The following is a 55,880-nucleotide window of genomic DNA, read 5'->3' on the forward strand; positions in this document are numbered from 1 at the left end:
AGATCATGAACACGATATCTCTAACGCACTGCCCTCAGGGCCCGTTTACACCGTATCCAATTTCAACAGCCTGCTAGTCGCGCACGGGGCGGAATCGGGCCGATGGCGGGGCAGGTGCGTCGGCTCCCGCTCGGAGAAACATGCCGTTTTTTCACCGGCACGCCGCTTTTTTGCACGGCGTTTATGTCGCGCCCCCTAATCTCGAAGCGTGTCGAACTGCCGAGACGGCTACCGTCCGCTCCATGACCTTCATTCGCCCCGTTCCCGCTTTCGATGTCGCCGGCCGGCGGTGCCGGCACGGCGTACGCCACCCCGTCGCTCCGTCACCGTTTCCGCGCGTGCTGCTGCCCGTCACGCTGAGCGCGTGCTCGCCCCGCGCCGCGCACGACCGCCTCGCGGCGCTGCTGGGCTCCCCGCTCGGCGTCTATGTCGCGGGCGCGCGCACCGTGCGCAATGCGATCCACCTGCGCTTCGATATCGCGCCCGAAGACCTGGACTTCACGCTGCACATGCTGATCGCGCAGCTGGCCGACGCGCTGATCGGGCCGGTCGTGCACGCGTCGCGCGCCGCGGCGCGTCCCCGGTAGCGCGCGGCACGCTTATTGCTCGTTCCTTCCGGTTGCTCGTTCGATCTGCCGGCCGGTCGTCGTGCGCTGCATCAGCCGGCGACGGCGAACGTTCGGGCGCCGCGTCGTGCGCGGCGCCGCCCTTGATAACGGAGAATTCATGTACCTCATGGAAGAAGTGCAGGTCGCGCGCCCGGCAGCCCGCCGCGCGCCCGCCGCGGCGCTGCCGTCGGGCAGGCAGCTCGCCCGCCAGGTCATGGTGACGGTTCGTACGGCCGACGTGCTGCTGCGCCAGGCGATCCGCGTGCCCGACCATCATCAGTGGTCGGTCGATATCGAGCGCGTCGACGCGGCCGGCGGCCCGCTTGCCGCTTGGGATTCGTACGTGACGCTTCGCGTCGCCAAGGCGTTCGCGCCGGGCGTCGACGCGAACGCGCGCGCGGGCGATCCGGCGCAGGCGGCCGTCGAGATCCGGCTGTCGCTGCCCGAGCAGGCGTACGTATCGGAACGCCGCATCGGCGTGTTCGGCCGCCGGCACGGCCACCGGTTCGGCGCGACGCTGTCGGTCGTGGTCGGCTCGCAATGGGGCGGCCGACGCACCGAGCACGTCCCGCCGGCCGGGCGGCACGTGCGCGGCGAGACGCTCGAAGCGCTCGTCGATACGGTGGCGGGGATCGTCAACGCGGCGCTGGGCACGGCCGGCTTCGGCGTGTCGGCCTGACGCGAGCGCGTCTGCGGCGCGCGTGCGCTGGCCGCCGTAGCGGGATCACGCGTCGCCGGCCTGGCCGGTCTGCCGTTGCAGGTCGTCCATCAGTTGCTCGGCGAGGAAGTCGCACGGCGGCCGTTTCGATTTCGTGCTGCGCGCGAGGATCAGTTCGAGCGGCGGCAGGTCGGGCAGCCCGTGCGAGCGGCCGAGCATCGACAGTTGCGCGGGGATCGCGCAGCGCGCGAGCGGCGCGACCGCGAGCCCCGCTTCCACCATGCTGAGCAGCCCGAGCAGGCTCGGGCTTTCGTAGGACGTCCGGTATGGCAGCTTCGCGCGTTCGAGGCTGCGGATCGCGTTCTCGCGCGCGACGCTGCCCGGCATGAACACCGCGATCGGCAGCGGCCGTTCTTCCCACACGCGCGGCCCGTTCGTCATCGCGGCCCATGCCATCGGCTCGTGGCGGATGAAGTCGCCGGACAGGCCCTTGATGCGCGTGCCGCACACGAGATCGACGGTGCCGTCCTTCAGCAGCGGCGCGAGCGCGCTGCTCGGCAGCCCGATCACCTGGATCTCGACCTTCGGGTAGGTCGCCGAGAATTTCTTCAGCACCGACGGCAGCAGCGACGACGCGTAGTCGTCCGGCACGCCGATCACGACCTTGCCGGTCACCTCCGGCCGCACGACGGCCGCCCACGCCTCGTCGCGCAGCGCCAGCATTCGTCTGGCGAATCCCAGCAGCACTTCGCCTTCGCGCGTGAGCACGATGCTGCGCGGCTTGCGCACGAACAGCGGCCGGCCGATCGCATCCTCGAGGCTCTTGATCTGCATGCTCACGGCCGACTGCGAGCGGTTCACGGCCTCGGCGGCGCGCGTCATGTTGCCGGTCTCCGCGACGGCGACGACGGTGGCGAGCACGTCGTGATCGAGCATTTTCATCGGTATCAGGAAAACTGAACGTAACGATCAACATTATGCGTTTTTATTGTCGTTATGTGTCTGCCATAGTGCGATCATGCCGGCGGCATCGTCGGGATGCGGCGCGGCGCGCAGGACTGAACAGGAAGCGTGGTGTATCGATGATGGACCATCCGTTGCGCGCGGCACTGGCCGCCGAATTGCATGCCCGGCCGTTCCTGCGGCTCGCCGAAGCCGTGTCGCTCACGCATTACGCGATCTATGCGGACGGCCAGCCCGACCTCCACGAAACGCTGCTGCACGCGCTGTGCCGCGACACCGGCATTGCCGCGCCGCACGAAGGCGCGACGCACTACGCGGTGCAGTCGCCGTGCGGCTGGCACCTGAAGTGGGAGCGCCACACCGAATTCTCGACCTTCACGTTCGTCGCGCCGCGTCGCGACACCGGCTACTTCGACGATCTTGCGATCGAAGGCATTCCGGCCGCGTGGTTCGCGCGGCTGGCCGGCATCCGCTTCGTCGCGGTGCGCATGGAACTGTTGTCCGGCGACGCTGCGCGGCTCGTGTGCGGCGACCTGCGCCGCTGGATCGACGGACCCGTGCCGGTCGGCAGCAGCGTGCTCGGCGGCGGCAAGGTGTTCTGCGACTGGCACGTGCGCGACGACGGCTTCATGCGCTTTCTCGTCGTCGACGAGGACTTCCGCGAGGAGCAGGGCGGCCGGCTGCTGCAGCGCCTGTATGAAATCGAAACGTACCGGATGATGGCGCTGCTCGCGCTGCCCGTCGCGCGGCGGATGAGCCGCGAGCTCGACGAGATCCATGCGTCGCTGCACACGCTGATGCAGCAGATGGACGCCGGCGGCGCGGACGGCGACGATACGGCGCTGCTCGTCAGGCTCACGCATCTCGCGGTGCGCGTCGAGGCGCTGTCGGGCTCGGGCAGCCGCTTCAGCGCGTCGCGCGCGTACGAGAAGCTGGTGCTCGCGCGCATCCACGAACTGCGCGAGGAGCGCATCGAGGGAATGCCGACGATCGCGGAATTCATGGAGCGGCGCTTCGCGCCGGCAATGGAGACCTGCCGCAGCGTATGGGCGCGTCACGAGCAGATCGCCGCGCGAATCGCACGCGCGGTCGACCTGCTGCGCACGCGCGTGAATCTCGCGCAGGAAAAGGACGTCACGCGCCTGCTGGCCGGGATGGAGCGTACCGCGCGCAATCAGCTGCATCTTCAGCATGCGGTCGAAGGGCTGTCGGTGGCGGCCATTTCGTACTACGTGCTGTCGCTTGCGACGGCGGCATTCAAGGCGCTGCACGTGATGAACCTGCCGGTCGATCCCGAACTCGCGGAAGGACTGCTGATCGCGCCGGTCGTCTTCGTGGTGATCCACATCACCCGACGCACGCGCGCGCAGCTCGCGCATGCGGAAGCCGCGCACGATGGCGGGGCCGCGCACGCGGCCGCGCTGAAACGGGCAAGCTAGAAAACCGATAATCGACCAAGGAGTGGAGATGACTTTTTCGCAGACGCAACCCGAATTTTTCAGCGGCTTCGACGCATTCGACGAACCGTTTCCGGACGATGCGGGCACGCCCGACGATGCGCGCGTGACGTCGTATCAGGCCGTGCTGCAGGAACCGATGATGTCGCTGGTCGGCAGCACGACCGACCGGCCGGATGTCGCGTCGGTCGCGATTCTGGGGTACAACTGACGCGCGTTTTGTCCCGTGTGCCGCACCGGGGTGCGGCCTCCCGTTGCGACGCATCCGGCGTCGACACGTTTCCGTCGCATTCCGCACGCCGATACGATGCGGCGCAGGACGTCGTGCCTGCTGGTTTTCCCCACCCGCCACATCACCCGCCGGCCTGCGTGCCGACGGGTATCCGCGTGGCCGCGCGGGCTGCGTCGCGCCCCCGTTTTCCCGTGCGCGCAAACATCGATTCCGCTCAATGTCCGGAACCGAAATTCGCGATCCAAAAAGTTTTTGACGGGTTTAAAAATTCGCACTGGAGACGACAGATGCGTGCGGAAAGCCCGATGAAAACCGATGAAATCCTCATGACAGCCGCTGCGGCGAATCCGGCCGTCGGCCCGACGCGGCATGCCGGCCGCATCGCGGCGCCGTTCGTCACGACGGCCGCTTCCGCGCGCGGCTGAGCGCCGCGCCTCATTCCCGACACCCGCCTTCCTGCGTCATGCGTTCCGGACGAGGAATCGCTCGATCCCTCTCCGTCCATACCGCGCGACCGCACACCGGTCGCGCTGCGGATTCGCCCGCCCGATTACTCGCTTACCACGGACCATCATGAAACGGGATTCATTCAGTAGCACTGATGCAGCACGTCGCGAAACGACCCTCATCAAACCGACCGACACCTTCGTGCGCATCGAAAACGTCGTGAAGAAATTCGGCGACAGCACGGCCGTCGACAACGTGAACCTGACGATCGCGAAGAACGAGCTGTTCGCGCTGCTCGGCAGCTCGGGCTGCGGCAAGTCGACGCTGCTGCGCATGCTCGCCGGGCTGGAGACGGCGACCTCCGGCAAGATCTACGTCGACGGCGAGGACCTCGCGTCGCTGCCGCCGTACCGCCGCCCGGTGAACATGATGTTCCAGTCGTACGCGCTGTTCCCGCACATGACGGTCGAGTCGAACGTCGCGTTCGGCCTGAAGCAGGAAGGCACGCCGAAGAACGAGATCAGGGAGCGCGTGGCCGACGCGCTCGCACTCGTGCAGATGAGCAAGTACGCGCAGCGCAAGCCGCACCAGCTGTCCGGCGGCCAGCAGCAGCGCGTCGCGCTCGCGCGCTCGCTGGTCAAGCGCCCGAAGCTGCTGCTGCTCGACGAGCCGATGTCCGCGCTCGACAAGAAGATTCGCCAGAAGACCCAGCTCGAACTGGTCAACATCATCGAGAAGGTCGACGTCACCTGCGTGATGGTCACGCACGACCAGGAAGAGGCGATGACGATGGCCAGCCGCCTCGCGGTGATGAGCGAAGGCAAGATCGTGCAGATCGGCGCGCCGGGCGAAGTGTACGAATTCCCGAACAGCCGCTTCTCGGCCGAGTTCATCGGCTCGACCAACCTGTTCGAAGGGCGCGTGGTCGAGGACGAGCCCGACCACATCTTCGTCGAGAGCGACGACCTCGAGGCGCGCATGCACGTGAGCCACGGCATCACCGGCCCGCTCGGCATGCCGGTCGGCATCTCGGTGCGCCCGGAGCGCGTGCACGTGTCGCGCGAGAAGCCGGCCTCGCCGCACAACTGGGCGCGCGGCGTCGTCACCGACATCGCGTACATGGGCGCGTACTCGCTGTACCACGTGCGACTGCCGAGCGGCAAGACGGTCGTGTCGAACCTGGCGAGCTCGCACCTGATGCACGACGGCGCGCCCGCGTGGAACGACGACGTGTTCGTGTCGTGGTCGCCGTCCAGCGGCGTCGTGCTGACGCAGTGAGGACCATGCGATGAGAACTTCCGCTTCCCCTTCGTCCGCGCCGGTGTCGTCCGGCGCCGCGGCCGCGAGCGCGGCCTCGACCTCCGCACGCCGCAACCGTTTCCCGCTGCTGTCGCGTTTCCTGCCGTCGGGCCGCAGCGTGGTGATCGGCGTGCCGTTCCTGTGGCTCGCGATCTTCTTTGCGCTGCCGTTCGTGCTGGTGCTGAAGATCAGCTTCGCCGACCAGGTGATGGGCATCCCGCCGTACACGTCGCTCGTCGAGATCAAGGACGGCGTCGTGCACTTCGCGCTGCAGCTGTCGCACTACGCGTTCCTGCTGCAGGACGACCTGTACGTCGCGACCTACCTCAGCTCGCTGAAGATGGCCGCCGTGTCGACGGTGCTGTGCCTGCTGATCGGCTATCCGATGGCGTACTACATCGCGCGCTCGGAGCCGGGCACGCGCAACGTGCTGATGATGGCCGTGATGCTGCCGTTCTGGACCTCGTTCCTGATCCGCGTGTACGCGTGGATCGGCATCCTGAAGGACGACGGCCTGCTGAACCATGCGCTGATCGCGCTGGGCATCATCCACACGCCGCTGCGGCTCTATCACAGCGATGCGGGCGTCTACATCGGGATGGTCTATTCGTACCTGCCGTTCATGGTGATGCCGCTGTACGCGCACCTCGTGAAGATGGACCTCACGCTGCTGGAGGCCGCATACGACCTCGGCGCGAAGCCGTGGGTCGCGTTCACGCGCATCACGCTGCCGCTGTCGAAGAACGGGATCATCGCGGGCAGCCTGCTGGTGTTCATCCCGGCGGTCGGCGAGTACGTGATCCCGGAGCTGCTGGGCGGTGCGGACACGCTGATGATCGGGCGCGTGATGTGGGATGAATTCTTCAACAACATGGACTGGCCGATGGCGTCGGCCGTGACGGTCGCGATGGTGGTGCTGCTGCTGGTGCCGATGGCGCTGTTCCAGTACTACCAGGTCAAGGAACTGGAGGACGCGAAATGATCAAGCCGAGCAAACCGCTGTCGACGGGCGTTCTCGCCTTCGGGTTCCTGTTCCTGTACATCCCGATCGTCAGCCTGGTCGTGTACTCGTTCAACGAGTCGAAGCTGGTGACGGTGTGGTCGGGCTTCTCGCTGAAGTGGTACGCGGCGCTGTGGCAGGACGACGAGTTGCTGAGCGCCGCGTGGCTGTCGCTGAAGATCGGCCTGCTGACGGCAACCGCGTCGGTGGTGATCGGCACGTGGGCGGGCTTCGTGCTGGCGCGCTTCGGGCGCTTCAAGGGCTTCACGCTGTACACGGGGATGATCAACGCGCCGCTGGTGATACCGGAGGTGATCCAGGGGATCTCGCTGCTGCTGCTGTTCGTCGCGCTGGAGCAGATGTTCGGCTGGCCGAAGGGGCGCGGGATGGTGACGATCTGGATCGGCCACGTGATGCTGTGCGTGTCGTACGTGGCGATCATCGTGCAGTCGCGCGTGAAGGAGATGAACAAGTCGCTGGAGGAGGCGGCGCTGGATCTGGGCGCGACGCCGCTGAAGGTGTTCTTCGTGGTGACGCTGCCGCTGATCTCGCAAGCGCTGCTGTCGGGGTGGCTGCTGTCGTTCACGCTGTCGATCGACGACCTGGTGCTGTCGGCGTTCCTGTCGGGGCCCGGTTCGACGACGCTGCCGCTGGTGGTGTTCTCGCGCGTGCGGCTGGGGCTGAACCCGGAGATGAACGCGCTGGCGACGCTGTTCATCGCGACGGTGACGATCGGCGTGATCGTCGTGAACCAGATGATGATCGCGCGCGAGCGGCGTCGCATGGCGGACATGAAGGCGGCATTCGCGGTGGCGTGAGCACGGGTGGCGCGCTGCACGCGCTTCACGCTATAGTCGGACGAATCGCGCCGGGGCATGCGTGCCCCGGTCATTCCGCTCACGCATGCGCCCGCTCATGACCGCTTCTCCCGACATTTCCTTTCAGCTTGCCGACACCGCGCAGCCTGCGGCTCGCGACTTCATCAGCCGGAAGCTCGGCGAATTCAACGACGCGGTGACGGGGCGCGCCGACAGCGCGGCGCTCGACGTCTACGTGACCGATCCGGCGAGCGGCGAAGTGCTCGGCGGCCTGACCGGCCGCACGTCGCTCGGGCTGTTTTTCATCGACCTGTTCTACCTGCCCGATTCGCTGCGCGGCGGCGGTGTCGGCAGCCGGCTGCTGCAGACGGCCGAAGCCGAGGCGAAGCGGCGCGGCTGCAGCCGCGCGGTGCTCTATACGATCTCGTTCCAGGCGCCGGGCTTCTACCGCAAGCAGGGTTACGAGGTCTTCGGGGAAGTGCCGTGCGAGCCGGAAGGCACGTCGCGCGTATTCATGGTCAAGCTGCTTTGACCGGCGGATGGCCGCGCGCAGTCAGTGCGCCGCGGCCGTCGAGAACGCGCTCGGCTCGCCGGGCGGCTGGCCCGTCTGCCGGCGCGAACGGCCCGAGCTCAGGTACGCGGCGATCGAATCCTGCGTGACCTCGCCGATCCACACGCCGTCGGCATCGAGCACCGGCATCCACGACGCGCTGTACTGGTACATCTTCGACAGCACGATGCGCAGGTTGTCGTCCATCGACACGCTGGCGGCGAACGGCGTGATGCGATCGCCGCACACGCCGTCGGCCGCGCGCGCCGCGCGGCGCGTCACGTAGCCGAGTGCGCGGCCGGCATCGTCGAGCACGCTCAGGTAGCGGCAGTCCGTGTCGTCCATCACCGTGAAGGCGTGCGCCAGCGGCGTATCGACGCGCGCCGTTTCGGGCTGCGTGGCGGCATCCCCCGCCTTCACGAGCAGCAGGCGCTTGAGCGTGCTGTCCTGGCCCACGAACTGCGCGACGAATTCGTCGCGCGGCCGCGCGAGCAGCGTATCGGGATGATCGTACTGGACGAGCTGGCCGCGCCGGAACACCGCGATGCGGTCGCCGAGCTTGATCGCCTCGTCGATGTCGTGGCTCACCATGATCACGGTCTTCTTCAACTGCCGCTGCATCTGGAAGAACTCGTTCTGGATCGATTCGCGATTGATCGGGTCGACCGCGCCGAACGGCTCGTCCATCAGCAGCACGGGCGGGTCGGCCGCCAGCGCGCGAATCACGCCGATGCGCTGCTGCTGGCCGCCCGACAGCTCGCGCGGATAGCGCTTCAGGTACTGCTTCGGATCGAGCGCGACCATCGACATCAGCTCCTGCGCGCGTTCGGCGCAGCGCTTCTTGTCCCAGCGCAGCAGGCGCGGCACGACGGTGATGTTCTCTTCGATCGTCATGTTCGGGAACAGCCCGATCTGCTGGATCACGTAGCCGATATGGCGTCGCAGGTCGACTTCGTTCAGTTGCGCGGTGTCCTCGCCGTTGATCAGCGCGCGGCCCGACGTGGGTTCGATGAGTCGGTTGATCATCTTGAGCGTGGTGGTCTTGCCGCAGCCCGACGGGCCGAGGAATACGCAGATTTCGCCCTCGGCCACCGACAGGCTCACGGCGTCGACGGCGCGTACGGCCTGGCCGTCCTTTCCGGTGAAGGTCTTGGTCAGTTTGTCGAGTTCGATCATGTCTTCTGCACTCCCTTCGGTGTCAATGCACGCTGCAGCATCTGCAGCAGCAGGTCGGCGACGATCGCGAGCACGCTCACGAGCACGGCGCCCACCAGCAGCTTCATCATGCTGCTCTGGCCGATCGCGCGCAGGATCAGCGTGCCGAGGCCGCCCGCGCCGATCACGGCGGTGATCGTCATCACGCCGATGTTCATCACGACCGCGGTGCGCACGCCGGCGAGAATCACCGGCACCGCGAGCGGCAGATCGACGAGGCGCAGCCGCTGCCACGAGGTCATGCCGATGCCGGTGCCGGCTTCCCTGATCCCGGGCTCGACGTTGCGCAGCGCGAGGTAGGTGTTGCGCATGATCGGCAGCAGCGAGTAGAGGAACACCGCGGTGATCGCAGGCGCCGCGCCGATGCCCTGGCCGAAGCGCGAGAAGAACGGGATCATCAGGCCGAACAGCGCAATCGACGGCAGCGTGAGCACGATGGTGGCGAGGCCGAGCAGCGGGCCGGCGAGCCATTCGTGGCGGTTGATCAGGATGCCGAGCGGCACGCCCGCGACGATCGCGCAGCCCACGGCGATGCCGACGAGCCAGATGTGCTGCAGCGTGAGCTGCAGCAGCTCGGGCCAGCTCGAAGCGAGATAGGCGGACAGAGTCATCGGGCCTCCTTCAAGGTAGCGGGTGCGTGCGCAGGAACGCGTCGGCGACCTCGCGCGGCGACTTGCCGTCGAGATCGACCGCCTTGTTCATCGCCTGCATCACGTCGTTGTCGAGAGCCGCCGACAGCGCATCGAGCTGCGCCGCGAGCTTCGGGTTGCGATCGAGCGTGTCCTTGCGCACCACCGGCGTCGCGTTGTATGGCGGGAAGTAATGCTTGTCGTCTTCGAGCGGCACGATGCCGAACCCCTTCACGCGGCCGTCGGTCGTATAGACGAGGCCGATCGTCAGCTGGTTGTTGTGCAGCGCCGTATAGACGAGCCCCGGATCCATCTGCTTCATCTGCGCGCGGCTGAAGTGCATGTCGTAGGTTTCGAGCAGCGGCTTCAGGCCGTCGGGGCGGTTCGCGAATTCCGCGTCCATGCCGAACACGTAGCGCTTCGCGGCGGGATCGGTCTTCAGATGCGCGGCAAGCTGCGAGATCGTCCGGATGCCGGTGGCCTCCACGACCTTGCTCGGCAGGCCGAGCGCATAGGTATCGTTGAGCGGCGACGCGCGGAGCCAGACGAGCCCGCGCGGCACGTCGAGCGCCTTCACGCGCCGGTACATCTCGTCGGGCGACAGCTTGTCCTGGATCTTGTTGTAGACGAGCGCCGCGGTGCCCGTGTAGTCCCACATCAGGTCGAACTGGCCGTTCTCCAGCGCGCTGCGCGCGAGCGTGCTGCCGAGGCCCGACTTGACCTCGACGTCGTAGCCGCGCGAACGCAGGTATTGCGCGGTGACTTCCGCGAGCACGTATTGCTCGGTGAAGTTCTTGGCGCCCAGCACGAGCTTCGCGGCGAATGCCGACGTGCTCGCCGCCACGCACAGCGCGCTGGCCGCGACAAGGCGTGCGATGGCCCGGATTGCAATGCGACGCGTCATGCCGCACCTCCGTGGCGTGCGAGCCAGTGCCGGCTTGCCGCGGCGACGACACCGTCCAGCACGAGTGCGAGCGCGGCGGTGAGCGACGCGCCGAGCAGCAGCAGCGGCTGGTTGTCGAGATAGATGCCGGGGAAGATCAGCGAGCCGAGGCTGTCGGCGCCGATCAGATAGGCGAGCGGTGCGGTGCCGACGTTGATCGCGAGCGCGGTGCGCACGCCGCCGACGATGATGGGCAGCGCATTCGGCAGCTCCACGCGCAGCAGCGATTGCCAGCCCGTCATGCCGATGCCTTTGGCGGCCTCGCGCAGCGCGGCGGGCACGTTCTTCACGCCTTCGTAGGTATTGCGCGTAATCGGCAGCAGCGAGGCGAGGAACAGCGCGACGATCGCGGGCACGTCGCCGATGCCGAAGATGCCGAGTGCGATTGCAAGCACTGCGAGCGAAGGGATCGTATTGCCGATGTTGAAGACCTGCATGAAGCGCTCGGCCTGGCGCTGGAACCGCGGACGGCTCAGCAGCACGCCGGCCGGCACGCCGACGACGATCGCGAGCACCATCGAGTAGCCGACCAGCAGCATGTGCCGGCCCGCGTAGTACGTCAGGTCGTCTGCGCGCTGGCGGAACGTCTCTGCGCCGATGCCGCGCGCCAGCGCCCAGGCGACGACGATGACGGCTATCAGGCTGCCCAACAGTCGGACAGTGCGTCGAGTCATGAAGATACGCCTCCTCGATCTCGGTGCGGTACGCATGCTGGCACACGCCGCGATGGAAGTTCGTGATCCCGGCATGGCCGCGATTGAACTGACGGAAACAGTCCTCGCCGATGCGCAGCAATGCGCAACGGAAAGTCGAATGAACGCGTCGATGCGTTCGCCTGATTGTCATGTTCGGCCCGGCAGCGCAATTACCGCGTGATTTGCGCCCTCGGGCAGGCGCCGCCATGTGAAGCAAGCGGCAAGGACGCGGACGGGCCAAGGCTCATCCGCTGGGGCCGACGGCCCCTTTTGATGTGGCAAAACGGTTGCGCTCGCAACCAATTGCGAGCTTGCATCGCCGTTATGCACGAGTCGTACTTTGGGTGATGAAGTGAGCCGAGTATAGAGCAATCGATCGGATCCGTCTACCTTGAGAACCGATCGATGATCAGGGTGCGAGTCACCATTCCGAAAATTTATAAATAGATTTGATGTGCGAACCTGTTGTTGCGCGATTTTGTGTAAACGATTTTGCGGTCGATTTCCCGTATAAAAGCCGCGGTGCCATTTCATCCGGCGACGTGTTTTGAAACCGATGCTATCGCGTCTCCATAAAATGTCGCATGACTGATTATGCGAATGAAGGCAGGAAGGATCCGGATTGTCCGGAATCGCGTATCCGGCCTTTGGCTCGTTCGAGCGGATGCGTGCGAGCAGGTCGAGCATCTGATGAAGGCGGATCCATTCCGGCCGGCCGGGCTGCGCAAGGCCGTGCGCATCGTCGAGTGGCGGCGGGTGTTTGCGGACGGAAGCGGGACGGCCGCGCGATGACCGCGAACGGACGCACGGCCGATCGACTCGACCGTCGTTGAACGCGTGTGGACGAAAGACGACAAACACCCGAATAAATGTTTACCGCCCGATGACAACTCGATATATTTCGACAAATATATCGAAGGCCGTGACACCGTCAGGCGTCACGCCGTCCACTGCTCCGCGAAAGCCGGAAGAAGCGACTCTCTGACCTGCATCGCCGGAGCAACGCGCCGACACGCCCGCCCGCACCTGCGGGCACACGGGTCGGCGCTGCAATACGAGCGGCCGCCCTGCGGCATGCCGCTTTAGCAAGCACACACCGGCATCGAAACGGAGCATCGTGCCCGCGCGCATGAGGCGCGGGTGCGTCCCGACGATGCAGTGCACTTGCATCGGTACGTCAAACGATTTTTCGTCAACACGCCGCGCGTTCCGCAGCGACGGAGTCGCGCGCGCCCATGAAAAGGAAGAGCATGAAGAAGACCATCGTGGCCGCGGCCACACTCGGGATGTTCGGCGCGAGCGCGCACGCGCAGAGCAGCGTCACGCTGTACGGGCTGATCGATGCGGGCGTCACGTATGCGAACAAGGTCGCGACCTCGACCGGACACGGCAAGCTCGTCAAGTACGGCGACGGCGTTGCGTCGGGCAGCCGCTGGGGCATCCGCGGCACCGAGGATCTCGGCGGCGGCCTGAAGGCGCTGTTCGTGCTGGAAAGCGGTTTCAGCAGCGGCGACGGCACGCTTGGCCAGGGCGGTGCGCTGTTCGGCCGCCAAGTGTTCGTCGGCCTGTCGAAGAACGGCGTCGGCTCGCTGACGTTCGGTCGCCAGTACTCGTTCTCGACCGACTACATCGGCGGCAACTACACGATGGGCAGCCAGACGCCGGCCGGCAACTACGCGTATCACATCAACGACCTCGACCAGCTGACGTCCAGCCGCATCAACAACGCGGTGAAGTTCCAGAGCGCGAACTTCGCGGGCCTCACGTTCGGCGCGATGTACGGCTTCTCGAACTCGACGCAGTTCGCCGGCGCGCCGACGACGTCGTCGGGCGGCACGACCACGCAGGGCGCGTCGAGCGCGTACAGCTTCGGCGCGAACTACGCGCAAGGCCCGTTCGGCATCGGCGCTGCGTACACGAACATCCGCTTCCCGGGTGGCGCGACGCCCGCGTTCGGCGTGAGCATCGCGAACGTCAACACGCTCGGGCTGCGCGACCTCGAAACCTTCGGCGTCGGCGCGCGTTATGCGATCGCGGCCGCGCTCGTGTGGGCGAACTGGACGCACACGAAGTTCGAGCCGCTGTCGGGCGAGGCGTCGGAGCTGAACAACTACGAAATCGGCGGCCGCTACGCGTTCACGCCGGCACTGAGCGCCGGGCTCGGCTATACGTTCTCGAAACTCGACGACCGCTTCGAAGGCAAGTGGCACCAGGTCAACGCCGCCGTCGACTATGCGCTGTCGAAGCGCACCGACGTGTACGTGAGCGCGGCCTACCAGAAGGCGTCGGGCAGCAATACGGTCAATGGTCGCGTGGTGCCGGTGCAGGCCGAGATCGGCTCGTCGGCGTCGTTCATCGGCAATGCGGGTGCGAATACGCAGTTCGTCACGCGCGTCGGCCTGCGTCACAAGTTCTAGGCGCCGGCGCGCCCGGGATGTTCCCGGGCGCCTGACCATGGGAGCACCACAATGAATACAGCAGTCAAGGAAGCCGTCGGCGCGGCGTTTTCGCTCGACGCGATGCGGCACGCGAGAACCATGACGTGGAAGGCCGTCGACATGATCGCGGCTGGTATCCGGCCCGGCATGCGCGAATCGGAGGCCAATGCGCTCGGGCGGCGCATCCTCGACGATCTCGGGATGGACCGGATCTGGCATCCCGTGATCGTCCGTTTCGGCGAAAACACGCTGCGAACCTTCAAGGAGCGTTCGGCGGCGGATCCGGTGCTGGCCGACCACGATATCTTCTTCATCGACCTCGGCGCGGTATGGGCGAAGCACGAAGGCGATGCGGGCGCGACCTTCGTGTGCGGCGACGATCCGGACATGCGCGCCTGCGCGGACGCCGCGCGTACGATCTACCGCGAAGTCGAGCAGCACTGGCGAACCACCGGCTGCGGCGGCATCGCGCTGTACGATTTCGCGGCGCGGCGTGCCGACGCGCACGGCTTCCGGCTGAACCTCGACATCAACGGGCATCGCGTCAGCGACTTCCCGCATGCGATCTACAAGGCCGGCAATCTCGGCGACTTCGATGCGGTGCCCGCTGCCGGCCTGTGGATTCTCGAGATCCAGATCGCCCACCCGACGCGACCGTTCGGTGCGTTCTACGAGGACCTGCTCGTCTAGGGTCATAAAAGATCCGGTATGCCGCTCATACCCGATGCCGATCGCGCGGCCAGCCGCGGTGCAGCGTAATATATTCGCCGATATATCGATGCGCCGGCATGGGGCCGGCCCCGGAGGAAGCATGGAGATGGCAGGTACGGCGGCGCAGCCGTCACAGGACGCGACGATCGGTTCGATCGCGCTGACGGGCGCATTCGCGCGGCCGCTGACGGTGACGCTCGACGATCTGCGCCGCTATGCGCACGCGACGGCCGAGCCGTTCGATCTGCGCTGCTTCACGACGCATCGCTTCATTCGCAGCGTCGATCGATATCGCGGTGCGCGGCTGAAGGACCTGATCGATGCGGCCGGCCTGCTCGGCGCGCAGGTCGGCGATTTCAAGCGCACCGTCTTCATCGCGCATGCGCACGACGGCTACGCGGTGACGTTTTCCTGGCACGAGCTGTTCAATACGCCGATCGGCGAGCGCGTGCTGGTCGCGTTCGCGCGCGGCGACGAGCCGCTGTCGATCGATGAAGGTGCGCCGATCCTCGTTTCCGCCGCCGATATCCTGCCGGCGCCGCGCCACGTGAAGCGTCTCGCGGGCGTCGTCGCACGCGTGCTCGAGATCTGAGCCGCCCGCGTCGCCGGCAGCGTCGCCGCGCGATCCATCGTGTATGCTTGCGCGCATGGTTCAACCGGCGGACAACATGAAGACTTCGGCATCCCCCAAACCCCAGGTACGTTTCAGGATGCGCATCCAGCAGGCCGACACGATCGCGCTCGGGCCGGGCAAGGTCGCGCTGCTCGAGGCCGTGCGCGAGCACGGGTCGATTTCGGCGGCGGCGCGCAGCCTGAAGATGTCGTACCGGCGCGCGTGGCTGTTGATGGACGAGCTGAACCGCTCGCTCAAATCGCCCGCGACGGTCTCCGAGCACGGCGGACAGAGCGGCGGCGGCAGCGTGCTGACGCCGGTCGGCGAGGAAATCATCCGGCTCTATCGCGGGATCGAGGCGCGCGCCTACGCGGCCTGCGCGGACGACATCGCCGCGCTGACAAAAATGGTGCGCCGCTGAGCGTGCCGTAGTTGCGCGCTTGAATTGCCTTCAGCCGCACTCGATCTCGGCAGAACGCTTCCGCTACCCATGCCGCAGACAGAACCGCGAAGCGTCCCCTGCCGACGAATCGGGAAGCGCCGCTTCGCGCGCGTGCGCATCGAGCCGGCCGATCAGTTCGACGAAGCTCGCGACGCTCGCAGTCCGCAGCGGGTAGTACGCAACATGGCTGCGCTCGCAGATGCGCTTCAGCTGGTTCATCGAATCGTGATCGATGCAGTCGACCGGGAACACGACCAGGTTCGCGCCCGGCAGCGCCGCGGCGAGCAGACCCTTGCGGTCCTCGATGCCGCCGTCGTGCACGATCATTTCGCCGCCCGACGTCTCGACGATCCGGCGAATCGCGCGGTTCGACCCCGGGCGGCCGCCGACGTAGACGACGCGCTTGCCGCGCAGCATCGACAGCGAATCGGCCGCGCGTTCGGACGGATCGTCGGTCGACATCTGCACCGCGTGTTCCAGCGCGCTCGCTTCCGCGCGCAGCGTCTTCACCATCGTCATCAGTTCGTCGAGCCGCGCGCGCATCGCGCGGGCGCTCGCCTGTTCCGCGGCGATCCGCTGTTCGGCGGCCTCGCGGCGGCTCGTGTGCAGCGCAAGCCGTTCGTCGCGCAACGCCAGCGCTTCGCGCAGCTCGCGGACTTCGTCGCGCAGACGGCTTCCGTCCGCCTCCGGTTGTGCATCCTGACGCGCACGGCATGCGTCCAGCGCATCGAGCGCTGCGTCGCGCTGCTGGCTGATCTCATGCAGGCGGGCCTGCTGCCGATCGAGCTTCGCGTGCAGCGCCGCGTTTTCCTGTTCGAGCGCGACCAGCCGCCGGATATCCGCGCGATTGGCCGCGCCGACCAGATGCGACAGCATGTGCAGGTCGCCGAAGGCCGCCTGGCGCACGCTGGGCGTCGCGCGCGGATGTGTCATCAGCGCCCAGTACGCGGGCGGAATGTCGCCGCGCTTGAGCGCGTCCTTCCATAGCGCGAGCAGCGCGTCATCGTCCGGCGCGCTGTCGAACGTGCGGATCGCGCCGGCGTAGCGCTCGTCGAGCGCCTTGTGCAGCGCCTTGGCGCCGGCAGTACCTTCGATCGCGAGTTCGACGGCCGCGTGGTGGATTTCCAGGTCGGTCGCACGCTGGCGGTCGAGATCGGTGAATTTCGGCACGAGCTTGCGCAGCTCATGGGTGGTCAGGCAGGTGCCGATGATCGAGCAGTGCAGGGTCGCATCGAGCTCCGACAGCCGCGCGCGGCGCTTCGTGTCGGCGCGTTGCGCGCGGGACGGCGCGCAGCATGCGTCGACGCGGCCGCCGCCCGACGATGCGGTGTCGCCGGCCGACGCAATGCCCGCCATGCGGGCCAGTCGAAAGGGCGGAGCGTGCATGTTGACCTCTGTCCGGCGCTGACGAGCCGGAGACGGATGCGCGAAAGATGCGCGCAATATACCACGGAATATAACGGGTGGAATTCGGGGAAATGTGGAGCAGCCGGGACATCAGGCCGGCGCCGGTGCGTGGCGCGCCATCACGGATTCGACACACAGCGCGACGAAGCGCACGTCGGCGCGCTCCAGCGCCGCGATCGCTTCGTGCATCGCAGCCGGATCGTTGCTGAAGGAATCGGAAAACACGTCGTCGCGCGTGCGTTCGAGCACGCGTGCGTGCGCGATTGCCTGTTCGAGATCGCGCAAACGCGTGAAGCGCGCGGCCCGCGCGGCTTCTTCGAGCGTCGCCAGCAGTTCGCGCAAGCTCATCGCGGACAGCGCGTCGTCGGGCAGCGCCGTATCGCGTCCCGCCTCGAACATGTGGATGAAGCGCACGACGCTGCCGCGAAGCCGCCTGAACGCATCGACGACGCGCGTGACCTGCTGCGCACGCGCATCGTTCGGCAGCGGCTTCAGCGCGCGGATCCGGTGCGTCGGTGCGTGTTCGCGTGCGGCGCGCTGCAGGGGGCGATTCATGGTGCGTCTCCGGTGGTGCGGGTGTCGATATATTCTATTGGATATATCGATGATCGATGCCGGTCGATTCGAACATCACGGCGGTGGACGAGCCGGTCGTTTATCTGCGAATCAGAACGCAGCCGCCGATCAGCAGAGCGATGCCGACGACGCGCGGCACATCGATCGGCCGTTGCACCAGGCCGAACCAGCCGAAGTGATCGATCGTCATCGACGCGAGCATCTGGCCCGTCACGACCAGCACGAGAAAGGTCGCCGCGCCCAGCTTCGGGATCGTGAAAATGGCGAGCGCGATGAAGATCGCGCCGAACATGCCGCCGCTGAATGCCCACCACGGGATGCGCGCCGCGAGCGCGGACGACGGCAGCGGATCGCGCAGCACGAGCGCCAGCACGGCCATGCAGGCCAGTCCGAGCGCGTAACTCGCGAAGCTTGACCACGCGGCTGAATTCAGTGCGCCGCGCAGGTTCGCATTGAGCACCTGCTGCGTCATCAGGCTGACGCCGGCGACGATGGTCAGGATCGACAGCAGCGCGGCTTGAATCATCGGCGTCTCCTTTTACGCAGGGTGGCGAACCCATTTGACGACAGCGTCGTCCATGTCGTCAAATGCCGGAATCGCGTCTTTCCATGCAGATCAGGCATGCTCAATCCGGCCCATCTCGATCTTTTTCGTGCGGTGATGCGTCATGGCGGCATGACGAGAGCGGCGGAAGCGCTCGGTATCGGCCAGCCGCATGTCAGTCGCGCGATCGCGCAGCTCGAAGCGGAACTCGGCTTCGCGTTGTTCGTGCGCGGGCACGGCAGCGCGCTGCCGACCGTCGAGGGAGAAGCGTTCGCGCGCGAAGTCGAGCGTACCTATGCGGGACTCGATCAGCTGCGGCACGCGGCCCGCCAGATACGCGAACGCGGCACGGGTTCGCTGCGGATCGCGTGCCAGCCGTCGCTCGCGACGACGCTTGTGCCGCGCGCGATCCGGCAGTTGAGCGCGGTCAGTCCCGGCGTGCGCGTGTCGCTTTACGTGCCGGGGCCGGACACGATCTGGTCGTGGGCGTCGACCGCGCAGTGCGATGTCGGCCTCGTGCGGCCGCGCGCCGATTATGCGGGCGTGCGAAGCGAATCGTTTCTGACCGTCGATGCGGTGTGCGCGGTGCCGCGCCGGCATCCGCTGGCGCGCAAGCGGGCGATCGGGGTATCCGATCTTGCCGGCGTTCCGTTGATCGCAGGGGCGCCGGGCGCATTTCAGCAGGCGATCGAAGATGCGTTCGCGCGAGCCGGCGTCGATGCGCATTTTGCACTGATGGCGCAGTACACGGCCGCACGGTGCGGTCTGGCGGCGGAAGGCCTCGGGCTCGCGATCGTCGATCCGCTGGCGGCCGGCGAATTGCGCGGCCTGCCGGTCGTGCTGAAGCCTTTTCGGCCGCGTTTGCGCATCGAGACCGTGCTCGTCCAGCCGGACGGCAGGCCGCCCGATCGTGTCGTCGCGCGTGTCATCGAGCTGCTGAAGGCCGAACGCGATGCGATGGTGCCGATGTTCGGCGCGGGCGAGGACATCGCGTAGGCGCGCGATGGGCACGAAGCGATAAAAAACGGGACGCGGAAAGCTCCCGAAACCCGGAAAAAAGAGCGACACCCCGGCCCCGCCGGAATGTCGCCCACGGCTTCGACAGCCGCGCCGATCAGTCGACCGCCCGCATCGCGTGTCGCAGTTCCTGATAGCTGCGCAGCCCCGCGATGCCGAGTTCGCGTCCGATCCCGCTCAGCCCGAATCCGCCCCAGCATACGTGCGGATAGATGAGCTGCGGCGCATTGATCCAGACCAACCCCGCCCGCACGCGCGACTGAAACTGCTTCGCGACTGCCGCATCGCGCGTCACCACCGTCGCGACGAGCCCGTAGCGCGTATCGTTTGCGAGCGCGATCGCTTCATCGTCGGTGCGGAACGACTTCACGCAGGCGACGGGGCCGAACACTTCGTCGGTCCACAGCAGGTTGTCGGCCGTCGGTTCGGCGATCACGACGGGCGCCATGAAGAAGCCGTCGCCGCCCGCATCGGCGACGCGCCCGCTGAACGCGACGCGCGCGCCCGTGTCGATGCCCTGCTTCAGCATCGCATCGACGCGCGCACGCTGTGCGGCCGAGATCAGCGGTCCCATCGCGACCTGCTCCGCAGCCGGCGGCGCGACGACCAGTGCGCGCACGGCCGTCTCGAACGCGGCCATGAAGCTGCGATAGACGCTGTCGTGCACGAGGATGCGCGCGGTCGCCGAGCACATCTGGCCGGCGTTCGTGAACGCGCCCGCGACCGCGAGCGACACCGCGAGATCGAGGTCGGCGTCGTCGCGCACGATCAGCGCCGACTTGCCGCCGAGTTCGAGCGTCACGCGCTTCATGTCCTCGGCCGCGGCCTGCATCACCTTGCGGCCGGCGGCGGTGCTGCCGGTAAACGAGATCTTGTCGATCAGCGGATGCGCGGTCAGCGCCGCGCCGACCTCGGCGCCGCCGTTCACGATGTTGACGACGCCGGCCGGCACGCCGGCTTCGATCGCGATGTCGATCAGCGCGTGCTCGGCCGGCGACGTCAGTTCGGACGGCTTCAGCACGACCGCGCAGCCGGCCGCGAGCGCGGGCGCGAGCTTCCATGCGGTCGTGACCATCGGGAAGTTCCACGGCACGATCAGCGCGGCGACGCCGACCGCATCATGGAAGCGCTCGGCCGCGACCGTATCGGCCGGCAGCGCGACCGGCTCGGCGGCGAACGTCGCGGGGTCTTCGCACAGCTGCGCGTAGTACGCGAACGTCGCGGCGACGTCGCCGACATCGGCTTGCGCTTCGAACGGCGGCTTGCCGCTGACCTGCATCTGCAGCGCGGCCAAGCGCTCGCTGTCGGCTTCGACGCGCGCTGCGATCTTCGCGAGAATCCGGCCGCGCTCGGCAGGCGGCGTGTCGCGCCAGCCGGCGAATGCGTCGCGCGCGGCGCGCACCGCGGCGTCGACATGCGCGGCGGTCGCGAATTCCTGCCAGCCGATCGTCTCGCCGGTCGATGCATTGCAGATCGGCGCGCCCGCGTCGTCCGAGTGCGTGCGCACGGGCAGGCCGGCGATGCGCGCGGCGGGCAGCACGAGCGTCGCGGCGGAAAGGGAAAAGTCAGCGGTGGACATGGCGGTCATCCTGTCGGTGTGAGCGGGTTAGCGGTAGTTGACGCCCGGCATCACGCAGAGCATCTCGAACGCGAGGTTCGCGCCGACGAGCGCAGTGGTGCCGGCCGGATCGTACGGCGGCGACACTTCGACGAGGTCCGCACCGACGATGTTGAGCCCTTTCATCCCGCGCACGATCTCGAGGCCCTGCTGCACGGACAGGCCGCCGACTTCGGGCGTGCCGGTGCCGGGCGCGAACGACGGATCGAGGCCGTCGATGTCGAAGCTCAGGTAGACGGGCGTGTCGCCGACGCGTTCGCGCACCTGCGCCATCAGCGGCGCGAGCGACTTGTTCCAGCATTCCTCGGCCTGCACGACGGTGAAGCCCTGTGCGCGGCACCAGTCGAAATCGTCCGCGTGATAGCCGGTGCCGCGCAGGCCGATCTGCGTGACCTTGTCGCATTGCAGCAGCCCGTCCTCGACCGCGCGGCGGAACGGCGTGCCGTGCGCGATCTTCTCGCCGAACATCGTGTCGTTGACGTCCGCGTGCGCGTCGACATGCACGACCGCGACCTTGCCGTACTTGCGGTGCAGCGCGCGCAGGATCGGCCACGCGATCGTGTGGTCGCCGCCGAGCGTGATCGGCCGGCAGCCGTTCGCGACGATCCGGTCGTAGGCTTCCTCGATGCGGCGCACCGAGTCCTTCAGGTCGTACGGATTGGTCGCGACGTCGCCGATGTCGGCGACCTGCAGCGAATCGAACGGTGCGGCGCGCGTGGCCATGTTGTACGGGCGCAGCAGCACGGATTCGGAGCGAATCTGCCGCGGGCCGAAGCGCGAGCCGGAGCGATTCGACGTGCCGAGATCGAGCGGCACGCCGACGAAGCAGACGTCGAGTCCGTCGGTCGTGTCGGCCTGCGGCAGGCGCATCATCGTGGCGATGCCGCCGAAGCGCGGCATCTCGTTGCCGCCCAGCGGCTGGTTCAGTTCGCGGTGCATGGGGCCGTCTCCTCTTTCTGATGAAAAACGATCGGCCGATGGTAGAGGAGAACGCCCGCGCGAAGATTTTGAAGTCGCAACGTTTACATCGACGGGTCTCGATGCAAGCGGCGCCGCCGCATCGACGCGGCGGTATCGAACGCGGCGGCGCGTTCAGCCGGCGATCGGCGGCGCTGCTGGGGCGTTGGCGGCAGCGCCCCACGCGGCGAGTTCGCGCTTGGTGCGCACGCCGAGCTTCGCGAACGCACGCTTCACGTACGACTCGGCCGACGCGACGCGCACGCCGAGGATCGCGGCGGTCTCGGGCACGGTCTTGCCGGACAGCAGGTGCTTGCAGGTTTCGTATTCGCGCTTCGACAGCTTCACGTTGTCGGCGGCGAGGCGCGCGTCGAACTGCGCGAGCGGATGCACGTCGGGCGTCGGATGCGCGACGCGCCGCACGGCGGTCGTCGACGCGTGCAGTTCGAGCAGCGGAAACAGCACGTCGCTGATGCTGCGAAAGCGGTTCATCTCGGCGAGCGTGAACGGCGGCCGGTCGCGGCCGCGTTCGAGCGCGATCGAGTGCTGCGAATAGCGCGTGCCGCGCGCGAGCACGCATTCGTGGCCGATCCGCACGTCGTCGAACAGGCGCTGGCGGAATTCGCCTGGCGGGATCGCCGCGATGTCGCGCACGACGAGCATCGTGCCGGTCTTGCCGCGCAAGCCCGCGAACAGCGGGTCGCTGTCGAGAAAGCGCTCGTAGTAGAGCGTCATCACGTCGGAGATTTCCGCGGTCTCGGTGCCGATGCCGCTGCTGCCGATCCATTCGCAACGATAGCCGGTCGGCATCGTGCCGTCGACGCGCGAGCGTTCGACATGCGCGACGTCGAGCGGCACCACTTCGTTGAGCAGCTGCGTGAGGCGCGGCACGAAGTGCGGCGTGCCGACCGTTTCGATCAGTTCGCCGAGCGCCTTGAACGACACGTTGAAACGGTCGGTGTCGCGGTGGAAGGGGTTCACGTTGAGCAGCATGCGGTCCCCGATGGAAAAGGCCTGCGGAAAAGCGCGCGGATTGTAGCGTCCGCAACGGCAAACGTCATTAGGGAGAAATACCGGCTCCCGCCGTTTCGAGGCGCGCCCATCGCGAAACGCGGCTTGTCCCCCCCGGAGGGGGGCATACCGGGGCAGTGTAAATGAGTAACTTTGTCTCTGCTTTTTTTAATCAAGAGACGAAAGATTCAGATGACCAAACTGATCAAGGACATCCTGCCGCTGGGCGCAGGCGTGGGCGAATTCACGAAGCTCGACTTCGGGATGGACGAAAGCGACTGGCGCGCGGCCGAAGGCAAGAGCGGCAACTACATCATCGGCTGGTGGGAAGGCAAGGTCGGCTCGGTCGAGTTTCCGGCTACCGAGGCCGACGAAGCCGTGTGGCTCGTCGAGGGTCGGATCGCGCTGACCGACGTCGAAGGCAACCGCAAGGAATTCACGCCGGGCCAGGGCTATCTGCTGCCGGCCGGTTTCGCGGGGCGCTGGGAGACGATCGAGGACGCGAAGAAGTTCTACGTGCTGCTCGAGAAGTCGTGATGTCAGAAGCTGCCGCCGTGGTGTCGTCGTCCGTGTGACGCGCGCCCGGCGGCGGTTTCGTTTTGGATCGTCCGCACGCGCAGTCCGTCGCGCGCCGTACACGGCGCACCGGCAGGCCGCGCGCGGGCGAGCGGGCCGGGATCACGTGGCATGGCTGGAATCATGGAAATGGAAGTCAAGGAAGCAAAACCGACCGCACCGGTGCACGCGACGCGCGGCGTGCCGGTCGCGCTGAGCGTCGAGCAGGCGCTCGCGAACACGAAGCTGTTCCCGTACTGGCTCGACAATCCGGCCGCGCCGGCGACCGAGCCGGAACTCGTCGGCGACGTGACGGCCGACCTGCTGATCGTCGGCGGCGGGTTCACCGGGCTGTGGTCGGCCGTGCAGGCGAAGGAACAGATGCCGCACCTGAACGTGGTGCTGATCGAGGCCGGCAAGGTCGCGCACGGTGCGTCGGGGCGCGCGGGCGGGATCATCTCGACGTCGGTGATGCATGGGCTGCCGAACGCAGTGCGCGTATTCCCGAACGATATCGCGCAGCTCGAGGAATTCGGTCATCGCAACCTCGACGGCTTCGAGGACACGCTGAAGCGCTACGACATCGATGCCGACATCGAATGGAACGGCGAGATGACGGTCGCGGTCGATCCCGAGCATCTCGCGCACCTGAAGGGCGATTACGACCTGCATCGCGAATACGGGCACAACGTCGTGCTGCTGAATCGCGAGGAAACGCTCGAGCAGCTGAACTCGCCGCTGTTCGCGGGCGCGCTGTGGTCGCGCAATCGCAGCGGCATCGTACATCCGGCGAAGCTCGCGTGGGGGCTCAAGCGTGCGGCGCTGTCGCTCGGCGTGAAGCTGTACGAGCACACGCCGCTGACGACCGTGACCGACGAAGGCAGCACCGTCTACGTGAAGACGCCGAAGGGCAGCGTGCGCGCGCCGCGCGTGATGTTCGGCAGCGGCACAGCGAAAGTCGGGATTTCCGACATCAACCGCCGCGTGATGCAGGTGCGCGACCACGTGCTCGCGACCGAGCCGCTGACCGACGAGCAGCTTGTGCGGATCGGCTGGAAGAACCGGCAGGGGATATACGACACGCGCACGCAGCTGAACTATTTCCGCCTGACAAAGAACAACAACATCATCTTCGGCGGGCTGGTGAGCTATCACTTCGACGGCGACCCCGACCCGCACCAGGACGGCAAGCGCGAAACCTACTACCGGCTCGCGCAGGCGTTCTACCGGACCTTCCCGCAACTGAGCGACGTGCGCTTCTCGCACGCGTGGGGCGGCCCGATCGACTACTGCTCGCGCGGCTCGGTATTCGCGAAGCGCTACCTCGGCGACAAGGCCGTGTTCGTCGCGGGCTATACGGGCTTCGGCGTCGCGGCGAGCCGCTTCGGCGCGTTCATGGGCCTGAACATCCTGTTCGATCGCGACAGCCCCGAGCGCAAGCTCGACATCGCGAACCAGAGTCCGACCTATATCCCGCCCGAACCGATGCGCTGGGTCGCCGCGAAGATCACGTTCCATGCGTTCGACGGCGCCGATGCCGAAGGCGGCTGGAAGCGTGCATGGATCAGCGGCCTGAAGGCGATGGGCTTCCCGATGTAAGCGGCGCGGCGGTCCGGAGCCGGGCCGCCGCGCGGCGCATCCCATGAGGAGACTGTCCGCGCAGCGGACAGCGAGAGAGACACCGGATGAACGTAGTGAACATACAAGATGAAGCGCGACAGGGAAGCGCTCGGTTCGTCGTCGTGATGCTGCTGCTCGGCATACTCGGGCCGACGGTATTCCTCGGCCTGCCCGCGATCGTCGGGCAGGTCGAGCGTCATTGGGGCTTCGGCGAGGCCGCGCTCGGCCTGTCGAGCTTCGTCGAGGTGCTCGGCGAATCGACCGGCACGCTGCTGGTCGCGTTCGTGCTCGGGCGGCAGCCGGTGCGGCTCGTGCTGGCAGGCGCGGTCACGCTCGCGGCCGGCGCGAACCTCGGCACGCTCGCGACGCACGGGCTCGTCGCATATTCGATGCTGCAGTTCATCGCGGGCGTCGGTTCGGGCGGGCTGAACGGCATCGCGCTGCGCTACCTATCGTATTCGCGTCGGCCGGAACGCAATCTCGGCTTGATGCTGATGGGCCAGGTGCTGTGGAGCATGATGCTGCTCGCATATGTGTTCCCGATGCTGAGCGGCCTGTGGGGTGCGTATGGCGTGTTCGGCTTCGTCGCGACGGTGCTCGGCGTGTTCGTGCTGGCGACCCCGTTGTTCCACCACGGCGAGACGCTGGCCGCGCCGGTACCCGCGGGCGCGGCGGGCCGCATCGACCGCAGCGGCGCGATGCTCGTGCTGTGCGCGCAGCTTGCGCTGTACGGCGGCGTCGGCGTCGTGTGGACCTTCCTCGAGAAGATCGGCACCGATGCGGGCCTGAGCGCGAAAGCCGTGTCGCTGGTGCTCGGCATCGCGAACGTCGCGAGCCTCGCGATCTGCGCGGCGATGCCGAAGCTCGGCGTCGGCGCGGGCCTGCGCCGCTGGGCGCTGCTGAACCTCGGCGGCTGCGCGGTCGCGGCCGTGCTGCTCGCGATGCCGGCGTCGCCCGTGACGTTCGCGCTCGGCGCGGTCGTGTTCATCGGCTGCTGGACGGGCGGCGCGCTGCTGATCTACGCGACGATTCCGCAGTACGACCTGGTCGGGAAGTCGGCCGCGCTGTCGCCGGGCTGCGTCGCGCTCGGTTACGGCGTCGGGTCGGTCGCCGGCGGTTCGCTGATCGAGAACACCGGCACGCAGTCGGCGCTGATCGCGGCGATCGTGCTGTGTGCGATCGCGTTCCTCTGCTACGTGCGGCTGCGGCCCGCGGTGTTCGGTATGAATCAGGCGCTCGCGGCGACGCCGGAGTGACGTGACGGGTGCGGTGCGCGCCGATGCCGATGGCGGCGCGCGTCCGAATCGGGTTCATCGGCGCGGGTGGCCGGCGTCGCGCACAGCGCGCCGGGCCGGCCCGACAACGCGCGCATGCGCAGCGGCTTCAGCATGTTTTCGAATACCACCGATCTCGATCTCCGGCTCATCCGGGTCTTTCTCGCCGTCGTCGACGCACGCGGCATCACCGCCGCCGAGGCGTCGCTCGGCGTGCGGCAATCGACGATCAGCACGCAGCTGTCCGCGCTCGAGGCGCGCGTCGGCTTCAAGCTGTGCGATCGCGGACGCGGCGGCTTTCGCCTGACGTCGAAGGGCGAGCGCTTCGCGGCGACCGCGCGCACGCTGGTCGCGGCGACCTCCGAGTTCGTCGCGCGCGTGCGCGACATCGACCGCAAGCTGGTCGGCACGCTGTCGATCGGGCTGATCGGCCAGGCGCCGCTCGTCGAGAACGCGCGGCTCGCCGATGCGATCGGCGCGTTCCGCAAGCGCGACCAGGCCGTCACGTTCTCGATGAAGGTCGCGTCGCCGCAGGAGCTCGAGGAAAGCCTCGTCAACAATCAGCTCGATCTCGCGATCGGCTATTTCTGGCATCGCGTGCCGGGGCTGGTCTATACGCCGCTGTTTACCGAGGAGCAGGTGGTCTACTGCGGGCGCGGGCATCCGCTGTTCCATGCGTCGCGCCCGGTGACGGCCGACGACCTGCAGGCGCACGACTGGGTGTGGCGCACCTATCCGGTGCCGGAGGAGCAGTATCCGCTGCCCGAGCGGCGCGTGACCGCGAGCGCGGACAGCATCGAGGCCGCGACGATCCTGATCCTGTCGGGCGGCCATCTCGGCTACCTGCCCGCGCATTACGCGGAGCCGTTCGAGCAGCGCGGGCTCGTGAAGGCCGTCGGCCGTTCGACGTTCAGCTTCGACGTGCCGCTGCATCTCGCGATGAAGCGCAGCACATCCGACAAGCCGATCGTCGACGCGTTCTGCGACGACCTGCTGCGCGCATTCAACATCAAGGCGATCGCGCTGGCGGCGTAGCGCAGGCGGGCGGCGTAGCGCGTCGCCTGCATGTCACGTTCAACAGTCGACGAGCATCCAGTCGAACAGCTCGCGGCGCGTGCGTACGCCGAGCTTCGCGAAGGCGCGCTTCACGTACGACTCGGCGGTCGACAGCTTCACGTCGAGCTGCTGTGCGGCCTCGGGCACCGAACGCCCGCACAGCAGCAGCCGGCAGATCTCGTGCTCGCGTCGCGACAACTGCACGTTCTGCCGTTCGAGCCGTGCATCGAAACCCGCATACGACGTCGCGTTCGTCGACACCGACGCGATGCGGCGTGCCGCGCAAGTGCGTGCATGCAGGTCGAACATCGGGAACAGCAGGTCGACCATCTGCCGGAAATGAAACAGCTCGTCGGTCGTGAACGCGGCCTGCCCTTCCGTGCGTGCGAGACCGAGCGCGTACTGCACATGCGCATTGCCGTGCACGAGCACGCATTCCTGCGCGATGCCGGGCTCGTCGAAGATCCGCCGGCGGAAGTCGCCGTGCGCGAGCCCGTCGATATGACGCTGCACGAGCAGCGTGCCGGCCTTGCCGCGCAGCGGCGCGAACAGCGGATCGACGTGACAGTAGTCCTGGTAATAGAGATCCATCACGCGCAGCGTGTCCGCTGCGAAGCGCAGGCTGCCGCTGCCGAGCCATTCGACGACGTAGCCCGACGTGCTGCCGGTGTCGGTGCGCCAGCGTTCGAGATGCACGGCGTCGGCGGCGATGCTGTCGTTGACGAACGCGGTGACCGCCGCGACGAATCCCGGCGTGCCGACCGCGCGAATCGTCGCGCCGAGCGAGCCGGGACGCACGCCGATCAGGTAGTGGCCGTGGGCGGCCGGGTCGGGATGAAGAAATCGCATGATCGGACCGGGGCGGACGAGTGACAGGGCGACGTTACGCGAACCGCGCGCACGCGTCAGCCGGGAATTTACCGGATAAAAAATCCGCCGTCGCGCGCCGCGGGAATGTTCGAAAGCCCCTGTTTCGGGGGGGCAGACCGGCGCGAATCGTCTGCCTATAGTGAAAGCGCTTCGAAACCCGAGACAGAAAGGACTGGCCATGCAGATTCAACCGACGCCCGCCGCGACGACGCCCGCGGATTTCGTTCTGACCAACGCGAAGGTCTACACCGTCGATTCGCACCGGCCGTGGGCGCAGGCCATTGCCGTGCGCGACGGACGGATCGTCCATGTCGGCGACACGGCGGCCGTGCAGGCCCATGTCGGCGCGAACACGAAGGTCGTCGATGCGGGCGGCCGGCTCGTGCTGCCGGGCTTCGTCGAATCGCACTGGCACTTCGAGACGACCGCGTTCGCATTCCAGGCCTTCGTGAACTACGAGGATCCGCAGCAGGTGCTCGACGCGCTGCGTGCGTACGTCGATGCGCATCCCGACGAACCGGCGATCACCGGAATGGGCTGGATCCAGGCGACGATTCCGCCGCAGATGCTGCGCAAGGAGACGCTCGACGCGATCTGCGCCGATCGCCCGGTGTGCCTGCTGTCGACCGATTTCCATTCGATGTGGGTGAACTCGAAGGCGCTGGAGATCGCGCGCATCGACGCGTCGACGCCGCCGGTGCAGGAAGGCGCGAGCTGGTTCGAGAAGGATCCGGCGACGGGCGAGCCGACCGGCCTCGTCGTCGACGGCGCCGCGTATTCGCTGCTGATGCAGCGGATCAGCGCGGCCGGCCTGATGCCGACCGGCATCGACCTGTACCTGAAGTCGATTCCGCCGTGGCAGCAAAAGCTGTGCGCGGCCGGCGTGACGACCGTGTTCGACGCAGGCTTCTTCGACGCGAGCGGCGACCAGTCGCTGCTGTTCGACACGCTGCAGACGATGGAGCGCGCGGGCGATCTGAAGCTGCGCGTGGTCGGCAGCGTCGCGGTGATCGGCGACATCGACGATCCGGTCGGCACGCTGGTCCGATACCGCGAGCGGTACGATTCGCCGCTCGTGAAGGCGCGCGCGCTGAAGCTGTTCCTCGACGGCACCGAGGCGAACCACACCGCGTACCTGCTCGAACCCTATGCGGACCGCCCGGACACCTGCGGCGCGCCGACGATGCCGGCCGACACGTTCAATCGCTATCTCGTCGAAGCCGATCGCGCGAACGCGAACGTGATGGTCCATTGCGTCGGCGACGCGGCCGTGCGCATGGCGCTCGATGGCTTCGAGCAGGTCAACCGCTCGAATCCGCCGCGCGATCGCCGCCACGTGATCACGCACGCGTTCCTCACGCATCCGGACGACATCCCGCGCTTCCGCCGCGCGGGCGTGATGGCGAACACGCAACTGCAATGGGGCGTCGTCGATGCTTATACCGAGCAGCTGCGCGATCACTACGGTCACGCACGCTGGAGCAACATGTACAAGTTCCGCACGTTCCTCGACGAAGGCGTGACGGTGTCGATCGGGATGGACGGCCTCGCGTGCCAGTGCCGCTGCCAGCACAAGCCGCTCGAACACATCGAGTCGGGCCACACGCGCCAGCTCGCGGGCGAGCCGCACGCGCCGGTGTTCCCGGACATCGCCGAGCGCCTGAGCATTCCGCAGCTGATCGCCGCGTACACGATCCACGGTGCGTACCAGCTCGGGATGGAGCACGAGATCGGATCGCTGACACCGGGCAAGCGCGCGGATCTCGTCGTGCTCGAGAACGACCTGTTCGAGGTCGGCCAGTACGACATCGGCCGCATCGACGTCGCGCTGACGATGATGGATGGCAGCATCACGCACGTCGGCGACGCGTTCGGTGCGCGCGCGGGGATCGCAGCGGCCTGAACGGCGACAATCTGACGGAGCGGCGACGTCGTCTTTCAAATCGCTTCCGTCCTGTTGTGTCGCGACGCATCCCGTGCATGCCGGAGGCGTCGATTGTGCGGCGTGTCCCCCTATTGGCAGGGCAGACCGGCCAATTTCCTCTGGCTACATTTTTCCGGACTGCCGTTCAGGCGAACGGATCACGATATCGACGGAGGAAACCATGGCAGGGGATTGGAACAAGCATCTGAGAACGGCATGCGCGGCGCTCGCGCTGGGCGGCATCGCGTGCTACGGCGCGCCGCCCGCGCGGGCGGCGGAAGTCGTCAACGTGTACAACTGGGGCAACTCGATCGGCAAGGACACGGTCGCGAACTTCGAGAAGGCGACCGGCATCAAGGTCGTCTATCAGGAGTTCGATTCGAACGAGACGCTGCAGGCGAAGCTGCTGTCGGGCACCTCGGGCTACGACGTCGTCGTACCGTCCGACATCTTCTGGGCGCGCCAGCTGCAGGCCGGCATCTTCCGCAAGATCGACAAGAGCCAGGTGCCGAACTACGGGCTGCTCGACCCGGAAATCATGAAGGTGCTGTCGAAGGACGATCCGGGCAACCAGTTCGGCATTCCGTGGACGTGGGGCACGGACGGGCTCGGGATCAACGTCGAGAAGGTCAAGGCCGCGCTCGGCAACGACGCGCCGCTCGACAGCTGGGCGCTGCTGTTCGACCCGAAGTACGCGCAGAAGCTCAAGCGCTGCGGCGTGTCGGTGCTCGATTCGCCAGTCGACGCGTTCGGGATGGCGTTCGTGTACCTGAAGAAGGATCCGAACACGACCAACCCGGCCGACTACCAGGCCGCCTACGAGCTGCTGAAGACGGTGCGGCCGTACATCACGCAGTTCAATTCGAGCAGCTACATCAACGACCTCGCGGGCGGCGACGTGTGCCTCGCGCTCGGCTGGTCGGGCGACGTGAACTCCGCGCGCATCGCGGCCGCGTCCGCGAAGAAGCCGTATCACATCAAGTATGTGATCCCGACCGAAGGTAGCGCGATGTGGTTCGACATGATGGCGATCCCGAAGGACGCGCCGCACCCTGACGCCGCACTGAGGTTCATCAACTTCGTGCTGTCGGAGAAGGAGAGTGCGAACCTGACCAACGACACGTCGTATCCGTCGGCCGTGCCGTCGTCGAGGCGCCTCGTGCGCGCCGAGGTGACGAGCGACCCGGCCGTGTTTCCGCCGGCCGACGTGATCCGCAAGCTGAGCCTCAGCAAGCCGATCCCGCCTGACCTGATGCGTCTGCAGAACCGTCTCTGGACCCGGCTGAAGACCGAGTAAGCCGGCTCCCTTTCCCCCGATTTCCCGCGCGTGCCCCGCCGCCATCGGCGGCGGGCGGGGGCGCGCGCGTCCCTACGATCACCGATCCCATGAAAATCAAACATATGACGGCGTTGTGCCTGCTCGCGTTCGAAGCGGCCACGGCATCCGCCCACACGCCGCGGCAGACCACCGACGCGAGCAAGATGAAGGCGCTGGAGGCGCAGGTCGCCGCGCTGCAACGGCAAGTGAACGAACTGCGCGCAAGCATCGTCGCGTCCGGAGCGCCCGCTTCGGGCAACCCCACACCGGGCGCCGCGAAAATCGGCACGATCAACACGGCTGCCGCCGAGGGGCCGCCGTCCGGTTCGGCGCCCGCGTTCACGAACGACGACCTGCAGCAGATGCGCGAGCAGATCGCGAACGCATCGCTGAAGGTCGACACGCTGCAGGAAGCGGCGACCACCGGCCCGCTCGCGGGCCTGAGCATCACCGGCTATGTCGATCCGCTGTACCTGTACAACCGCGCGCAGCACTCGGCGGGTTTCCAGTTCCTGAACCACGATCCGGGCGCGTACGACTACTTCAACAGCACGATCGGCGACGTCTATCTCGACATCAAGAAGACCTTCGGCGTCGGGCCGATGGCGCCGTCGGCCGAGATCGTGATCCAGCCGAACCGCGGCTTCGGCAACGTGTTCAGCAATGCGCACGGCGGCGTCGGCAACAACATCGTCACGCAGGCGCAGGTCAACGTACCGCTCAGCACGACGAGGACCTTCGAGGCCGGGATGATGACGAGTCTGGCCGGCTACGAGGTGCAGCCGTCGACGCAGATGCTGACGCTCACGCACGGGCTGCTGTACGACTTCAGCGAACCGGGCAACCTCGTCGGCATCGGGCTGAAGGGCTCGAACGCGGCGATGACGCGCTTCTGGCAGGTGATCGTCGGCAACGAGGTGCTGCGCACCGCTGGCGCGATCGCGAACGCGGCGAACAACACGACCAAGAGCAACTGGACGCCGACCATTACCGCGCGCTTCGACAACGCGACGTCGACCGCGTTCGACTTCGGCGTTTCGGGGATGCTCGGCCGGCAGTCGCTGTTCTCGCCGTGCCCGGATGCGGGCGGCTACGGCTACCAGTGCAACGGGTCGTCGCCGACCGGCTTGTACAAGTACGTCGAAGCCGACATGACCTATACGCACGACAAGACGCAGGTCAACGCGCAGGTCGACTACGGCGAACTGCAGAAGGGCGCATGGAACGGCGGCACCGCGCGCTGGTACGGGATGTCGCTGCTCGGCCATACGAAGTGGACGTCGTCGTGGGTCGGCAGGATGGGCGCGACGCTGCGCTTCGACTATCTGAACAATACGTCGAACGGCGGCGGCGGCACCAACATCCAGTATGGGCTCGCGGGTGGCAATCCGGCGGTGAACGGCTCGAGCGGCTTCGGCATCGATCCGGCGTGCTTCCAGAACTCGGCGTCGAACGGCACCGAGTGCAAGGGCGCGCAACGCTATGCGATCACGGCCGACCTGCTGTTCTATCCGACCGAGCAGATCACCGTGAAGCTCGAGTACCGCCACGACGCGGCGAACCATCCGGTGTTCCTGAAGAGCAACGGTTCCTACTCGCGCAGCAACGACCTCGCCGGGATGCAGTTCATCTACTCGTTTTGAGTGAGGACGTGTCTGCTTCCGCTTCCGCCGACGCGCTACGCACGCGCGGCGGCGCGGGCCGCCTCCGGATCGAGCGGCGGCAGCGGCGTGCCGTGCGGCGCGAGCTGGAGGCCGAGCGCCTGCAACTGCTCGCGCAGGAACTGGATGAACACGCGCACCTTGCGCGTGTGGCGGCGATGCGGCAGGAACAGCACGTGAATCCACGGGCCGAATGCGCTCGTCTCGCGCGACAGCTCGGTCGGCACCTCGACCAGGTCGCCTTGCGAGAGATAGCGCGCGACGCTCCACGCGGGCGCGAACTGCAGCCCGTGGCCGTCGAGCAGGCACGCGAGCAGGAAGTCGTAGTTGCCGCTCGACAGCCGCGGCGTCGGCTGCTTCACGCGGACGCGCTCGCCGTCGCGGCCGATCCACCAGAAATGCCGGTTGATCAGCGGATGGCGGAAGATCAGCCAGTCGTGCGTCTGGTAGTTGTCGAGCGTCACGTCGCCGCCGCGGCGCGCGAGATACGCGGGGCTCGCGCACAGCACGAGGCGGTTTTCGAGCAGCGGCTGTGCGATCACGTCGGGCAGGTCGGTCGGCCCGTCGCGCAGCGACAGATCGTAGCTGCCGTCGAGCGGATCGGCTTCGGTCATCTCGACTTCCAGGCGCACCAGCGGATGCTCGCGCATGAAGCGGCAGCACACCTGCGTGAAGAAGGCCGGCCCGAATGCAGGCGACGTCGCGATTCGCAGGTTGCCGCGCAGTTCGTGCTGCAACTGCTCGACTTCCTCGCCGGCGAGCTGCAGCTGCATCAGCGCCTGACGCGCGGCATCGAGATAGAGATGGCCGGCTTCGGTCAGCGCCATGCGTCGCGTCGTGCGCTCGAACAGGCGCGCGCCGAGCTCGGCTTCGAGCTGCGTGACGCCTTTCGTCACCGCCGACGGCGTCTTGCCGAGCTGTTCGGCGGCACGGCTGAAGCCGCCATGCTCGGCCGTCGCGACGAACATCGTGAGCGCGGTCATCTTGTCCATTGAATCTATTCCTGACAGGCACAGAAGTTATGCAAAAACCGGGCGCGACCGGCGGCGACGCTTCCGTTAGGCTGGTTCCCCGGGCGGTTGCGCAAGCATCGCGTGCGACGCGTGCCGGCCGCGTGAGGATACGATGGATCGCGCGCCCATTCACGCATCCGTCGACGAACGGACGCGCCGCGACCGTGCGGTCCGATTTCCGGCGCGCACAGCGATGCGTGCCGCATGACATTCCGGGCCGAGCCGCGCTCGGCCCTCATCCGAACCAGGAGACTTCATCGTGAAGCTGCATACTTTCGTGACCGACATCACCGATCCGCGCGAACGCGGCCGCCAGCTCGGCGAGCGTTTCGCACCGCAGATCCGGCAGACGGTCGCGCGCTATCTCGCGTTCTTTCCGAAGCTCGGCATCGATCCGCTGCGTGCGCGGCAGATCGGCGAGGCGAGCCTCGCGTCGCTCGAAGCGTGGTGTCCGGAGCTCGCCGACGAAGTGCAGGCGATCGCGAACGGCGTCGACCTGCCGCGCTGGCAGCTCGCGTGCCTGAACGCGCGCACCGAAATTCTCGCGACCGCACCCGCGTCGACCGAAGGCGAGTGCTCGACGACCGTCCATGCGCCGGCCGGCACGCAGGTGCCGCGCACGCTGCAAACCTGGGACTGGCACGACAGCCTCGCGCCCGATGGGTTGCTGATGCAGTTCGCGACGCGTCACAGCCGCACCGTCAAGCTGTTCACCGAATGCGGGATGCTCGCGAAGCTCGGCGTGAACAGCGCGGGGCTCGGGCTGCACTTCAACATCCTGCATCACGCGAGCGACAACGACAGCGCGGGCGTGCCTGTGCACGCGATCGCGCGACGCCTGCTCGAGGAGGCGACCACGGTGCAGGAGGCGATCGAGCTGGCGCGCAGCGCGCGCGTGAGCGCGTCGACGGTGCTGACCGTGTTCACGCGGCACGACGCGAACCCGCGCGCGGCGAGCATCGAACTGAGCCCTGCCGGCGTCGGTGTCGTGGTGCCGCGCGCGGACGGCTGGCTGCTGCATACGAACCACTTCCTCGATCGCGCGCTGAGCGGCGGCGAATGCATGCCCGACAGCTCGACGACGCGCGAGCGCTTCGCGCACCTGAACGAGGTCGTGAACGGGATGACGAGCGCCGACGTGCGCGAGCGTGCAGCGGCGATGTGCGGCGCGGCCGGCGATCAGGCCGTGGTGTGCTTCCATCCCGACCTGTCGATGCCCGACACCGAGCGCTGGGAAACGCTGCTGACCGTCGGCATCGACACCGACGGCTGCGCGCTCGAATACGCGGCCGGCAATCCGCACGATCTCGCGCGCGACGGGTTCCAGCGGTTCTGACGCATGCGCGTCCATTGCGCGGGCGTGCGCCGTCGCAGCGATGCGACGGCGCGCCCGTCGATGCGGCTTACGCGTCGATCCGTTCGACCTTGCCGACGAGCAGCCCGTAAGACAGGCTGCCGGCGAGCGCCATCGCGGCGATGTAGGTGATCGCGCGCGAGAAGTCGGCCCCGTCGACCAGCAGCCCGATCACGATCGGCGTCGCGATCGCGGACAGGTTGCCGATCAGGTTGAACATGCCGCCCGTCAGGCCGAGCAGCCGCGCGGGCGCGAGACCCGACACCAGCGACCACGTGATCGACGCGAAGCCGTTGCCGAAGAACGCGAGCGTCATGAACGCGATCACCCAGCCGGTCGAGCTCACGTAGTTCGCGCCGATGATGCAGGTCGAGATCAGCAGCCCGGAGATGATCGGCAGCTTGCGCGCGAAGCCTTGCGATGCGCCGCGACGCATCAGCCAGTCCGACAGCACGCCCGAGCACAGCACGCCGACGAACGCGGCGAGGAACGGCAGCGACGCGAGAAAGCCCGACTTGATGAAGTCCATCCCGCGATATTTGACGAGATAGGTCGGGAACCACGTGAGGAAGAACCACAGCGTCGAGTTCAGCGCGAACTGGCCGAGATAGATGCCCCACAGCTTGCGCCGGCCGAGCACGATGCCGAGGTCGCGCCACGTCGACGGCGTGCGTTCGCTGCGTGCCGCGATGCGGTCCTCGAGATCGACGAGGCCGCCGCCGTCGCGGATCAGCGCGATCTCGCCGGCGTTGACGCCGCGAAACGCGCGCGGTTCGCGATACACCGCGTACCAGATCGCGGCCCACGCGATACCCGCGAGCCCCGTCGCGACGAACACCATGTGCCAGCCGAGGTGGACCTGCAGCCACGCGAGGACCGGTGTCAGGAACGCGAGCCCGACGAACTGGCCCGACGTGTAGCCGCCGATCGCGGTCGCGCGTTCGCGCGTCGGGAACCACGTCGTGACCACGCGATTGTTGATCGGATAGGCGGGCGCTTCGAGCGCGCCGACCGCGAGACGCAGCACGATCAGTCCGGCGAACGAGCCGGCGAAGCCGAGCAGCAGCGTCGCGGCCGACCACAGCGCGAGCGCGCCCGCATACAGTACGCGCGGCGATACCTTGTCGACGAGCCAGCCGCCGGGGATCTGCATCAGCGCATAGGTCCAGCCGAATGCGGAGAACACGAGGCCGGCGCGCACCGGATCGATGTTCAGTTCGCGGAACAGTGCAGGCGCGGCGATCGACAGGTTGCTGCGGTCGAGATAGTTGATCACGACCGTGACGAACAGCAGCGCGAGGATCAGCAGGCGCTTGCGGGAAGGGGGTGTGGTTGCGGCCGCCGCGTGGGTGCGCGCGGCGGATTCCATCGAGGTTTCGGCGCGCGTGGGCGGCCGCTGCTGCGGGCTGGCGGGGGTGCGTGACGCGGAATGGGCCACGGTCGTCTCCTGTTCGGTATGTGTCCGGGACCGGCGATGCGACCGGTTCCAGCCAATCTGGTGTCTTGGGCCGAACGTTAGGGCCGTGAGCCGAAATGCGTCAACATATGGATAGGCATCCCTATAAATGGGACGACGGCCTTCCAATATGTGGGAAATGGGCGGGTGCGGGCCGGCGTGCGCGTCAGCCGCCCGTTGCTTCCTTCACGTCGATCCAGCCCGTCACCGCGCCGGCGTGTGGATTGCGGTAGACCACCTTCAGCCACCGGAAGTCGGCGCTCGCATCGACCAGTTCCAGCGTGTCGCCGGCAACGACGTAGCGCCGCGTCGGCGCGTCGCTCGCCGCGTCGTGCAGCGGCACGCGCGCGGCGCGCACCTTGAACGTGACCGTCCCGCCGCCGTAGGCGTCGGGGCGGCGCGCGATGCGCCTGCCGTGCGCGTCGTAGGTGATGCGCATCGACGGCGGCCCTTGGCCGGCGGTCTCGTCGACGCCGAGCAGCGTGACCACGTCGTCCGGGATGGTTTCGCTGGCCTGGTACAGGTAGAGCCGGCCGTTGCCGTCGAAGCGGTAGGCGTCGGTGGTCCACATCGGGCCGCCGCGGCAGGAACTGTACAGCGTGCGCTCCTTCGGTTTGGCATCGAGATTGACGAGGTCGCCGCAGTTGCCTTGCGGCATGTTGCCGGCCGGCATCCGCAGCGGTTCGAAGCGTCGGCGGGCCACGTCGTACAGGTAAACGCCGTAGCTCGCGTTGACCATGCCGAGCAGTGCGCGGATCGCGAGATCCTGATGGCCGTCGAAATTGTAGTCGTCGGTTTCGAGTTGATAGTGGCCGTCTTCGTCGGTGACGGTGACGTCGAGCGTCTGCGTGGTGCCGCCCGGCAGGAAGCGTACGGTGATGTGCTTGCTGTCCGCACGTTCGACGCGGGCGGTGACCTTGTCGTCGACCTTGAATGCGAGTAGCGGCTCGGCGGCGTGGGCCGGGGCGAGCGATGCGCAGCAGGCGAGCAGCGGCGCGCAGAGGGATGCACGTGGCCGGAATGTCGGGCGGGGTGGCATGGAGGGCTTCGAGAACATGGTGGGTGGGATGGCGTTGCGTTGCGCTCGCCCGTCAAGCGGGGGCGTCGTCACTACGATGCCGACGCCTCGGCGAGCATGGCGGCCTCGTTGCGCGCCTTCAGCCACAGCCCGAACTCCCTCATCACTTCGACGACCGGCCGCAGACGGTCGCCGTCCGCGGTGAGATCGTATTCGACCTTGACCGGCACTTCGGGATAGACGGTGCGGCGCACGAGCCCCGCGTCTTCGAGGGCACGCAGGTCGAGCGTCAGCATGCGCTGCGAGATGCCCGGCATGTCGCGGCGCAGGTCGCTGAAGCGTTTCGGGCCGTCGAGCAGGTAGGACACCAGCAGCAGCCGCCAGCGGCCGCCGAGCAGGCGCATTGCTTCTTCAATCGAACATCCTGTTGCACTCGTCTTCATGCGGGTGATCCGGTCGGTAAATTTTTTGTGACTACGGCACAAACGACTGCCGTCTTCTCATCGATGACGCGATGCGAGATATTAGCGCCCGCGTCGCGGCGAATCGATACATCCCACCGGAACCCCGAGGAAACACATGAAGCTCTACCACGCCCCCGGCAGTTGTTCGCAGGCCATCTGCATCGTGCTGCGCGAACTGGCACTCGACGCGGACATCGTCGGCGTCGACGCGCGCAGGCATCTCGTCGATGACGGACGCGACTACTACGACGTGAACGAACTCGGCTACGTGCCGCTGCTCGAACTCGACGACGGCACGACCCTGCGCGAAAGCCCCGTGATCGCGCAATACCTTGCGGACCGGCGGCCTGACGCGGGGCTGGCGCCGGCATGGGGCACGCTCGCGCGCTATCGGCTGATGGAGTGGCTCAACTTCCTGACGGCGGAAATCCACAAGGGCTTTATTCCGTTGCTGTATGCGGTGCAGGCGGGAAAGTACGTCGAGCCGGCGCGTCGCAAGCTCGACAGCCGGTTTGCGTGGATCGATCGACAGTTCGCCGGCAAGACGTTCGTGACGGGCGAGACGTTTACGGTCGCCGATGCGTATTTGTTCGCGTTGACGGGCTGGGGCAAGGCGGAATGGATGCGTTCGGTTTACGACGCGGATATCGATTTGAGCCGGTTCGACAATGTGCGCGCGTGGTATGACCGGGTCCGGGCGAGGCCGACGGTTCAGGCAGTGCTGAAGGCGGACGGACTGGACCCGGACCGTCAGTGACGGGGCGCGCGCCGCTACGCCATGCGATGCGAAGCCGATGTCGGGCGTCGGCGAAAACTGCGCGGGCTATTACATTGGCCTATCGGCCAATTACTACAAACTGTCATTGAGCGCCGCTAAGCTTTCGCCACCCTCACAACCGGGATTCCCTGTCATGCGCTCGACAATCCGACTGTTTGCCCCGCTATTGCTTCTGCCGACGCTCGCCGCGCCGGCGCTGGCCGTCACCGCCGCCCCCGTCAGCCCGAACTGCGGCGGCAGCGCGACGCCGATCGCCGATATCCAGGGGCCGGGCGCGCCGTCGCCGCTCGCCGGCCAGAACGTGTCGATCGAGGCCGTCGTCACCGCCGATTTCGGCGGCACGGACGGCTTCGGCGGTTTCTTCGTGCAGCAGGCCGATCCGCAGCGCCGCAACCAGCCGGGCGTGTCGGAAGGGCTGTTCGTCTATGCGCCGAAGGCGCGCGCGAAGGCCGGCGATCTGGTCCACGTGACGGGCAAGGTCGAGGAAAAATACGGGCAGACGCAACTGACGCTGTCGGGCGCGATCGCAGTGTGCGCGAACGGCCAGTCCGTCACGCCCGCGACGCTGACGCTGCCGGTCGACAGCCCGAACGCGTTCGACGCGTACGAAGGGATGCTCGTGCGCCTGCCGCAGACGCTGAACGTTACGGATAACTACGAGCTCGGCCGCTACGGCAGCGTGTTGCTCAGCAACGGCCGCCTGCGCACGCCGACGAGCGTCGTGCCGCCCGCGCAGGCGCAGACGCAGATCGACGCGAACGCGCGCAACCGGCTGATTCTCGACGACGGTTCGAACAAGCAGAACCCTGCGACCGTGCCGTATCCGGCGCCGGAGCTGTCCGCGTCGAACACGCTGCGCACCGGCTATACGGTGCGCGGCGTCGAAGGCGTGCTGGAAGTGCGGTACGGCTCATGGCGCATCCAGCCGGTGCCCGGCGCGGCGGTGCCGACCTTCGACGCACGCGCGAACCCGCGCACGCAGGCACCCGCGCGCGATCCGCATGCGAACCTGCGTGTCGCGTCGTTCAACGTCCTCAACTACTTCAACGGCAACGGGCTGGGCGGCGGCTTCGACGATCCGAACAACCGCGGCGCGAAGAACTACCAGGAATTCGTTCGCCAGGACGCGAAGATCGTCAGCGCGCTGAAGGCGCTCGACGCCGACGTGATCGGCCTGATGGAAATTCAGAACAACGGCTACGGCGAACTGAGCGCGGTGCGCCAGCTCGCCGCGAAGCTCGGCGACAGTTGGCGCGTCGTCGATCCGGGCACGTCGCGGCTCGGCGGCGACGCGATCGCGGTCGCGATGATCTACGACAGCCGCAAGGTCGAGCCGGTCGGCCGCGCATCGACGCTTGCGATCGACGACAAGAACCGCCAGCCGCTCGCGCAATCGTTCCGTCGCATCGGCGGCAAGCAGGCGCTGACGATCGCGGTCAACCATCTGAAGTCGAAGAACTGCCCGGACGCGACCAACGACGATCTCGACCAGGGCGACGGCCAGGGCTGCTGGAACCCGACGCGCACGCGCGCGGCGGCAAAGCTGGCCGACTGGCTGGCCGGCACGCCGACGGGCGTGGCGGGCCAGGGCGTGCTGCTGATCGGCGATTTCAACAGCTACACGTACGAGGATCCGATCCGCCTGCTCGAATCGCGCGGCTACCGCAACCTCGTGTCGCGCTGGATCGGCGACAACGCGTACAGCTACGTCTACAACGGCGAAGCCGGCTATCTCGATCACGCGCTCGCCTCGCTGCCGCTCGCGTCGCACGTGAAGGCCGTGCACGAATGGCACATCAACGCGGACGAGCCGGTCGCGCTGCAGTACACGCTTGCGTACAAGACGGCCGCGCAGCAGCAGACGTACTACGCGCCCGATGCCTATCGTTCGTCGGATCACGATCCGGTGCTGATCGATATCGCGCTGCCGGGCGGCGGCCGTTGACGGCTCGCTAGGTCCTGTGTGGTGGACGACGCGCGGTGACGCCGCGCGTCGTCGTCGCGAGCGGCAGCGCATGCATGACGAGCCGCTCGCGAATGCTTTTTGTTGCGGTCGAATCGCGATCGCCGCATCTGCGGAAAATCTTGTCGAATCGTCGCGTAAATAATGCCGAATCGGCGTCGCCAAATTAAGTGATTCGGTATTTTTTGTCGGCTCGCGTTGGCTGGGCAATTCGATTAATAAATGGCCGGAGTAAGCGGAATTGCCGAATCATCGTGCACTCATCCCCGATGAGTTTCGCCCAATGCTGCGAAATTAAAACGAAAGATAAATCGCGGAGATTTGAAGGGATTTTGTCGGAAAGGCAGAGGGCGCAGAGCAGGGCGTGGTGCCGTTGCATCCGAAAATAAAAATAATCGCCAGCCTCCAGCGCTGAAACCGCACCATGCCCAAACAATCCCGCCTTCTTTCGAAAGGCAGACACTGATCGCTATTCGCATCATTGTCATCTGCTTAATATCGGAATGATCTTTGACAACGCGGCGCAGCACCGCCTATTTTTGTTGTGTCGTAAATTTTGGTAATGAAAAGGAAGTCAAAACTGCAGGGGGCGTTCAAGCACCATTCACGCCAGCAGTGAGCTGTGTCTGTATCAAGTTCAGTCTCTTGAAGAAGTCCAATCCCCAACCGCCGTATGCCGATGCGCAGCGCGAGTGGCGGGTGTTGCTGCGCGCTTTGCCGGCACAGGCGGCCTTTGTGAAGCGGTATTCGAACCCACACCAAGGACAGAGATGAAACCAGACAGAAGCAGTACCGGGAACAGTCCGGGCCGTCGAGCCCGGTTGGCCGGGCTAGGCGCATTGACGATCGTGACCGTGGTTCTCGCGGCGTGCGGCGGCGACGATTCATCGTCGGTCGGCGCGTCGAGTCTCGCGCAGGCCACGGCCAGCCAGCAGGCCAGCGCGCAGCAATCGGCCAGCAGCCAGACACCGGCGGGCAACCAGCCGTACGTCGATCCGGTCGCCTACTCGATGAACGCGACCGACGGCCTCGCCGCGACGCAGGTCGCCGAGAAGGCGGCCGTCATGCATTACCAGTGGAAATCCGGCGGCACGACGATCAACTACACGACGACCACCGGCCACTTGACCGCAGCCGATGCGAACGGCAATCCGGAAGCATCGATGTCGTATGTCGCGTACACCGCGCCGAGCACGAACGGCAAGCCGCGCCCGGTGACGTTCGTCTATAACGGCGGGCCGGGCTCGTCGTCGATCTGGCTGCGGCTCGGCTCGTTCGCGCCGACGCGCGTCGCCACGCCCGATCCGCTGTTCGGCACCAACTGGCCGAACTATCCGCTCGTCGACAACCAGGAAAGCCTGATCGACACGACGGACCTCGTGTTCATCGACCCGCCGGGAACCGGGCTGTCGGAAGCCGTGCTGCCGAACACCAACCAGAAGTTCTGGGGCTCCGATGCGGACGTCAACATCATGCGCGACTTCGTCGAGCGCTATCTGACGGTCAACAATCGCAGCAACTCGCCGATTTATCTGTACGGCGAATCGTACGGCACGCCGCGCACCGACATGCTGGCGCTGGCGCTCGAATCGGCGGGCGTGCACCTGACGGGGATCGTGCTGCAATCGTCGATCCTGAACTACTTCGCGGACGCGACGGAAGCGGTGGCGATCACGCAGTCGACGGAGGGGCTGCTGCTCGATACGGACACCGTGGCCGGCTACCTGCCCGGTTATGCGGCGGTGGCGGCGTACTTCAACCAGGTGTCGCCGGCGCCGGTCAATCAGGCGGTTTATGCATTGCAGACCGAACTGTTTACGACGCTCATCTACAACCAGTTGCAGAAATACTCGCAGTCGTGGGTGCTGAGCCAGCTCGGCATACCGGATGCGCTCGGCACACCGGTGTTCCCGAGCAATGCGACGCTCAGGCTTTGGTCGATCCCGTCGAGCCTGACGCTGCAGGCGCTGCAAGGCTATTTCAATGCGAATCCGTTCGGCACGAGCCTGCTGCCGGGAACGACGATCGGCCGGTACGACGGGCGCGTATCGCTGCCGAACTCGGACCCGCGTCTGCAGACGGACGGCGATCCGTCGGACATCCTGATCTCGCAGCCGTTCACGAACGCGCTCGCGACGCAGTTGCCCGACTATCTCGGCTATACCGCGCCGAATGCGACCTACGTGCCGTTGAACGACAACATCATCGAGGTGTGGGACTTCTCGCACGACGGTCAGCCGATGCCGGACACGATCCCCGATCTGCTTGGCGCGCTGCAGCTCAATCCGAAGCTCCAGGTGCTTGCGGAAAACGGCTTCCACGATCTGGCGACGCCGTTCTTCAACACCGAGAAGCAGCTCGCGCGACTGCAGACGGTGAAGGGCCTGAACCCGAAGCTGCAGGTGAATTTCTTCCAGGGCGGGCATATGATTTATCTGGACGACGTGGCGCGTCCGCAGATGAAGCGGGATCTCGCGTACTACTACCAGGGCAGGCGGATTCCGACCGCGCTGACGCTGCGGACCTTGCCTCCGCCGTGGCCGGATGAAAACCCGGCCGGCACGCCGACGGGGAGCATTCCCGGCGCGACGGCGGCGACCACCGTGGCGGCGGCGCCGTGAACGGCGGACGCCTGATGTCAGGAACCCTCAATTCATCCATTGAATGCGAGCGATCATGTCCCTAATCCATTTGATGCGACGTATATCTCCGCTGCTCGTCCTCGGTGCCGTGATGGGCAGCGCCTACGCATTGCCGCCGCAGGCGGTCGCGCCGGTAAAGCTGCCGCACGGCGGGCGAGGTGTCGACGGCCCGTTCTTTCCCGCGAACCGCGTGGCGCCAGTGCTGCCGTCGACCGGCGCGACGCTGCAGCAGCAGGCGCAGCAGCGTGTCGACGCGAGGCTGGGCGCCAACACGGTGCTGAGCAACGGCGCGGCGGTGACCAAGGCGCAGGCGCAAAGCAGCGGTCTCGGTTATGTCGCGAAGCACTTCGACGAGATCGATACGAAGCACACGGGCCGCGTGACGATGAGCGACGTGCGGCAGTTCATTCAGCAGCGGCAGTTGCAGGAGCAGCAACAGCAGCAGGAATAGCGATGCAGTGACGTAGTCGACAGATCGGCGGCCGGCGTGCGAATGCGCGCCGGTCGCCGATTGTTCGTTCCGCCCAAGCGAAGCGGGCATTTTGCGCAGCGAGTCGCGCTAGCCGTGTCGATGCCTTCAACGAACGCCGCACTTCGCGCCGAAGCGCGCACGATAGTCGCGCGGCGACACGCCGACCCGCTTCGCGAACGCGCGCTGCAACGCATCCACACTGCCGAAACCGGAACGTTCCGCGACGCGCTCCAGCGGCCAGTCGGCGCGCTCCAGCAGCGCTTTCGCGCGCTCGATCCGCGCAGCCAGCACGAATTGCGCGGGCGCTTGTCCGGTCTCGTCGCGGAAGCGGCGCGCAAACGTTCGTTCGCTCATGTGCATGCGCGCGGCCAGCGCGGCGATGCCGAGATCGCCGGTCGGATCGTCGGCGATCCCGGTGAGCAGCGCGCGCATGCGTGGCGTCGCATGGGCGTGGATGTCGAGGCCGACGCTGAACTACGCCTGCCCGCCCGGGCGGTGCACGAACAGCACGGGTTCGCGCGCGACGGCGAGTGCGGTCGGCGCGCCGCAGCCCGCTTCGACGAGCGCGATGCAGAGATCGATGCCGGCGGTCACGCCGGCCGACGTATGGAACGGCGGATCGCTGACATAGATCGCATCCGGCTCGATGCGCGCGTCGGGGCACAGCGCTTGCAGCGTCGAACACTGGTTCCAGTGCGTGGTCGCGCGCTTGCCGTTCAGCCATCCGCCCGCAGCGAGCACGAACGCGCCCGTGCAGATGCTTGCGATTCGCCGCGTGTCGGCGATGCGTGCATGCAGCCACGGCAGCACGCTGTCGTCCGACGCGGCTTGCCGCAGCGCCGCTTCGCTGCCGCCGGCGATGACGATCGTGTCGATGCGCTCGGGCAGCGCCGCGAGTGCGGTCGGGCCCGCGAGGCGCAGGCCGGTATGCGTGACGATGTCGCCGCCGTGCGGCGACGCGAGCGTGAGCCGATAGGGCGCGGCATGCTCCGGCAGATGGCGGTTCGCGACCGCGAACACTTCCATCGGACCGGTGATGTCGAGCGACTGCACACCGTCGAAGCCGACGACTACGGAACCTACCGGGCCGTTGTGCGTCCGATCCTGAACGCGCAGCCGCCGCTGACGGTCAAGGGCGCGGCGCTCGCGGGCCTCGGCATCGCGCGGTTGCCGCGCGCGCTGATCTCGGCGGAACTGGAAAGCGGTGCGCTGCAGCCGCTGCTCGCGCATGTCGCGTTGCGCGATGGTGCGCGCACCGTGTGGGCACTGTATGCGAAGCAGTCCAGACAGACCTTCGCCGTGCAGAATTTCGTCGAGTTCGTCGTCGCGCATTACCGCCGCAACGACCCTGCATGCAACGTCAATGTGACGGCCGGCGTGGACGCGGCGCAACACGAGCCGGTCAATTCTGAATTGATCCCGACCGAAAATATGTAGCGCCTACAGTGTGTGCGGCCGTCACGCCCTCTTCGACATCGAATCAGTTCGTCGCGCGGGTGGCGGTGCGTCATCAGTTTTGAATGGGTAGGGCTGGCGGCCGCGTCGGTGTCGCACGGTGCGCGGTCATGCCATCATCGCCCCGCGCCTATTCCACCGTCACCGACTTCGCCAGATTCCTCGGCTTGTCGATATCCGTCCCCCTCGCCAGCGCCGCGTGATAAGCCAGCAACTGCATCGGCACCGTATGCAGGATCGGCGAAAGCGGCCCGTAGTATTCATTGAGCCGGATCACGTCGATCCCGTTCCCCGGCGACAGTCCGCAATCGACATCCGCGAACACGAACAGCTTCCCGTTGCGCGCGCTGACCTCATGCATGTTCGATCGCAGCTTCTCGAGCAGCATGTCGTTGGGCGCGACCGCAATCACCGGCATCTCGTTGCTGACCAGCGCCAGCGGCCCGTGCTTCAGTTCGCCGGCCGGATAAGCCTCCGCATGGATATACGAAATCTCCTTCATCTTCAGCGCCCCTTCCAGCGCGATCGGATAATGCATCCCGCGCCCGAGAAACAGCATGTTGTCGCGCCGTGCGAGCAATTCCGACCACGCGATGATCTGCGGTTCCAGCGCGAGCACCTTCGACATCGCATCGGGCAGATGCCGCAGCGCGCGCAGATGTTCCTTCTCGTCGTCGTCGCTCAATCGCCCGCGCACCTGTGCCAGTGAAAGCGTCAGCAGGAACAGCGCGACGAGCTGCGTCGTAAACGCCTTGGTCGACGCCACGCCGATCTCGATGCCCGCGCGCGTCACGAACTGCAACGCGCATTCGCGCATCAGCGCGCTCGTCGCCACGTTGCAGATCGCAAGCGTATGCGCCATCCCGTTCTGCTTCGCGACATGCACCGCGCCGAGCACGTCGGCCGTCTCGCCGCTCTGCGACACCGCGACGACGAGCGTGCGCGGATTCGGCACGCTGTCGCGATAGCGGAACTCGCTCGCAATCTCGACGCTCGCCGGCAGTTTCGCGATGCTCTCGATCCAGTACTTCGCGGTGAGCGCCGCGTGATAACTGCCGCCGCACGCGAGCAGCAACACCGAATCGACGTCGTTGAACACGCGCCATGCCCGATCGCCGAACAGCTCCGGCATGATCGACGTGACGTCGAGCAGCGTATCGGCGACGGCCTGCGGCTGCTCGAAGATCTCCTTCTGCATGTAGTAGCGATACGAACCGAGATCGGCCGCACCGCTGTGCGCGGCGACGCGCTGCACCGCACGCTCGACGCGCTGGCCCGCGGCATCGACGATCCAGTAGCGATGAAGCTGGATATCGGCGACGTCGCCGTTCTCCAGGTAGGCGATGCGGTCGGTGATGCCGGACAGCGCGATCGCGTCCGACGCGAGGAAATTCTCGCCTTCGCCCACGCCGACCACGAGCGGCATCCCGTCGCGCGCGCCGACGATCCGGTGCGGTTCGTCGCGGCACATCACCGCGATCGCATAGCTGCCGCACAGCCGCGCGACGGCGCGCCGGACCGCGTCGAACAGGTCGCCGTCGTACAGATGATCGATCAGGTGCGCGATCGCCTCGCTGTCGGTCTGGCTCGCGAACACGTAGCCGTGCGCTTCGAGTTCGGCGCGCAATTGATCGCAGTTCTCGATGATCCCGTTGTGCGACAGCGCGATGCGCGCATCGTCGTCGCTCGGCGAGAAGTGCGGATGCGCATTGAGCGTGACGGGCGCGCCGTGCGTGGCCCAGCGCGTATGCGCGATGCCGGTGTAGCCGGACAGCGCCTGCGCGGCGATCTCGCGCTGCAGGTTGGCGACGCGCTCGACGCTGCGCGCGCGGGCCAGCGCGCGGTCGCGGTAGACCACGACGCCGCACGAGTCGTAACCGCGGTATTCGAGCCGCTTCAGCCCGTCGACGAGGTTCGGCAGGATGTCCCGCTGGGCAACCGCCCCGACAATTCCACACATATCGCGCTCCGTAAATGTCCTGTCTGAATCGGTGACGGCGATGGTAGGGGCGACGGAATGGAATTTAATTTCAAAATATCGATTCTAATGAAATAACCCGATGATCAGATATGATATTGAAATTAAATTTCACATCACTGATCCAAAGGAGCCGCCGATGGCCGGTATCACCCTCGACGATCTTGACGTGCGCATTCTTACGATCCTGCAGGACGACGCGTCGGTGTCGAACCTGGAACTCGCCGAACGCGCGCTGTCGTCGCCGCCAACCTGCATGCGCCGCGTGCGCCGGCTGACGGAAGCAGGCGTGATCCGCCGCCAGGTCGCGATGCTCGACCAGGTCGCGATCGGCACGGCCGTCACGGCGCTGATCGAGATCAGCCTTGACCGGCAGACGGCCGAAGACTACGACGCGTTCGAAGCCTATGTCTGCGCGGAGCCGTCGGTTACGCAGTGCTACCGCGTGTCGCCAGGGCCCGATTTCGTCGTGGTGGCCGATCTGGCCGACGTCGCCGAATACGACGAATTCGCGCGGCGGCTGTTCACCGGAGCATCGAACGTGCGCAACGTGCGGACGTTTTTCTCGACCCGCCGCGCCAAATTCGAGACCAACGCGCGGGTTGCGCATGCGATGCGCAAGCGGTAATGACGTCCGTCGTCGGCCAATCGGGCCGAGCGGATGGGGCGGTCGTCGCGACACCGGAACGACGGCGCGTTACGGAATCCGTTGGATGAAGGACGGGAGATCCGGCTCGGGCAGTACCGCGAGCACTTTCAACCGCCGCAGCGTCCGTGTCTGAGCGGCTTGCAGATGGGCATGGAGCGCCGCGACCGCGCGCTCGACATCGCCGGCGGCCAGATGGCGCAGCACCGCCCGATGCTCGTCCAGCGTGCCGGACTCCGGGTGCAGGTTGAACGCGTGGTAGAACGCATGGTTGACTGTCAGCGGCATGTGCGCATGGCGGATCGTGTCGAGGAGCTTGCGGTTCGGCGCATGCGCGAGGCAATCGACATGCAGCGTCGTTTCGAGCTGCTGAAGCGCGTCGGCGTCGACTGATTCGGGATGGGCGATGGCTCGTTCGATCGCCGAGATCGCATCGGTCAGCATCCCGTGCTGCAGGAATGGCTGGCTCGACCGGAGTGCGGCCGGCTCGAGGAGCATGCGTAATTCATAGTCCTGGGCAACTGCACGCGCGGTAAGCGGGCCGCACAGCCAGTGCGAATAGGCGGATTTCTCGACGAGCCCGCGATCGCGCAGCCGGGTCAGCGCTTCGCGCACGACGCCGCGGCTGACCTGGAACGTCTCGGCCGCCGCGCTTTCGTCGATCCGGAAGTGGCCGAATACGATCGCGACCGACACCGCTTCGTCGAGCGCGTGATAGACCCGCTCGCCGGTTGCCGGCAGGTCGAGCGGCGCGGGTGGTGCGTCGAAGCCGAGCGCGGATTCGGAGAGCGGCGCGCGCAGCGGCTCGGGTGCCGCGCCATCCGGGCTGGCGACGAGGTAGCCGCGGCCTTCGAACGTGCACAGCAGGCCGTTCGCATGCAGCAGCTCGAATGCCTTGCGTACCGGCACCCGGCTCGTGCCGAACAGCCCGGCGACCGGCCCTTCGAGCAGGACGAGGCCAGGCGCGATGCGGCCCGCGCGGATCGCACGGGCCAGATGATCGTGAATCAGTCGGTAGCGGTGGCGGCTGTCCGCCTCGGGAAGGTCGGCTCGCGCGGCGGCCCGGGCGGGGGAAGGTGCGCGTCTAGTCATCGCATGAAACGCCGTTCGTCAGGTCCTCAGGAACTCGCTCCATCGACGTACCAGGTAGTTGTGCTCGTCCATTACGGAATCCCAGACCGCAATGCGACTCATGCGCGCGGCGTAGTCGCCGCCGTCGCGCAACTGCCCGGCGATGTTCCGATGCTGGCCGGTCGGCCCGGGAAGATCGCTGGCGGCAGGCTCGCCATTATACCAATAGGCCCATTCGGGCTCGTCCATGCAGCGCCGCGCCCGCTCCGGGTTGGCGATGTAGAAGCCTTGTCGCGCCATCGTCGCGCCGGCCCATCCTTCGAGCCACCAGTTCAGGTATTCGTAGGCGGCGTCGCGCACGCGGCCATCGGCCCGGCGCGACAGCGCGAGCCCGCCGAACCACGCACGATAGCCCTCGCGCGGGCTCGCGAGCCTGAACTGCAGGCCGGCCCGTTCGAGCTCGAGCGTCGCCGGCGACCAGATGCTCTGGATCGCGACGCGCTTGTCGAGCATCAATTGCGCGGCCTCGGCGAAGGTTGACCAGAACCCCGCGAAATGGCCGCGCCGCTGGTAGTCGATCAGGATGTCGATCAGGCGATCGATTTCCTCGAGCGACAGATTGCCGATATCGGCGAACCGCATCAGGCCGCTCGCCTCGACCGCGAGTGCCGCGTCGATGGCGCCGATCGCCGGGTCCGCCTGCAGCGCGACGCGGCCCGCGAGTTCGGGCGCGAGCAGCCAGGCCCAGCTCTCGCCCTGCTCGATGAGTCGATCGGGCAGCGCATCGGCGAGATAGGCGAAGCTGTCGGCGTTGTGCGTGAGCGGCAGCATGCTGATGCGGTTCGACACGGTGCGGCCGAGCGAGTGGTCCGGCTGCACGTACAGGCGATCCGCCGGCACGCTGCCGGCGCTCGCGCCGGGATGGCCGGCCAGCCGGCCGATGCGGGGCAGCGCGTTGATTTCGTCCCAGCGGCGAATGCGGTCGACATCGATCGACTGCAGCGCATGCGCAGGCCACAGGCAGTCGAGACTGTGAAACCACTGGTCGTAGACGTCGTAACGTTCTGGATGCATCACACCTTCGCGCTGCACGGTCGGACCGTCGTGCACGAGAAAGCGCAGCTTGATGCCGAGATCCTGTTCGGCCTGCCGGCGCAGGTGCTCCTGCAGCGTGACCGATGTGCCGAGCACGCGCAGTTCGACCCGGCTGCCGACGATCGCCGGCGCGCGCGTCGCGGCGTCGGGACCTGAGTGGCGGTTCGCGGTGTTCAACGGCTGGATTCCTCGAGATGGTGTTGGAAGCGCCGATACGAAGCGTGCAGCACGTCGGCATTCAGGCCTTCGGCGATGAAGACCAGCCTTGACGCGTGCGCACCGTCCTGCGCAACGGCCAGCGCATCGGGATGCAGCACCGGATGCACGAGATGCCGGACGGCATGCAGGACCGCCGGCCGCTCGGAGCCGGTCAGCCAGAGCAGCCCTTTCACGCGCAGGATCCGGTCGCCGTGACGATTCAGCAGCATGGTAAACCACAGCGTGAACACTTCCCAGTCGAGCCGCGTGTCGAACGTCAGGCAGAACGATGCGATGCCGGAAGCCGCGAGCCGCTCGCGGTGCGCGGGCCGCTCGGCGGAGTTGGCTGGCGCGGTCGCGCGAACGGCTCGCCCGAGGTTGCGGATCAGGTGATGCACGTCGCCCGGCTCGAACAGGCCGGCGCGCAGCGCGTCGAGTTCGGCGCCTGCGCGCCGCACGTGGACGCTTGCGGCCGGATTCAGCGTGGCCAGCAGGCCGGCGATCCGCTCGACTTGTGCCGCGTCGACGAGATCGGCCTTGCCGATCAGCAGGCGATCCGCCGCGCCGACCTGCGCCAGCCATTCGGGATGCCGCTCGTGCTGCCACGCATGGTTGACCGCATCGATCACGGTAAGCGTGCCGGCCAGCACGTAATGGTTGCGAATGACGGGATCGCCGAGCAGTGTGGCGAGGATCGGCGCGGGCGTCGCGAGGCCGCTCGTTTCGAGCACCACGCGCGAGAAAGGCGGCACTTCTCCGCGCGCGCGGCGCGAGAAGAGTGTCGCCAATGCATCCTTCAGCTCGCCGCGTATCGCGCAGCACAGGCAGCCGTTGTCCAGCAGGAGGGTCTGCGCGTCGATCGCGCCGACCAGCAGATGATCCAGCCCGACCTCGCCGAATTCGTTGACGAGCACCGCCGTGTCCCGCGCCGCGTCGCCTTCGAGCAGGTCGGCGAGCAGCGTCGACTTGCCGCTGCCCAGGAAACCGGTGACTAGCGTGACCGGCACCACATCGTATGCAAGACTCATCGCGCGGCCTCGTCGTCGAACAGCGTGAGCGGATCGAGCGGCCTTCCGAGCATTTGCTCGGCCACTTTCCAGACCTGCGTGAAATCGGCGACGAGTTCGGCCGCGCCGGTCGGTGCGGTCAGCACGAACGACTGTCCGTGGAAATCGTCGAGCCGCAGCCGGAAGGTGCGCAAGATGCGATTCGCGAGCGCGACCTGCATCTGGCGGCGCCGGCGCCTGGTGGCGCCGTCGTCGGGTGCGCCGGTATTCGTCCAGTGGTTGCCGCCGCCCAGCAGCCCGCACATTCCGCACATGTTGGTTTCGTTCTCCGTTCTCTGTTCCTTGCGCGCCGGGTCACGGCATCACGTCGCCCGAGTTGGGACCGAGCGTCTGGCCGACGAACAGGTTGCCGCCCGGATCGGACGCCAACAGCAGCGCGGCCGGCGCAACCTCGTCGGCGCGCCCGAAGCGGCGCAGCGGCAGTTCCGCCGATTTCGCCGCTTTCCACGCGGCGCTGATTCCGTCGACGAGCGGCGTCTCGATCGGGCCGGGCGCGATCGCGTTGACGAGCACGTTGTCGGGCGCGACCTCGCGCGCGAGCGATTTCGTCAGGCCGATCACGCCGGCCTTCGCTGCGGCGTAATGGCTGAGTTCCGCGCCGCCCTTGATGCCGAGCTGCGACGCGACGTTGATCACGCGGCCCCAGCGCTGCGCGAGCATCGACGGCAGCGCGCGGCGGGTGCACAGGAACACGCTGCGTAGGTCGACGCGCAGCATGTCGTCCCACATCTGCGTGGTCAGGTCGACGCAACGCGCTTGCGTGAGCATGCCGGCGTTGTTGACGAGGATGTCGATGCCGCCGAACGACGCGATGCAGCGGTCGATGATCCGGTTCGCGTCCGGCTCGTCGCCTACGTCGGCCTGCACTGGCACGACCGTGACGCCGAACTCGCGGCAGTGCTGCACGATGGCGTCGAGACGGTCGCCGTCGAGATCGGCGAGCACCAGGGCGGCGCCCGCCTGCGCGTAAACCTGCGCGATGGCCGAGCCGATGCCGCTCGCGGCGCCGGTCACGACCGCGCGGCGGCCGGCCAGGGAAAACAGCGTGTTCATGTCGGTCCTCGTCGTGTCGTTTCGCGCGTGCTGGCTGCGCATCCGCGACGCGGGTTGAGTGCGTTGCATCGGGGGAGCCGTGTCGGATTCATCGTCGCGAGGCGGCGTCAGTCCGGCCAGCGTGCTGTCAGACCGCCGTCCGCGACGACCGACTGGCCGGTCACGTAGGACGCGTCGTCGCTGGTCAGATAGCGAATCAGTTTCGCGATCTCGTCGGGCCGACCGACGCGGCCGAGCGGGATTTTCGCGGCGGCGGCGCGCAGCCCGTCCTGACCGAGCGAATTGCGTGCGTCGAGCGACTGCGGCGTTTCGATGAGCCCCGGAATCACCGCGTTGCAGCGGATCCGCCGGTGCGCGAGTTCGACGGCGACCGAGCGGCACAGTCCCGGGATGCCGGCTTTCGCGGCGGCATAGTGCGCATGGCTTTCCCAGCCGTATACCGCGCCCGCGATCGACGACACGGCGACCATCGCGCCGCCGTCGGACATTCGCCGGGAGGCCGCGCGCAGCGTCCGCATCACGCCGGACAGATCGACGTCGAGCATTTCGAACCATCGTTCGTCGGTCATCTGGTCGAGCGGGGACGCGCGCAGCAGCCCGGCGTTGGCGACGGCATAGTCGAGCCGTCCGAAGGTGTCGAGCGCCGTTTGAGCGAACGCCTCGACGTCGTCGGACGCGGTGACGTCCACCGCGCGCATCACGCAGCGGCCGCCGGCTTGTTCGACGGCGCGTGCGGTGAGCGACGGATCGTGCGGATCGGCGGGCAGGTAGCCGCCGACCACCGCGACGCCGGCCCGTGCATAGGCGACGGCCAGCGCGTGGCCGATTCCGCTCGCGGCGCCCGTAACGATGGCAACTTTCATCGATGATGCTCCGGTGATGGCCGCGCGATGCGCGGCGAGTCGAGAGGGGCCGGTCAGCCTGCTTTCCGGCGCGGGTGGCGCCGCAGAAAATCGTCGGCGATCTCGTTGCAGGTGCAGAAGCGCACGCCGTCGTGCGCGCGGAAATGAGTGATCAGGCGCTCGAGCATCAGCAGAACCTGCGGCCGGCCGGAAACGTCCGGATGGAGCGTGATCGGAAACACCGCGTAGTCGTGTTCGCGATACACCCAGTCGAACTGGTCGCGCCACATCGACTCGATGTCGCGGGGATTGACGAAGCCGTGGCTGTTCGGCGATTTCTTGATGAACATCATCGGCGGCAGATCGTCGAGATACCAGTTGGCGGGAACTTCGACCAGATCGGTTTCCTCACCACGCACGAGCGGCTTCATCCACGTATCGGGATGCTTGCTGTAGTCGATTCGGGTCCATGCGTCGCCAACCCGCACGTAATACGGATGGAAATCGTTGTGCATCAGGCTGTGGTCGTACTTGATGCCCTTCTTCACGAGCAATTCGTTGGTCACCGTGCTGAACTCCCACCACGGCGCGACGTAGCCGGTCGGTCGGCGGCCGCTCAACTGCGTGACGAGTTCGATGCTGCGGTCGAGCACGGCTTCTTCCTGCTCGCGTGTCATCGCGATCGGGTTTTCGTGGCTGTAGCCGTGGATACCAATTTCGTGGCCCGCCTGCGCCACCGCCTTCATTTGCTCCGGGAACGTCTCGATCGAGTGTCCGGGGATGAACCACGTGGTCTTGATGTTCTCGCGTTCGAACAGCTTGAGCAGGCGCATCGAGCCGACCTCGCCGGCGAACATGCCGCGCGAGATGTCGTCGGGCGAATCCTCGCCGCCGTAGGAGCCGAGCCAGCCGGCGACGGCGTCGACGTCGACGCCGAATGAAATCAGGATTTCCTTGGCCATAGCGTTACCTTTGTCGCGTTGTGTCAGAGGGGAAGGGTTTCGATCGCGCGGGCGACGGCGAGCAGCCTGTCGTCGTCGCCTTGTGCGCGCATCAGCTGGATGCCGGTGGGCATCCCGGCCGCGTCGGCGCCGGACGGCATGGCAATCGCGGGCGTATCGAGCAGGCTGCCGGGCATCGTCAGCGCAAGCGTCTGCAAATTGACTTCGGCGAAGCGTGTCGGGTCGGCTTCGAGCGGCGCCAGCGGCGGCGCGACATGCGCGACGGTCGGCGCGAGCAGGGTCGCGTCGCCGAGCTCCGCAGCGAACCGGGCAATCAGCGCCGTGCGGGCGGCCCGCAGTTCCGTCAAACGTGCCGCCGGCACGGCTCGCGCCAGTTCGAGCCGCGTTCGCACGCGCGGGTCGAGCCGCTGCGCATCGTCGCTGTCGAGCAGGCCTCGGTACTGGTCGAACGCTTCGAGCGCACCGAGCCAGCCCTGCGCGTGAATCAGCGCATGCACGTCCGCCAGCGTGGAAAGCGGGCGCGTGACGATCCGTGCGCCGGCGGCGGCGAGCCGTTCGGCGAAGCGCCGCAGGTTGCGCGCGACATCGGTGCCGACGCGATAGCGTTCGAGCAGCGCGGGATCGACGACGAAGCAATGATCGCGCAGCGACGCCGGATCGATGGGGCGCGCAGCGCCGCGCACGGCAGCGTCGAATGCCGCGCAGTCGGCGACGCCGTGCGCAAGCGGCCCGAGCGTGTCGAGCGTGGCCGACAACGGCGTCACGCCGTCGCGCGTGTAGCGGGTCGTGCTCGCGCGGTAGCCGGTCAGCCCGTTGAACGCCGACGGAATGCGGATCGATCCGGCCGTGTCGGTGCCGATCGAGATCGGCACCACATCGCTCGCGACCGCGATCGCGGCGCCTGACGACGAACCGCCGGGCACGCGGGTGCCGCGACCCAGCCGCGGATTCGTCGGCGTGCCGAAATGCGGATTCAGACCGAGCCCCGAATACGCGAGTTCGCTCAGGTTGGTCTTGCCGATGCTGACCATGCCGGCCCGCTCCGCCGCGGCGACCAGCGCTGCATCGTGCGCGGCCGGAGCACGGGCTCGGAACGCCTCGGCGCCTGCGGTGGTGACCGTGCCGGCCATGTCGAACAGGTCCTTCCACGCGACCGGCACGCCGTCGAGCGCGCTCAGCGGCTGTCCCAGCCGCCAGCGTGTGGCCGACGCGGCCGCCGCAGCGAGC

The 55,880-nt window shown here is 67.0% G+C and carries 54 protein-coding genes and 1 pseudogene (1 of these 55 running past the window's edge); 29 read left to right on the plus strand and 26 right to left on the minus strand.

Translation table 11 applies throughout. From position 1 onward, the window contains the following. Positions 1–140 precede the first annotated feature (140 nt). Together BST28156_RS15900 and BST28156_RS15905 are read left to right on the plus strand one after the other, a co-directional pair. Positions 141–587 carry a hypothetical protein gene (locus BST28156_RS15900; RefSeq protein WP_437341293.1) on the plus strand — a complete coding sequence of 149 codons (447 nt, stop codon included), beginning with the start codon at positions 141–143 and terminating at the stop codon, positions 585–587. A 139-nt stretch (positions 588–726) separates the two neighbouring features. Beyond that, on the plus strand, positions 727–1,287 hold the full coding sequence (locus BST28156_RS15905; protein WP_174902689.1) for a hypothetical protein: 561 nt from the start codon (positions 727–729) through the stop codon (positions 1,285–1,287). Positions 1,288–1,332: 45 nt separating this feature from the next. On the opposite strand, the gene BST28156_RS15910 is transcribed toward BST28156_RS15905, so the two are convergent. Continuing rightward, positions 1,333–2,208 (minus strand): LysR family transcriptional regulator, encoded by an 876-nt coding sequence (locus BST28156_RS15910; RefSeq protein ID WP_060247104.1) that lies wholly within the window; start codon positions 2,206–2,208, stop codon positions 1,333–1,335. A gap of 140 nt (positions 2,209–2,348) precedes the next feature. Here BST28156_RS15910 and BST28156_RS15915 point away from each other — a divergent pair, with 140 nt between their 5' ends. The 7 genes from BST28156_RS15915 to BST28156_RS15945 all read left to right on the plus strand — a co-directional run bounded on the left by BST28156_RS15915 (position 2,349) and on the right by BST28156_RS15945 (position 8,014). Further along, positions 2,349–3,668 carry a DUF3422 family protein gene (locus BST28156_RS15915; RefSeq protein WP_174902690.1) on the plus strand — a complete coding sequence of 440 codons (1,320 nt, stop codon included), beginning with the start codon at positions 2,349–2,351 and terminating at the stop codon, positions 3,666–3,668. Positions 3,669–3,696: 28 nt separating this feature from the next. Next, complete coding sequence (locus tag BST28156_RS15920) at positions 3,697–3,897, plus strand: hypothetical protein (RefSeq protein ID WP_060247100.1); 201 nt, start codon at positions 3,697–3,699, stop codon at positions 3,895–3,897. Positions 3,898–4,010: 113 nt separating this feature from the next. After that, a complete protein-coding gene (locus BST28156_RS15925; RefSeq protein WP_174902691.1) occupies positions 4,011–4,343 on the plus strand; it encodes a hypothetical protein in 333 nt (110 codons plus the stop codon). 148 nt (positions 4,344–4,491) lie between these two features. Next, on the plus strand, positions 4,492–5,643 hold the full coding sequence (locus tag BST28156_RS15930) for an ABC transporter ATP-binding protein (protein ID WP_174902692.1): 1,152 nt from the start codon (positions 4,492–4,494) through the stop codon (positions 5,641–5,643). 10 nt (positions 5,644–5,653) lie between these two features. Continuing rightward, a complete protein-coding gene (locus BST28156_RS15935) occupies positions 5,654–6,646 on the plus strand; it encodes an ABC transporter permease subunit (RefSeq protein ID WP_174902693.1) in 993 nt (330 codons plus the stop codon). Beyond that, a complete protein-coding gene (locus tag BST28156_RS15940) occupies positions 6,643–7,482 on the plus strand; it encodes an ABC transporter permease subunit (RefSeq protein ID WP_174902694.1) in 840 nt (279 codons plus the stop codon). Before BST28156_RS15935 ends, BST28156_RS15940 begins: the two co-directional genes overlap by 4 nt. Before the next feature lie 97 nt (positions 7,483–7,579). After that, positions 7,580–8,014: a GNAT family N-acetyltransferase gene (locus BST28156_RS15945; protein ID WP_174902695.1), complete on the plus strand. Its 435-nt coding sequence runs from the start codon at positions 7,580–7,582 to the stop codon at positions 8,012–8,014. Between the two features lie 21 nt (positions 8,015–8,035). Here the strand turns inward: BST28156_RS15945 and BST28156_RS15950 are convergent, their stop codons facing one another. Genes BST28156_RS15950 through BST28156_RS15965 form a run of 4 tightly spaced genes read right to left on the minus strand, consistent with a single transcriptional unit; the run spans position 8,036 to position 11,493 of the window. Beyond that, positions 8,036–9,208: an osmoprotectant ABC transporter ATP-binding protein OsmV gene (locus BST28156_RS15950; RefSeq protein WP_060246362.1), complete on the minus strand. Its 1,173-nt coding sequence runs from the start codon at positions 9,206–9,208 to the stop codon at positions 8,036–8,038. Then, entirely contained in the window at positions 9,205–9,858 is a 654-nt protein-coding gene (locus BST28156_RS15955; RefSeq protein ID WP_174902696.1) for an ABC transporter permease, read from the minus strand. The genes BST28156_RS15950 and BST28156_RS15955 overlap by 4 nt, the downstream gene beginning before the upstream one ends. Before the next feature lie 10 nt (positions 9,859–9,868). Beyond that, complete coding sequence (locus BST28156_RS15960) at positions 9,869–10,780, minus strand: glycine betaine ABC transporter substrate-binding protein (RefSeq protein ID WP_174902697.1); 912 nt, start codon at positions 10,778–10,780, stop codon at positions 9,869–9,871. Continuing rightward, on the minus strand, positions 10,777–11,493 hold the full coding sequence (locus BST28156_RS15965; RefSeq protein ID WP_060246364.1) for an ABC transporter permease: 717 nt from the start codon (positions 11,491–11,493) through the stop codon (positions 10,777–10,779). The genes BST28156_RS15960 and BST28156_RS15965 overlap by 4 nt, the downstream gene beginning before the upstream one ends. Here BST28156_RS15965 and BST28156_RS15970 point away from each other — a divergent pair. The 5 genes from BST28156_RS15970 (at position 11,492) to BST28156_RS15995 (ending at position 15,697) form a co-directional block, all read left to right on the plus strand. Beyond that, complete coding sequence (locus tag BST28156_RS15970) at positions 11,492–11,695, plus strand: hypothetical protein (RefSeq protein WP_155640814.1); 204 nt, start codon at positions 11,492–11,494, stop codon at positions 11,693–11,695. The genes BST28156_RS15965 and BST28156_RS15970 overlap by 2 nt on opposite strands. A gap of 1,069 nt (positions 11,696–12,764) precedes the next feature. Beyond that, entirely contained in the window at positions 12,765–13,931 is a 1,167-nt protein-coding gene (locus tag BST28156_RS15980; protein WP_174902699.1) for a porin, read from the plus strand. 51 nt (positions 13,932–13,982) lie between these two features. Beyond that, positions 13,983–14,642 carry a M24 family metallopeptidase gene (locus tag BST28156_RS15985; protein ID WP_060246365.1) on the plus strand — a complete coding sequence of 220 codons (660 nt, stop codon included), beginning with the start codon at positions 13,983–13,985 and terminating at the stop codon, positions 14,640–14,642. A 121-nt stretch (positions 14,643–14,763) separates the two neighbouring features. Beyond that, positions 14,764–15,255 carry a molybdopterin-dependent oxidoreductase gene (locus BST28156_RS15990; RefSeq protein ID WP_174902700.1) on the plus strand — a complete coding sequence of 164 codons (492 nt, stop codon included), beginning with the start codon at positions 14,764–14,766 and terminating at the stop codon, positions 15,253–15,255. A 118-nt stretch (positions 15,256–15,373) separates the two neighbouring features. Next, complete coding sequence (locus tag BST28156_RS15995) at positions 15,374–15,697, plus strand: winged helix-turn-helix domain-containing protein (protein ID WP_034188511.1); 324 nt, start codon at positions 15,374–15,376, stop codon at positions 15,695–15,697. 63 nt (positions 15,698–15,760) lie between these two features. On the opposite strand, the gene BST28156_RS16000 is transcribed toward BST28156_RS15995, so the two are convergent. The 3 genes from BST28156_RS16000 to BST28156_RS16010 all read right to left on the minus strand — a co-directional run bounded on the left by BST28156_RS16000 (position 15,761) and on the right by BST28156_RS16010 (position 18,227). Then, on the minus strand, positions 15,761–17,104 hold the full coding sequence (locus BST28156_RS16000; protein WP_174902701.1) for a DUF2325 domain-containing protein: 1,344 nt from the start codon (positions 17,102–17,104) through the stop codon (positions 15,761–15,763). A gap of 111 nt (positions 17,105–17,215) precedes the next feature. Next, complete coding sequence (locus BST28156_RS16005) at positions 17,216–17,680, minus strand: hypothetical protein (RefSeq protein ID WP_174902702.1); 465 nt, start codon at positions 17,678–17,680, stop codon at positions 17,216–17,218. Between the two features lie 100 nt (positions 17,681–17,780). Further along, on the minus strand, positions 17,781–18,227 hold the full coding sequence (locus BST28156_RS16010) for a DMT family transporter (protein ID WP_174902703.1): 447 nt from the start codon (positions 18,225–18,227) through the stop codon (positions 17,781–17,783). 96 nt (positions 18,228–18,323) lie between these two features. Between BST28156_RS16010 and BST28156_RS16015 the strand changes: the two genes are divergently transcribed. Further along, positions 18,324–19,241, plus strand: a complete 918-nt coding sequence (locus tag BST28156_RS16015) for a LysR family transcriptional regulator (protein ID WP_174902704.1) — start codon at positions 18,324–18,326, stop codon at positions 19,239–19,241. Positions 19,242–19,359: 118 nt separating this feature from the next. Here the strand turns inward: BST28156_RS16015 and BST28156_RS16020 are convergent, their stop codons facing one another. From BST28156_RS16020 to BST28156_RS16030, 3 genes are all read right to left on the minus strand, one after another. Next, positions 19,360–20,841 (minus strand): aldehyde dehydrogenase family protein, encoded by a 1,482-nt coding sequence (locus tag BST28156_RS16020; protein WP_174902705.1) that lies wholly within the window; start codon positions 20,839–20,841, stop codon positions 19,360–19,362. Between the two features lie 27 nt (positions 20,842–20,868). Next, positions 20,869–21,819, minus strand: a complete 951-nt coding sequence (gene speB / locus BST28156_RS16025) for an agmatinase (RefSeq protein WP_174902706.1) — start codon at positions 21,817–21,819, stop codon at positions 20,869–20,871. Positions 21,820–21,972: 153 nt separating this feature from the next. Further along, positions 21,973–22,830, minus strand: coding sequence for a helix-turn-helix transcriptional regulator (locus BST28156_RS16030; RefSeq protein WP_174902707.1), 858 nt, complete (start codon positions 22,828–22,830; stop codon positions 21,973–21,975). A 210-nt stretch (positions 22,831–23,040) separates the two neighbouring features. Between BST28156_RS16030 and BST28156_RS16035 the strand changes: the two genes are divergently transcribed. The 4 genes from BST28156_RS16035 to BST28156_RS16050 all read left to right on the plus strand — a co-directional run bounded on the left by BST28156_RS16035 (position 23,041) and on the right by BST28156_RS16050 (position 27,332). Then, positions 23,041–23,385 carry a cupin domain-containing protein gene (locus BST28156_RS16035; RefSeq protein WP_060246373.1) on the plus strand — a complete coding sequence of 115 codons (345 nt, stop codon included), beginning with the start codon at positions 23,041–23,043 and terminating at the stop codon, positions 23,383–23,385. 162 nt (positions 23,386–23,547) lie between these two features. Beyond that, the gene (locus BST28156_RS16040) at positions 23,548–25,002 is read left to right on the plus strand and encodes an NAD(P)/FAD-dependent oxidoreductase (protein ID WP_174902757.1); all 1,455 of its coding nucleotides are present in this window, start codon (positions 23,548–23,550) and stop codon (positions 25,000–25,002) included. A gap of 86 nt (positions 25,003–25,088) precedes the next feature. Continuing rightward, the gene (locus tag BST28156_RS16045; RefSeq protein WP_174902708.1) at positions 25,089–26,279 is read left to right on the plus strand and encodes an MFS transporter; all 1,191 of its coding nucleotides are present in this window, start codon (positions 25,089–25,091) and stop codon (positions 26,277–26,279) included. Between the two features lie 132 nt (positions 26,280–26,411). Next, positions 26,412–27,332, plus strand: coding sequence for a LysR family transcriptional regulator (locus BST28156_RS16050; RefSeq protein ID WP_060246376.1), 921 nt, complete (start codon positions 26,412–26,414; stop codon positions 27,330–27,332). Between the two features lie 39 nt (positions 27,333–27,371). Here BST28156_RS16050 and BST28156_RS16055 read toward each other — a convergent pair whose 3' ends face one another. After that, positions 27,372–28,202 carry a helix-turn-helix transcriptional regulator gene (locus tag BST28156_RS16055; protein WP_174902709.1) on the minus strand — a complete coding sequence of 277 codons (831 nt, stop codon included), beginning with the start codon at positions 28,200–28,202 and terminating at the stop codon, positions 27,372–27,374. 199 nt (positions 28,203–28,401) lie between these two features. Here BST28156_RS16055 and BST28156_RS16060 point away from each other — a divergent pair, with 199 nt between their 5' ends. From BST28156_RS16060 to BST28156_RS16070, 3 genes are all read left to right on the plus strand, one after another. Continuing rightward, positions 28,402–30,126 carry an amidohydrolase gene (locus BST28156_RS16060; RefSeq protein WP_174902710.1) on the plus strand — a complete coding sequence of 575 codons (1,725 nt, stop codon included), beginning with the start codon at positions 28,402–28,404 and terminating at the stop codon, positions 30,124–30,126. A 202-nt stretch (positions 30,127–30,328) separates the two neighbouring features. Then, complete coding sequence (locus BST28156_RS16065) at positions 30,329–31,444, plus strand: polyamine ABC transporter substrate-binding protein (protein WP_174902711.1); 1,116 nt, start codon at positions 30,329–30,331, stop codon at positions 31,442–31,444. 89 nt (positions 31,445–31,533) lie between these two features. Beyond that, positions 31,534–33,108, plus strand: coding sequence for a DUF3138 family protein (locus tag BST28156_RS16070; protein WP_174902712.1), 1,575 nt, complete (start codon positions 31,534–31,536; stop codon positions 33,106–33,108). Positions 33,109–33,143: 35 nt separating this feature from the next. On the opposite strand, the gene BST28156_RS16075 is transcribed toward BST28156_RS16070, so the two are convergent. Beyond that, on the minus strand, positions 33,144–34,118 hold the full coding sequence (locus BST28156_RS16075) for a LysR family transcriptional regulator (RefSeq protein ID WP_174902713.1): 975 nt from the start codon (positions 34,116–34,118) through the stop codon (positions 33,144–33,146). Positions 34,119–34,398: 280 nt separating this feature from the next. Here BST28156_RS16075 and BST28156_RS16080 point away from each other — a divergent pair, with 280 nt between their 5' ends. Further along, a complete protein-coding gene (locus BST28156_RS16080; protein WP_174902714.1) occupies positions 34,399–35,475 on the plus strand; it encodes a C45 family autoproteolytic acyltransferase/hydrolase in 1,077 nt (358 codons plus the stop codon). Between the two features lie 67 nt (positions 35,476–35,542). Here BST28156_RS16080 and BST28156_RS16085 read toward each other — a convergent pair whose 3' ends face one another. The 3 genes from BST28156_RS16085 to BST28156_RS16095 form a co-directional block, all read right to left on the minus strand. Then, the gene (locus BST28156_RS16085) at positions 35,543–36,931 is read right to left on the minus strand and encodes an MFS transporter (protein ID WP_174902715.1); all 1,389 of its coding nucleotides are present in this window, start codon (positions 36,929–36,931) and stop codon (positions 35,543–35,545) included. Between the two features lie 184 nt (positions 36,932–37,115). Further along, positions 37,116–37,988 (minus strand): XAC2610-related protein, encoded by an 873-nt coding sequence (locus BST28156_RS16090; protein WP_174902758.1) that lies wholly within the window; start codon positions 37,986–37,988, stop codon positions 37,116–37,118. 71 nt (positions 37,989–38,059) lie between these two features. Beyond that, positions 38,060–38,410: a winged helix-turn-helix transcriptional regulator gene (locus tag BST28156_RS16095; protein WP_174902716.1), complete on the minus strand. Its 351-nt coding sequence runs from the start codon at positions 38,408–38,410 to the stop codon at positions 38,060–38,062. A gap of 136 nt (positions 38,411–38,546) precedes the next feature. On the opposite strand from BST28156_RS16095, the gene BST28156_RS16100 reads away from it, so the two are divergent. The 4 genes from BST28156_RS16100 (at position 38,547) to BST28156_RS16115 (ending at position 44,265) form a co-directional block, all read left to right on the plus strand. Then, entirely contained in the window at positions 38,547–39,188 is a 642-nt protein-coding gene (locus BST28156_RS16100) for a glutathione S-transferase N-terminal domain-containing protein (protein ID WP_174902717.1), read from the plus strand. Positions 39,189–39,342: 154 nt separating this feature from the next. Then, the gene (locus tag BST28156_RS16105; RefSeq protein ID WP_174902718.1) at positions 39,343–41,154 is read left to right on the plus strand and encodes an ExeM/NucH family extracellular endonuclease; all 1,812 of its coding nucleotides are present in this window, start codon (positions 39,343–39,345) and stop codon (positions 41,152–41,154) included. 788 nt (positions 41,155–41,942) lie between these two features. After that, positions 41,943–43,793: a S10 family serine carboxypeptidase-like protein gene (locus tag BST28156_RS16110; RefSeq protein ID WP_060246384.1), complete on the plus strand. Its 1,851-nt coding sequence runs from the start codon at positions 41,943–41,945 to the stop codon at positions 43,791–43,793. Between the two features lie 55 nt (positions 43,794–43,848). After that, a complete protein-coding gene (locus tag BST28156_RS16115; RefSeq protein WP_230960593.1) occupies positions 43,849–44,265 on the plus strand; it encodes a 2-oxoglutarate dehydrogenase in 417 nt (138 codons plus the stop codon). A 126-nt stretch (positions 44,266–44,391) separates the two neighbouring features. Here BST28156_RS16115 and BST28156_RS16120 read toward each other — a convergent pair. Further along, a pseudogene (locus tag BST28156_RS16120) lies at positions 44,392–45,402 on the minus strand (GlxA family transcriptional regulator). Between BST28156_RS16120 and BST28156_RS16125 the strand changes: the two are divergent. After that, on the plus strand, positions 45,379–45,723 hold the full coding sequence (locus BST28156_RS16125) for a LysR substrate-binding domain-containing protein (protein ID WP_254596383.1): 345 nt from the start codon (positions 45,379–45,381) through the stop codon (positions 45,721–45,723). The pseudogene BST28156_RS16120 and the gene BST28156_RS16125 overlap by 24 nt on opposite strands. 148 nt (positions 45,724–45,871) lie before the next feature. Here BST28156_RS16125 and glmS read toward each other — a convergent pair whose 3' ends face one another. After that, entirely contained in the window at positions 45,872–47,701 is a 1,830-nt protein-coding gene (glmS, locus tag BST28156_RS16130) for a glutamine--fructose-6-phosphate transaminase (isomerizing) (protein WP_174902720.1), read from the minus strand. Positions 47,702–47,858: 157 nt separating this feature from the next. Here glmS and BST28156_RS16135 point away from each other — a divergent pair, with 157 nt between their 5' ends. Continuing rightward, positions 47,859–48,347: an Lrp/AsnC family transcriptional regulator gene (locus BST28156_RS16135; protein WP_174902721.1), complete on the plus strand. Its 489-nt coding sequence runs from the start codon at positions 47,859–47,861 to the stop codon at positions 48,345–48,347. Positions 48,348–48,416: 69 nt separating this feature from the next. Here BST28156_RS16135 and BST28156_RS16140 read toward each other — a convergent pair whose 3' ends face one another. The 8 genes from BST28156_RS16140 to BST28156_RS16175 all read right to left on the minus strand — a co-directional run. After that, positions 48,417–49,457, minus strand: a complete 1,041-nt coding sequence (locus BST28156_RS16140; RefSeq protein WP_174902722.1) for a GntR family transcriptional regulator — start codon at positions 49,455–49,457, stop codon at positions 48,417–48,419. A gap of 18 nt (positions 49,458–49,475) precedes the next feature. Beyond that, positions 49,476–50,627, minus strand: coding sequence for an ABC transporter substrate-binding protein (locus tag BST28156_RS16145; RefSeq protein ID WP_174902759.1), 1,152 nt, complete (start codon positions 50,625–50,627; stop codon positions 49,476–49,478). A 77-nt stretch (positions 50,628–50,704) separates the two neighbouring features. After that, on the minus strand, positions 50,705–51,757 hold the full coding sequence (locus BST28156_RS16150) for a CobW family GTP-binding protein (protein ID WP_174902723.1): 1,053 nt from the start codon (positions 51,755–51,757) through the stop codon (positions 50,705–50,707). Continuing rightward, complete coding sequence (locus BST28156_RS16155; protein ID WP_174902724.1) at positions 51,754–52,050, minus strand: hypothetical protein; 297 nt, start codon at positions 52,048–52,050, stop codon at positions 51,754–51,756. Before BST28156_RS16155 ends, BST28156_RS16150 begins: the two co-directional genes overlap by 4 nt. 40 nt (positions 52,051–52,090) lie before the next feature. Beyond that, positions 52,091–52,849 (minus strand): SDR family NAD(P)-dependent oxidoreductase, encoded by a 759-nt coding sequence (locus BST28156_RS16160; RefSeq protein ID WP_174902725.1) that lies wholly within the window; start codon positions 52,847–52,849, stop codon positions 52,091–52,093. Between the two features lie 107 nt (positions 52,850–52,956). After that, positions 52,957–53,712, minus strand: coding sequence for an SDR family NAD(P)-dependent oxidoreductase (locus BST28156_RS16165; protein WP_174902726.1), 756 nt, complete (start codon positions 53,710–53,712; stop codon positions 52,957–52,959). Between the two features lie 53 nt (positions 53,713–53,765). Further along, entirely contained in the window at positions 53,766–54,653 is an 888-nt protein-coding gene (locus BST28156_RS16170; protein ID WP_174902727.1) for a polysaccharide deacetylase family protein, read from the minus strand. 23 nt (positions 54,654–54,676) lie between these two features. Next, positions 54,677–55,880: the 3' portion of an amidase family protein gene (locus BST28156_RS16175; RefSeq protein ID WP_244131525.1), read on the minus strand. Its footprint extends 77 nt past the window's final position; only the last 1,204 of its 1,281 coding nucleotides appear in the window; its start codon lies beyond the right edge, outside the window; its stop codon occupies positions 54,677–54,679.

The organism is Burkholderia pseudomultivorans, assembly GCF_902499075.1.
GTDB classification, from domain to species: Bacteria; Pseudomonadota; Gammaproteobacteria; order Burkholderiales; family Burkholderiaceae; genus Burkholderia; species Burkholderia pseudomultivorans.

Excerpts from the sequence above, each read along its gene's own strand:
- BST28156_RS15900 (WP_437341293.1), top strand. The coding sequence starts at position 141 with ATGCCGTTTTTTCACCGGCACGCCGCTTTTTTGCACGGCGTTTATGTC.
- BST28156_RS15905 (WP_174902689.1), top strand. The coding sequence starts at position 727 with ATGTACCTCATGGAAGAAGTGCAGGTCGCGCGCCCGGCAGCCCGCCGC.
- BST28156_RS15910 (WP_060247104.1), bottom strand. The coding sequence starts at position 2,208 with ATGAAAATGCTCGATCACGACGTGCTCGCCACCGTCGTCGCCGTCGCG.
- BST28156_RS15915 (WP_174902690.1), top strand. The coding sequence starts at position 2,349 with ATGATGGACCATCCGTTGCGCGCGGCACTGGCCGCCGAATTGCATGCC.
- BST28156_RS15920 (WP_060247100.1), top strand. The coding sequence starts at position 3,697 with ATGACTTTTTCGCAGACGCAACCCGAATTTTTCAGCGGCTTCGACGCA.
- BST28156_RS15930 (WP_174902692.1), top strand. The coding sequence starts at position 4,492 with ATGAAACGGGATTCATTCAGTAGCACTGATGCAGCACGTCGCGAAACG.
- BST28156_RS15935 (WP_174902693.1), top strand. The coding sequence starts at position 5,654 with ATGAGAACTTCCGCTTCCCCTTCGTCCGCGCCGGTGTCGTCCGGCGCC.
- BST28156_RS15940 (WP_174902694.1), top strand. The coding sequence starts at position 6,643 with ATGATCAAGCCGAGCAAACCGCTGTCGACGGGCGTTCTCGCCTTCGGG.
- BST28156_RS15945 (WP_174902695.1), top strand. The coding sequence starts at position 7,580 with ATGACCGCTTCTCCCGACATTTCCTTTCAGCTTGCCGACACCGCGCAG.
- BST28156_RS15950 (WP_060246362.1), bottom strand. The coding sequence starts at position 9,208 with ATGATCGAACTCGACAAACTGACCAAGACCTTCACCGGAAAGGACGGC.
- BST28156_RS15955 (WP_174902696.1), bottom strand. The coding sequence starts at position 9,858 with ATGACTCTGTCCGCCTATCTCGCTTCGAGCTGGCCCGAGCTGCTGCAG.
- BST28156_RS15960 (WP_174902697.1), bottom strand. The coding sequence starts at position 10,780 with ATGACGCGTCGCATTGCAATCCGGGCCATCGCACGCCTTGTCGCGGCC.
- BST28156_RS15970 (WP_155640814.1), top strand. The coding sequence starts at position 11,492 with ATGAAGATACGCCTCCTCGATCTCGGTGCGGTACGCATGCTGGCACAC.
- BST28156_RS15965 (WP_060246364.1), bottom strand. The coding sequence starts at position 11,493 with ATGACTCGACGCACTGTCCGACTGTTGGGCAGCCTGATAGCCGTCATC.
- BST28156_RS15980 (WP_174902699.1), top strand. The coding sequence starts at position 12,765 with ATGAAGAAGACCATCGTGGCCGCGGCCACACTCGGGATGTTCGGCGCG.
- BST28156_RS15985 (WP_060246365.1), top strand. The coding sequence starts at position 13,983 with ATGAATACAGCAGTCAAGGAAGCCGTCGGCGCGGCGTTTTCGCTCGAC.
- BST28156_RS15990 (WP_174902700.1), top strand. The coding sequence starts at position 14,764 with ATGGAGATGGCAGGTACGGCGGCGCAGCCGTCACAGGACGCGACGATC.
- BST28156_RS15995 (WP_034188511.1), top strand. The coding sequence starts at position 15,374 with ATGCGCATCCAGCAGGCCGACACGATCGCGCTCGGGCCGGGCAAGGTC.
- BST28156_RS16000 (WP_174902701.1), bottom strand. The coding sequence starts at position 17,104 with ATGCACGCTCCGCCCTTTCGACTGGCCCGCATGGCGGGCATTGCGTCG.
- BST28156_RS16005 (WP_174902702.1), bottom strand. The coding sequence starts at position 17,680 with ATGAATCGCCCCCTGCAGCGCGCCGCACGCGAACACGCACCGACGCAC.
- BST28156_RS16010 (WP_174902703.1), bottom strand. The coding sequence starts at position 18,227 with ATGATTCAAGCCGCGCTGCTGTCGATCCTGACCATCGTCGCCGGCGTC.
- BST28156_RS16015 (WP_174902704.1), top strand. The coding sequence starts at position 18,324 with ATGCTCAATCCGGCCCATCTCGATCTTTTTCGTGCGGTGATGCGTCAT.
- BST28156_RS16020 (WP_174902705.1), bottom strand. The coding sequence starts at position 20,841 with ATGTCCACCGCTGACTTTTCCCTTTCCGCCGCGACGCTCGTGCTGCCC.
- speB (WP_174902706.1), bottom strand. The coding sequence starts at position 21,819 with ATGCACCGCGAACTGAACCAGCCGCTGGGCGGCAACGAGATGCCGCGC.
- BST28156_RS16030 (WP_174902707.1), bottom strand. The coding sequence starts at position 22,830 with ATGCTGCTCAACGTGAACCCCTTCCACCGCGACACCGACCGTTTCAAC.
- BST28156_RS16035 (WP_060246373.1), top strand. The coding sequence starts at position 23,041 with ATGACCAAACTGATCAAGGACATCCTGCCGCTGGGCGCAGGCGTGGGC.
- BST28156_RS16040 (WP_174902757.1), top strand. The coding sequence starts at position 23,548 with ATGGAAATGGAAGTCAAGGAAGCAAAACCGACCGCACCGGTGCACGCG.
- BST28156_RS16045 (WP_174902708.1), top strand. The coding sequence starts at position 25,089 with ATGAACGTAGTGAACATACAAGATGAAGCGCGACAGGGAAGCGCTCGG.
- BST28156_RS16050 (WP_060246376.1), top strand. The coding sequence starts at position 26,412 with ATGTTTTCGAATACCACCGATCTCGATCTCCGGCTCATCCGGGTCTTT.
- BST28156_RS16055 (WP_174902709.1), bottom strand. The coding sequence starts at position 28,202 with ATGCGATTTCTTCATCCCGACCCGGCCGCCCACGGCCACTACCTGATC.
- BST28156_RS16060 (WP_174902710.1), top strand. The coding sequence starts at position 28,402 with ATGCAGATTCAACCGACGCCCGCCGCGACGACGCCCGCGGATTTCGTT.
- BST28156_RS16065 (WP_174902711.1), top strand. The coding sequence starts at position 30,329 with ATGGCAGGGGATTGGAACAAGCATCTGAGAACGGCATGCGCGGCGCTC.
- BST28156_RS16070 (WP_174902712.1), top strand. The coding sequence starts at position 31,534 with ATGAAAATCAAACATATGACGGCGTTGTGCCTGCTCGCGTTCGAAGCG.
- BST28156_RS16075 (WP_174902713.1), bottom strand. The coding sequence starts at position 34,118 with ATGGACAAGATGACCGCGCTCACGATGTTCGTCGCGACGGCCGAGCAT.
- BST28156_RS16090 (WP_174902758.1), bottom strand. The coding sequence starts at position 37,988 with ATGCCACCCCGCCCGACATTCCGGCCACGTGCATCCCTCTGCGCGCCG.
- BST28156_RS16095 (WP_174902716.1), bottom strand. The coding sequence starts at position 38,410 with ATGAAGACGAGTGCAACAGGATGTTCGATTGAAGAAGCAATGCGCCTG.
- BST28156_RS16100 (WP_174902717.1), top strand. The coding sequence starts at position 38,547 with ATGAAGCTCTACCACGCCCCCGGCAGTTGTTCGCAGGCCATCTGCATC.
- BST28156_RS16105 (WP_174902718.1), top strand. The coding sequence starts at position 39,343 with ATGCGCTCGACAATCCGACTGTTTGCCCCGCTATTGCTTCTGCCGACG.
- BST28156_RS16110 (WP_060246384.1), top strand. The coding sequence starts at position 41,943 with ATGAAACCAGACAGAAGCAGTACCGGGAACAGTCCGGGCCGTCGAGCC.
- BST28156_RS16115 (WP_230960593.1), top strand. The coding sequence starts at position 43,849 with ATGTCCCTAATCCATTTGATGCGACGTATATCTCCGCTGCTCGTCCTC.
- glmS (WP_174902720.1), bottom strand. The coding sequence starts at position 47,701 with ATGTGTGGAATTGTCGGGGCGGTTGCCCAGCGGGACATCCTGCCGAAC.
- BST28156_RS16135 (WP_174902721.1), top strand. The coding sequence starts at position 47,859 with ATGGCCGGTATCACCCTCGACGATCTTGACGTGCGCATTCTTACGATC.
- BST28156_RS16140 (WP_174902722.1), bottom strand. The coding sequence starts at position 49,457 with ATGACTAGACGCGCACCTTCCCCCGCCCGGGCCGCCGCGCGAGCCGAC.
- BST28156_RS16150 (WP_174902723.1), bottom strand. The coding sequence starts at position 51,757 with ATGAGTCTTGCATACGATGTGGTGCCGGTCACGCTAGTCACCGGTTTC.
- BST28156_RS16155 (WP_174902724.1), bottom strand. The coding sequence starts at position 52,050 with ATGTGCGGAATGTGCGGGCTGCTGGGCGGCGGCAACCACTGGACGAAT.
- BST28156_RS16160 (WP_174902725.1), bottom strand. The coding sequence starts at position 52,849 with ATGAACACGCTGTTTTCCCTGGCCGGCCGCCGCGCGGTCGTGACCGGC.
- BST28156_RS16165 (WP_174902726.1), bottom strand. The coding sequence starts at position 53,712 with ATGAAAGTTGCCATCGTTACGGGCGCCGCGAGCGGAATCGGCCACGCG.
- BST28156_RS16170 (WP_174902727.1), bottom strand. The coding sequence starts at position 54,653 with ATGGCCAAGGAAATCCTGATTTCATTCGGCGTCGACGTCGACGCCGTC.